The 56762-nt window shown below is 47.1% G+C and carries 60 protein-coding genes and 1 pseudogene (1 of these 61 running past the window's edge); 35 read left to right on the forward strand and 26 right to left on the reverse strand.

Going from position 1 to position 56762, the window contains the following annotated elements:
* Nucleotides 1–1162: 1162 nt before the first annotated feature.
* The 8 genes from DFR28_RS15340 to DFR28_RS15380 all read left to right on the forward strand — a co-directional run bounded on the left by DFR28_RS15340 (nucleotide 1163) and on the right by DFR28_RS15380 (nucleotide 6685).
* Nucleotides 1163–1564 (forward strand): hypothetical protein, encoded by a 402-nt coding sequence (locus DFR28_RS15340; protein ID WP_113955268.1) that lies wholly within the window; start codon nucleotides 1163–1165, stop codon nucleotides 1562–1564.
* Between the two features lie 70 nt (nucleotides 1565–1634).
* Nucleotides 1635–2129: a hypothetical protein gene (locus DFR28_RS15345; RefSeq protein WP_113955269.1), complete on the forward strand. Its 495-nt coding sequence runs from the start codon at nucleotides 1635–1637 to the stop codon at nucleotides 2127–2129.
* Entirely contained in the window at nucleotides 2113–2682 is a 570-nt protein-coding gene (locus DFR28_RS15350; protein WP_113955270.1) for a hypothetical protein, read from the forward strand. The genes DFR28_RS15345 and DFR28_RS15350 overlap by 17 nt, the downstream gene beginning before the upstream one ends.
* A gap of 408 nt (nucleotides 2683–3090) precedes the next feature.
* Nucleotides 3091–3654: a trypco2 family protein gene (locus DFR28_RS15360; protein ID WP_113955272.1), complete on the forward strand. Its 564-nt coding sequence runs from the start codon at nucleotides 3091–3093 to the stop codon at nucleotides 3652–3654.
* 97 nt (nucleotides 3655–3751) lie between these two features.
* Complete coding sequence (locus tag DFR28_RS15365; protein ID WP_211317018.1) at nucleotides 3752–5125, forward strand: S1 family peptidase; 1374 nt, start codon at nucleotides 3752–3754, stop codon at nucleotides 5123–5125.
* A gap of 310 nt (nucleotides 5126–5435) precedes the next feature.
* On the forward strand, nucleotides 5436–6086 hold the full coding sequence (locus DFR28_RS15370) for a tyrosine-type recombinase/integrase (protein ID WP_170132127.1): 651 nt from the start codon (nucleotides 5436–5438) through the stop codon (nucleotides 6084–6086).
* A 43-nt stretch (nucleotides 6087–6129) separates the two neighbouring features.
* Nucleotides 6130–6408, forward strand: coding sequence for a type II toxin-antitoxin system RelE/ParE family toxin (locus tag DFR28_RS15375; RefSeq protein WP_113955275.1), 279 nt, complete (start codon nucleotides 6130–6132; stop codon nucleotides 6406–6408).
* A complete protein-coding gene (locus DFR28_RS15380) occupies nucleotides 6383–6685 on the forward strand; it encodes a HigA family addiction module antitoxin (RefSeq protein ID WP_211317019.1) in 303 nt (100 codons plus the stop codon). The genes DFR28_RS15375 and DFR28_RS15380 overlap by 26 nt, the downstream gene beginning before the upstream one ends.
* Before the next feature lie 304 nt (nucleotides 6686–6989).
* Here the strand turns inward: DFR28_RS15380 and DFR28_RS15385 are convergent, their stop codons facing one another.
* The gene (locus DFR28_RS15385) at nucleotides 6990–8195 is read right to left on the reverse strand and encodes a DUF4062 domain-containing protein (protein ID WP_113955276.1); all 1206 of its coding nucleotides are present in this window, start codon (nucleotides 8193–8195) and stop codon (nucleotides 6990–6992) included.
* A 204-nt stretch (nucleotides 8196–8399) separates the two neighbouring features.
* On the opposite strand from DFR28_RS15385, the gene vapB reads away from it, so the two are divergent.
* Nucleotides 8400–8639, forward strand: coding sequence for a type II toxin-antitoxin system VapB family antitoxin (gene vapB, locus DFR28_RS15390; RefSeq protein ID WP_113955277.1), 240 nt, complete (start codon nucleotides 8400–8402; stop codon nucleotides 8637–8639).
* A complete protein-coding gene (gene vapC / locus DFR28_RS15395; protein WP_113955278.1) occupies nucleotides 8632–9036 on the forward strand; it encodes a type II toxin-antitoxin system tRNA(fMet)-specific endonuclease VapC in 405 nt (134 codons plus the stop codon). Before vapB ends, vapC begins: the two co-directional genes overlap by 8 nt.
* A gap of 64 nt (nucleotides 9037–9100) precedes the next feature.
* On the opposite strand, the gene DFR28_RS15400 is transcribed toward vapC, so the two are convergent.
* Nucleotides 9101–9850 (reverse strand): beta/gamma crystallin family protein, encoded by a 750-nt coding sequence (locus tag DFR28_RS15400; protein ID WP_113955279.1) that lies wholly within the window; start codon nucleotides 9848–9850, stop codon nucleotides 9101–9103.
* 190 nt (nucleotides 9851–10040) lie between these two features.
* Here DFR28_RS15400 and hisC point away from each other — a divergent pair, with 190 nt between their 5' ends.
* Nucleotides 10041–11111, forward strand: a complete 1071-nt coding sequence (hisC, locus tag DFR28_RS15405) for a histidinol-phosphate transaminase (RefSeq protein ID WP_113955280.1) — start codon at nucleotides 10041–10043, stop codon at nucleotides 11109–11111.
* 61 nt (nucleotides 11112–11172) lie between these two features.
* Here the strand turns inward: hisC and folD are convergent, their stop codons facing one another.
* The 10 genes from folD to hisB all read right to left on the reverse strand — a co-directional run bounded on the left by folD (nucleotide 11173) and on the right by hisB (nucleotide 17067).
* Nucleotides 11173–12057: a bifunctional methylenetetrahydrofolate dehydrogenase/methenyltetrahydrofolate cyclohydrolase FolD gene (gene folD, locus DFR28_RS15410; protein WP_113955281.1), complete on the reverse strand. Its 885-nt coding sequence runs from the start codon at nucleotides 12055–12057 to the stop codon at nucleotides 11173–11175.
* Nucleotides 12058–12070: 13 nt separating this feature from the next.
* A complete protein-coding gene (gene tatC / locus DFR28_RS15415; RefSeq protein ID WP_113955282.1) occupies nucleotides 12071–12826 on the reverse strand; it encodes a twin-arginine translocase subunit TatC in 756 nt (251 codons plus the stop codon).
* Between the two features lie 96 nt (nucleotides 12827–12922).
* Nucleotides 12923–13243 carry a Sec-independent protein translocase protein TatB gene (gene tatB, locus DFR28_RS15420; RefSeq protein WP_113955283.1) on the reverse strand — a complete coding sequence of 107 codons (321 nt, stop codon included), beginning with the start codon at nucleotides 13241–13243 and terminating at the stop codon, nucleotides 12923–12925.
* A gap of 9 nt (nucleotides 13244–13252) precedes the next feature.
* Nucleotides 13253–13456 carry a Sec-independent protein translocase subunit TatA gene (gene tatA, locus DFR28_RS15425; RefSeq protein ID WP_113955284.1) on the reverse strand — a complete coding sequence of 68 codons (204 nt, stop codon included), beginning with the start codon at nucleotides 13454–13456 and terminating at the stop codon, nucleotides 13253–13255.
* A 48-nt stretch (nucleotides 13457–13504) separates the two neighbouring features.
* A complete protein-coding gene (locus DFR28_RS15430) occupies nucleotides 13505–13840 on the reverse strand; it encodes a phosphoribosyl-ATP diphosphatase (protein ID WP_113955285.1) in 336 nt (111 codons plus the stop codon).
* Between the two features lie 20 nt (nucleotides 13841–13860).
* Complete coding sequence (gene hisI / locus DFR28_RS15435; protein WP_113955286.1) at nucleotides 13861–14244, reverse strand: phosphoribosyl-AMP cyclohydrolase; 384 nt, start codon at nucleotides 14242–14244, stop codon at nucleotides 13861–13863.
* Nucleotides 14245–14270: 26 nt separating this feature from the next.
* Nucleotides 14271–15053 (reverse strand): imidazole glycerol phosphate synthase subunit HisF, encoded by a 783-nt coding sequence (gene hisF / locus DFR28_RS15440; RefSeq protein ID WP_113955287.1) that lies wholly within the window; start codon nucleotides 15051–15053, stop codon nucleotides 14271–14273.
* A 1-nt stretch (nucleotide 15054) separates the two neighbouring features.
* Nucleotides 15055–15795: a 1-(5-phosphoribosyl)-5-[(5-phosphoribosylamino)methylideneamino]imidazole-4-carboxamide isomerase gene (hisA, locus tag DFR28_RS15445; protein WP_113955288.1), complete on the reverse strand. Its 741-nt coding sequence runs from the start codon at nucleotides 15793–15795 to the stop codon at nucleotides 15055–15057.
* A 3-nt stretch (nucleotides 15796–15798) separates the two neighbouring features.
* Complete coding sequence (gene hisH / locus DFR28_RS15450) at nucleotides 15799–16455, reverse strand: imidazole glycerol phosphate synthase subunit HisH (protein ID WP_113955289.1); 657 nt, start codon at nucleotides 16453–16455, stop codon at nucleotides 15799–15801.
* A gap of 9 nt (nucleotides 16456–16464) precedes the next feature.
* Nucleotides 16465–17067 (reverse strand): imidazoleglycerol-phosphate dehydratase HisB, encoded by a 603-nt coding sequence (hisB, locus tag DFR28_RS15455; protein WP_113955290.1) that lies wholly within the window; start codon nucleotides 17065–17067, stop codon nucleotides 16465–16467.
* A gap of 180 nt (nucleotides 17068–17247) precedes the next feature.
* Here hisB and DFR28_RS15460 point away from each other — a divergent pair, with 180 nt between their 5' ends.
* Both DFR28_RS15460 and DFR28_RS15465 read left to right on the forward strand, forming a co-directional pair.
* Entirely contained in the window at nucleotides 17248–17511 is a 264-nt protein-coding gene (locus DFR28_RS15460; RefSeq protein ID WP_211317020.1) for a hypothetical protein, read from the forward strand.
* 16 nt (nucleotides 17512–17527) lie between these two features.
* A complete protein-coding gene (locus tag DFR28_RS15465; protein WP_113955292.1) occupies nucleotides 17528–17920 on the forward strand; it encodes a hypothetical protein in 393 nt (130 codons plus the stop codon).
* 571 nt (nucleotides 17921–18491) lie between these two features.
* Here the strand turns inward: DFR28_RS15465 and DFR28_RS15470 are convergent.
* From DFR28_RS15470 to DFR28_RS15485, 4 genes are read right to left on the reverse strand one after another with little or no spacing between them, the layout of a single operon-like run.
* The gene (locus DFR28_RS15470) at nucleotides 18492–19352 is read right to left on the reverse strand and encodes a fructosamine kinase family protein (protein ID WP_113955293.1); all 861 of its coding nucleotides are present in this window, start codon (nucleotides 19350–19352) and stop codon (nucleotides 18492–18494) included.
* Nucleotides 19349–20218 carry a tRNA glutamyl-Q(34) synthetase GluQRS gene (gluQRS, locus tag DFR28_RS15475; RefSeq protein WP_113955294.1) on the reverse strand — a complete coding sequence of 290 codons (870 nt, stop codon included), beginning with the start codon at nucleotides 20216–20218 and terminating at the stop codon, nucleotides 19349–19351. The genes DFR28_RS15470 and gluQRS overlap by 4 nt, the downstream gene beginning before the upstream one ends.
* 47 nt (nucleotides 20219–20265) lie before the next feature.
* A complete protein-coding gene (gene bufB / locus DFR28_RS15480) occupies nucleotides 20266–21903 on the reverse strand; it encodes an MNIO family bufferin maturase (protein ID WP_113955295.1) in 1638 nt (545 codons plus the stop codon).
* 20 nt (nucleotides 21904–21923) lie between these two features.
* Entirely contained in the window at nucleotides 21924–22208 is a 285-nt protein-coding gene (locus DFR28_RS15485; protein WP_113955296.1) for a BufA1 family periplasmic bufferin-type metallophore, read from the reverse strand.
* A 295-nt stretch (nucleotides 22209–22503) separates the two neighbouring features.
* Here DFR28_RS15485 and DFR28_RS15490 point away from each other — a divergent pair, with 295 nt between their 5' ends.
* From DFR28_RS15490 to DFR28_RS15500, 3 genes are all read left to right on the forward strand, one after another.
* Nucleotides 22504–23451 (forward strand): MBL fold metallo-hydrolase, encoded by a 948-nt coding sequence (locus DFR28_RS15490; RefSeq protein ID WP_113955297.1) that lies wholly within the window; start codon nucleotides 22504–22506, stop codon nucleotides 23449–23451.
* A 105-nt stretch (nucleotides 23452–23556) separates the two neighbouring features.
* A complete protein-coding gene (argS, locus tag DFR28_RS15495) occupies nucleotides 23557–25299 on the forward strand; it encodes an arginine--tRNA ligase (protein ID WP_113955298.1) in 1743 nt (580 codons plus the stop codon).
* A gap of 33 nt (nucleotides 25300–25332) precedes the next feature.
* Nucleotides 25333–25923, forward strand: coding sequence for an SPOR domain-containing protein (locus DFR28_RS15500; protein ID WP_113955299.1), 591 nt, complete (start codon nucleotides 25333–25335; stop codon nucleotides 25921–25923).
* A gap of 57 nt (nucleotides 25924–25980) precedes the next feature.
* Here the strand turns inward: DFR28_RS15500 and DFR28_RS15505 are convergent, their stop codons facing one another.
* Together DFR28_RS15505 and lpxD are read right to left on the reverse strand one after the other, a co-directional pair.
* Nucleotides 25981–26487, reverse strand: a complete 507-nt coding sequence (locus DFR28_RS15505; protein WP_170132128.1) for a lysophospholipid acyltransferase family protein — start codon at nucleotides 26485–26487, stop codon at nucleotides 25981–25983.
* A gap of 153 nt (nucleotides 26488–26640) precedes the next feature.
* A complete protein-coding gene (lpxD, locus tag DFR28_RS15510) occupies nucleotides 26641–27678 on the reverse strand; it encodes a UDP-3-O-(3-hydroxymyristoyl)glucosamine N-acyltransferase (protein WP_113955301.1) in 1038 nt (345 codons plus the stop codon).
* Nucleotides 27679–27788: 110 nt separating this feature from the next.
* Between lpxD and DFR28_RS15515 the strand changes: the two genes are divergently transcribed.
* From DFR28_RS15515 to DFR28_RS15535, 5 genes are all read left to right on the forward strand, one after another.
* Nucleotides 27789–28820, forward strand: a complete 1032-nt coding sequence (locus DFR28_RS15515; RefSeq protein WP_113955302.1) for a TAXI family TRAP transporter solute-binding subunit — start codon at nucleotides 27789–27791, stop codon at nucleotides 28818–28820.
* A 1-nt stretch (nucleotide 28821) separates the two neighbouring features.
* Nucleotides 28822–29439 carry a carbonic anhydrase gene (locus DFR28_RS15520; protein WP_113955303.1) on the forward strand — a complete coding sequence of 206 codons (618 nt, stop codon included), beginning with the start codon at nucleotides 28822–28824 and terminating at the stop codon, nucleotides 29437–29439.
* Between the two features lie 67 nt (nucleotides 29440–29506).
* Entirely contained in the window at nucleotides 29507–30184 is a 678-nt protein-coding gene (locus DFR28_RS15525) for a TIGR00153 family protein (RefSeq protein ID WP_113955304.1), read from the forward strand.
* Nucleotides 30185–30223: 39 nt separating this feature from the next.
* Complete coding sequence (locus tag DFR28_RS15530; protein ID WP_113955305.1) at nucleotides 30224–31507, forward strand: inorganic phosphate transporter; 1284 nt, start codon at nucleotides 30224–30226, stop codon at nucleotides 31505–31507.
* Between the two features lie 61 nt (nucleotides 31508–31568).
* A complete protein-coding gene (locus DFR28_RS15535) occupies nucleotides 31569–32288 on the forward strand; it encodes a DUF3581 family protein (protein ID WP_113955306.1) in 720 nt (239 codons plus the stop codon).
* A 51-nt stretch (nucleotides 32289–32339) separates the two neighbouring features.
* On the opposite strand, the gene DFR28_RS19590 is transcribed toward DFR28_RS15535, so the two are convergent.
* The 5 genes and pseudogenes from DFR28_RS19590 to DFR28_RS15555 form a co-directional block, all read right to left on the reverse strand.
* Complete coding sequence (locus DFR28_RS19590; RefSeq protein WP_147251029.1) at nucleotides 32340–32654, reverse strand: hypothetical protein; 315 nt, start codon at nucleotides 32652–32654, stop codon at nucleotides 32340–32342.
* A gap of 83 nt (nucleotides 32655–32737) precedes the next feature.
* Entirely contained in the window at nucleotides 32738–34354 is a 1617-nt protein-coding gene (locus DFR28_RS15540; protein ID WP_113955307.1) for a GMC family oxidoreductase, read from the reverse strand.
* A gap of 200 nt (nucleotides 34355–34554) precedes the next feature.
* A pseudogene (locus tag DFR28_RS15545) lies at nucleotides 34555–35091 on the reverse strand (cytochrome b); the annotation flags it as partial.
* 142 nt (nucleotides 35092–35233) lie between these two features.
* Nucleotides 35234–36049 (reverse strand): LytR/AlgR family response regulator transcription factor, encoded by an 816-nt coding sequence (locus DFR28_RS15550; RefSeq protein WP_113955309.1) that lies wholly within the window; start codon nucleotides 36047–36049, stop codon nucleotides 35234–35236.
* A gap of 71 nt (nucleotides 36050–36120) precedes the next feature.
* Nucleotides 36121–36570, reverse strand: coding sequence for an MgtC/SapB family protein (locus DFR28_RS15555; RefSeq protein WP_211317021.1), 450 nt, complete (start codon nucleotides 36568–36570; stop codon nucleotides 36121–36123).
* A gap of 115 nt (nucleotides 36571–36685) precedes the next feature.
* On the opposite strand from DFR28_RS15555, the gene DFR28_RS15560 reads away from it, so the two are divergent.
* From DFR28_RS15560 to DFR28_RS15590, 7 genes are all read left to right on the forward strand, one after another.
* Nucleotides 36686–38515: a cation:proton antiporter gene (locus DFR28_RS15560; RefSeq protein ID WP_113955310.1), complete on the forward strand. Its 1830-nt coding sequence runs from the start codon at nucleotides 36686–36688 to the stop codon at nucleotides 38513–38515.
* Nucleotides 38508–39251 carry a Crp/Fnr family transcriptional regulator gene (locus DFR28_RS15565; RefSeq protein ID WP_113955311.1) on the forward strand — a complete coding sequence of 248 codons (744 nt, stop codon included), beginning with the start codon at nucleotides 38508–38510 and terminating at the stop codon, nucleotides 39249–39251. The genes DFR28_RS15560 and DFR28_RS15565 overlap by 8 nt, the downstream gene beginning before the upstream one ends.
* A 227-nt stretch (nucleotides 39252–39478) precedes the next feature.
* Nucleotides 39479–40963, forward strand: a complete 1485-nt coding sequence (locus DFR28_RS15570; RefSeq protein WP_113955312.1) for a sigma-54-dependent transcriptional regulator — start codon at nucleotides 39479–39481, stop codon at nucleotides 40961–40963.
* 236 nt (nucleotides 40964–41199) lie between these two features.
* Complete coding sequence (locus DFR28_RS15575) at nucleotides 41200–41631, forward strand: hypothetical protein (RefSeq protein ID WP_113955313.1); 432 nt, start codon at nucleotides 41200–41202, stop codon at nucleotides 41629–41631.
* 34 nt (nucleotides 41632–41665) lie between these two features.
* The gene (locus DFR28_RS15580; RefSeq protein WP_113955314.1) at nucleotides 41666–43429 is read left to right on the forward strand and encodes a mechanosensitive ion channel family protein; all 1764 of its coding nucleotides are present in this window, start codon (nucleotides 41666–41668) and stop codon (nucleotides 43427–43429) included.
* 72 nt (nucleotides 43430–43501) lie between these two features.
* Entirely contained in the window at nucleotides 43502–45874 is a 2373-nt protein-coding gene (locus DFR28_RS15585) for a fatty acid cis/trans isomerase (protein ID WP_113955315.1), read from the forward strand.
* Between the two features lie 34 nt (nucleotides 45875–45908).
* The gene (locus DFR28_RS15590) at nucleotides 45909–47288 is read left to right on the forward strand and encodes an NAD-dependent succinate-semialdehyde dehydrogenase (protein WP_113955316.1); all 1380 of its coding nucleotides are present in this window, start codon (nucleotides 45909–45911) and stop codon (nucleotides 47286–47288) included.
* Nucleotides 47289–47347: 59 nt separating this feature from the next.
* On the opposite strand, the gene DFR28_RS15595 is transcribed toward DFR28_RS15590, so the two are convergent.
* Nucleotides 47348–47779: a YqaA family protein gene (locus DFR28_RS15595; protein ID WP_113955317.1), complete on the reverse strand. Its 432-nt coding sequence runs from the start codon at nucleotides 47777–47779 to the stop codon at nucleotides 47348–47350.
* Between the two features lie 170 nt (nucleotides 47780–47949).
* Here DFR28_RS15595 and DFR28_RS15600 point away from each other — a divergent pair, with 170 nt between their 5' ends.
* Both DFR28_RS15600 and DFR28_RS15605 read left to right on the forward strand, forming a co-directional pair.
* Nucleotides 47950–48702, forward strand: a complete 753-nt coding sequence (locus tag DFR28_RS15600) for a sulfite exporter TauE/SafE family protein (protein WP_113955318.1) — start codon at nucleotides 47950–47952, stop codon at nucleotides 48700–48702.
* Between the two features lie 47 nt (nucleotides 48703–48749).
* Nucleotides 48750–49967 carry an amidohydrolase family protein gene (locus tag DFR28_RS15605; protein ID WP_211317022.1) on the forward strand — a complete coding sequence of 406 codons (1218 nt, stop codon included), beginning with the start codon at nucleotides 48750–48752 and terminating at the stop codon, nucleotides 49965–49967.
* A gap of 67 nt (nucleotides 49968–50034) precedes the next feature.
* Here the strand turns inward: DFR28_RS15605 and DFR28_RS15610 are convergent, their stop codons facing one another.
* Nucleotides 50035–50736, reverse strand: a complete 702-nt coding sequence (locus DFR28_RS15610) for a gamma-glutamyl-gamma-aminobutyrate hydrolase family protein (RefSeq protein ID WP_113955319.1) — start codon at nucleotides 50734–50736, stop codon at nucleotides 50035–50037.
* Between the two features lie 5 nt (nucleotides 50737–50741).
* Nucleotides 50742–51779: an amidoligase family protein gene (locus DFR28_RS15615; RefSeq protein ID WP_113955320.1), complete on the reverse strand. Its 1038-nt coding sequence runs from the start codon at nucleotides 51777–51779 to the stop codon at nucleotides 50742–50744.
* 663 nt (nucleotides 51780–52442) lie between these two features.
* On the opposite strand from DFR28_RS15615, the gene DFR28_RS15620 reads away from it, so the two are divergent.
* The 5 genes from DFR28_RS15620 to DFR28_RS15640 form a co-directional block, all read left to right on the forward strand.
* Nucleotides 52443–52640, forward strand: coding sequence for a CsbD family protein (locus DFR28_RS15620; protein ID WP_113955321.1), 198 nt, complete (start codon nucleotides 52443–52445; stop codon nucleotides 52638–52640).
* 172 nt (nucleotides 52641–52812) lie between these two features.
* The gene (locus DFR28_RS15625; protein WP_113955322.1) at nucleotides 52813–53319 is read left to right on the forward strand and encodes a Dps family protein; all 507 of its coding nucleotides are present in this window, start codon (nucleotides 52813–52815) and stop codon (nucleotides 53317–53319) included.
* A 208-nt stretch (nucleotides 53320–53527) separates the two neighbouring features.
* Nucleotides 53528–54112 carry a superoxide dismutase gene (locus DFR28_RS15630; RefSeq protein ID WP_113955323.1) on the forward strand — a complete coding sequence of 195 codons (585 nt, stop codon included), beginning with the start codon at nucleotides 53528–53530 and terminating at the stop codon, nucleotides 54110–54112.
* A gap of 341 nt (nucleotides 54113–54453) precedes the next feature.
* On the forward strand, nucleotides 54454–55755 hold the full coding sequence (locus tag DFR28_RS15635) for a DUF2254 domain-containing protein (RefSeq protein WP_113955324.1): 1302 nt from the start codon (nucleotides 54454–54456) through the stop codon (nucleotides 55753–55755).
* Between the two features lie 29 nt (nucleotides 55756–55784).
* Nucleotides 55785–56762: the 5' portion of an autotransporter assembly complex protein TamA gene (locus tag DFR28_RS15640; RefSeq protein WP_113955325.1), read on the forward strand. It continues 810 nt past the right edge of the window; only the first 978 of its 1788 coding nucleotides appear in the window; it begins with the start codon at nucleotides 55785–55787; the stop codon falls past the right edge of the window.

Consider the following 56762-nt stretch of genomic DNA (forward strand, 5'->3'; position numbering starts at 1 on the left):
GGAGCTGCTCAATCTGAGCAGAGAGTTTGTTCTTAGTCATAGTATCTACCTTAACAAGTTGCGTTAAGCAGATACACAGTTCAGTTTACAGTCTCCCTCTTAATTTGATCATTCATAAATACACAACTTATCAACATCACTATCTTTATTAAAATATAGATAAATGTGTAAAAAAGGTCGCAGGTTCAGGTCCTGCCACCGTATGATTTTTTTTACGGCTCTGGTGGTTTATAGTATTGATCTGATTGGGATCTTTTCTCATATCTGTTTATATCGCGGGAGGTTGTTTATGTTTGGACTCGGTAAAAGAAGAGAACATGTAGATCTTATTGGCGTGAAAATTGATATTACTGTAAATCTCGTTAACGTAGAGAGTGTTGTGTCCGAGCGTAAGGCGCCAACAATAGACTGCTTGGCGAATGATTGGTTGCCCGAAAATAGCGCTTCTTACCGAAATGGAGTGACTTGATTAGCTGCAGTAAACGGGGAGAGTTTTTTTTATAACCGATAAAAATGGTCGTTTCCGTATAGATACTCCTATCGGGCTCCACCTTCCTAAGCACTTAACAGGTAAGCTGGTATTAACGGCGATACAAGGCTTATTATTACTTGAGTACGATGGTTGTGTTATCGCTGATATCCCTATCGAATACTGGAACAAAATAGTTTCAAGGACGAAGCTACTGAGTTCATACGATCCCCCGCGAGAATTTACGTGGCAAAAGGTTTGAGGACAATTATCCAGTGTTCTATTATGGAGAGGAAGTATCAGTGCAGACAATAAAGACTCTTCGACCAGATTCGTACTCTTTGGAGAACTCGGTTGTTAAAGTGAACTGCAAGCCGGTTCTGAGAGTTTCTGAACTTTTAGGCTAGCTTTTAGCAGCCATATTCAAATTAGTTTGTACTTCAGCGTATAGAAAATGCTAAGCAATGGAGAAGATTATGGGAATTAAACCAGGACCCAAAAGAACGGCTAAATCAACCGGAAAACCAGATAGGCGGCAACGCGATAATAAAAAAACTCCGGGAAATACACCGTCACTTAAGCCCCACAAGCACAAGAAAGGCGATTAATAAAAGAAGTTTTGCTCTGCGAATTGGCTACGGACGGCTTTATATCCGTTTGGGGTCTCGCTGTTATAAATGAATTGGTGATGTATTGGATACAATTGTTAAAGTTGCACTGGGTGTTTTTTTGGGGGCTTTACTCATATTTCTGTTTCGCATCGCCTATATCCACTATGTTTTTAAGGAGGTCACAGAGATGATCTCTGAAACAAACCAAGCCATCCTTCAAAGCGGTCGAGATAGCATCAAGCTTCAGAGAGAAAAAATAGAGGCTCAAAGGCAGGCGGTGATTTTACAAAATAAAATAGAAGAAAGAAAAGTCGAGCTTAAACGAGCAAATCGGGAGAATAAGGAAAAAGCTTGGAGAGCGTATTTCAAAACCCCAGAGGATTGTCTTTCCTACAAATCCGACAAGCACATGGTTGAATGCGCTAACATGAGAATTCGAGCAAAAAAGGAGTTTGAGGAAAAATGGTTAGAGAACCAACAATAAATATACACAACAAGTTAAAGGCTTTTTCTGTTCGACTATCGCGTTTCCACAACTTTATCAGGAGAAATACATGAAACCCGGAATTCACCCATTACAGTCCGAGTCATTTGACCTGATCGAGAAGCTGTACTCCCAACTAGCACTTCCAATGACCAAGGCAATGATTGACGTGCAAAGGCGATATTACCCTTCGATTGGAAGCATTCTCAAGACTCTTGATTATTACTCAGAGCACGAGATCGTAATCGCATTTAGAGAAGAGCATAACTTACTAATAACTAAGACTCTGGAAGAGCTTAAAAAAGATGAAAGCAAGGCGAACGAAGATCCAGCTGATGGTGTTTTTGGAGATATGTTCGCTGATATATTTGATCATGTAAATGTTGCGAAAATACTAAAAACGTTCTCGATTCAAGAGATCGAGAACGTTTTTAGTGAATCGCTTAGCAAACTATCTGGGGTGTCTTTAAAGGTTGGTATAATTCAAATTCAAAATTTCGACGATTACTGTTCTGGAGAAGTTGAGGTATCACTAAAGGTAGTTGAAGGTGAAAAGAAAAGTTAAGTTTAAAAACTGCCAGCCACTTCGTTCCCTCGAACGCGCAGAAAACGCGCTCCTGTTTGTAAGGCGTTCACCGTCTTTGGTGAGAAATTTATTTCTATTCTTTTTCATTCCCACAATTCTTGCATGTGCTCCTGCTGGGCCACCACAATTCCCAACTGATTCTGAAATGATCAATCATTTAGAGAGTAATTTCTCTGAGTTCGAAAATTTACTTTTAATGTTTGAAAAGGACGGTATGAGTGTAGTTCATCCGAGCTGGGTACAACCAAAAAACAAAATATCTGAGGCCCGATTGGCTGAATATAGAGATATATTTGTGCGTTTAGAGTTAGACGGAGGTCTACGGAGTTGGGGTGGTGAATCTGTCAGGTTAATTAGTCACTCATCAGGGTTTGTTTTTGGCGGTTCAGAAAAAGGCTTCATGTATAAGCCTGAAAACCCCAGTCCATTGTACGAGTCATTGGACATACCTCCAGAGGACCTTTTATCTAATGTTAGTGCGTATCGTTACGTAAAAAAGAATTGGTATCTTGAATATAGATGGGATGATTAAAAGAACTGCCATTCACTGCGTTCATACGCGCACGCAAAAGGTGCGGCTAAAGACTCAATTGTCTCCTTAGGGCAAATTAGCTGATGCACGTTTCTAGCTAATAGCATTGCAGCCCCATCCAGCGAGCATGTGTCGCACGATATAAACAGTACACCCTGAATGTCCGTCAGGGTCAATCTGTCACTTGAATTCCATTTAGTTCGAGCCACGCCCAGTTGTGAAGGCACGACCCAAAAACGCTCTTGCTAGACATTATTCTACTTAATAGAAACAGATCTAGATCATTTTTGAATATTGCACCTACTAATTGAAAATTGACATTTGTATACTGAAAAAGGGGGGCAAGATGGGAATTCACACTGTTCATCTTGGCCATCAGCCTTAATCATTGGAAATGGAGAACAGGAAATGAATCTCATTAAGTTAAGTACACTAGTTTTCGCGATCATGTTATCAGCCAGCACCAAAGCAAGTGATGCACAGGAAAGCGAAATAGAAATAGCCAGCGTCGTTGAACAAATTCAGAACGGAATAGATATTGCAAAAAAAGGATTGGCAGCAGACAGTCTCCCTAACCTACAGTCCGTCACACTGAACTTGAACACGGCTGTCAAACGCGATGGTGGTCCAAAGTTTAAATTCTTGATATTTTCTTTCGGGAAAAAATGGACTAGCGAAGCCTCTCAGACTACTACGATTACATTGGTTCCTAAAGTGCCAAGAGTCACTCCAACCAGTGCGGAGGAGATCTCTGATAGTATTGCTAAAATGATTATTGCCGCAGCTGACGGTGTATCAAAAGCCAGCGCACACGCCAGCGTGCCATTGGAGTTAGGTAGCTTATCAATTCAACAGAAATTTATAGTAAAGAATGAGACCTCTGGAGGTTTCTCTATCGAGCTCCTATCCATAGAGGCAAGCGGCAGTTACTCTGAAGCAAACGTTCAAACGATGACTATCACATTCAAATAGTCAACCGTCAGAGCAGATCATGCTTCACAAAAGCATTAGGTTGGTTTTTTTGGGGTTAAGTTCTATGTGTAGCGTCGCATTGGCTCAGTTGCCGGGTGTGTCTCCTGACATTGGGGCTCAATGCGATGTTACTAACGTATCCTTAGATAACCCGATCACCGAGAGAGCTGCTAGAACAAAGTACGACAGGTCAGTTGTGAAACTCAATGTCTATCTCGAAGATGGGCGTCTCCGCTCAGGCACTGCTTTTTTGATAGACATTGAGAGAGGATTGTTTTTGACCGCACTCCACGTTGTTGATGGTAACAACTTAAAAATCAGGGGGTACCGACCTGAATCAAAGGATGTTATAGATAGGTTTGAGTTCATACTCGTTGCGGGAGTAAACCATGGGTATTCTGAGAGGGACCAACATGAAAATAGTGTAGCCCCCATCGATGCTGCGATACTGGAAATCACAGACAAGAGCCTCATGGAACTCGCATTTCGCCGGTCAAATGAGTTCGATCTTAATTTCAAGCTCGAAGACAGCGGTAAGCCCGTTATTACTCTTGGTTACCCAGGTAGCAATATCACCTTAACAGGTGAAGACTATGAATCCTGGCCAGGGAATATCGGAGCGCGAACACGAGAAAAATTCGCATCTAGCTACCAAGTGTATTACAAATTAAACCGAGCAACTCAGGCAGGTGAAAGTGGCGGCCCAATGTTGAATCAGGTGGGAAAAGTCATAGGTATTGGTTCGAGCACTTCGAACCTCGCGCGGGGCTACAGTTTTTTTACCACATCTGCTGACTTGTTCCAGATGATTACCGAATTACCCGTAAGTCGTAAAGCGCAAGAAATAGAAAAGTTACTAAGGGATAAATCAGTCTCTAGCGGTCAACTATTAAGTGAACTAAAGGATCGTGGTTCAAACAGTTTTAGGAACATCGACATATTTGAATGGGCGACAAAAGTTGCACCATCAAACGAATACTCAGATATTGACATATCGAAGAGATGCATACTCCTTGCTCTTATGGAGCGACGAGATATGTGGTCTGAGAGGAGGATGTATGTGTATATGGACAAATTCTTGGACAAGCCGCTTTTAGCTGGACATCTAAATCGAAGTAGGGAGAAAGCATTGATAGAGGGAGATATACATTCAGCCCAAATTTACTCAGAGCTTAGTAAGAATTTAAGCGCCATAACTGACAAGTGCAGATGGTTTACTGATTGCAGAAGCCATCTAAACGCGGGAAAACTCATGTCAGTCTTTGCTCAACGAGAACTTGAGATAATGATCGAAGATACTGTGGATGTAGCAATGGAAGCAGCAACAGCTGAAGCTGAAGTAATGGATGAAGCAATGGAAGCAGCAGCTGAAGCAATGGTGGATGAAGCAATGGAAGCAGCTGCTGAAGCAATGGATGCAGAGGATGCTGAAGTGATACTGCTTGAAGAATTAGAGGAAAATCAATTCTAGCTAGAAATTATCTATTAAACGTAAAAAAAATAAGATTGGAAAATGTGAGTGATCACGCTAGTAGAGATATCTATACACTTTCAAAGTCAGATTTAAATTGTGAATGTTCGAATTTCACCTGATACTTCAAAAGTAGAGATTCGATAAAATCTGACAATGGCTGCAAGATGCAACTTTCTGCCACACGACTCCATTTAATAGTCATGCAGTGGCTAAGCCGCGGTAGCCTGAAGGTCCCCTTCTGGGGGCTTTTTTATGACGTTTATGCACGACTTTGTATAGTCTTTCCATGCGTGCCATAATTAGTCCCATGAATGCCCCTGTCGCGCCCGAGATGCGCATTTTTTCACCAAGCGGTGAGCCGCTTTATTTGAACGCCGATGAGCGCGAACGTTTTTTAGCGGCCGTGCGTAAAGACACCGATCGCAACGCGGTGATCTTCGGTACCCTACTTCATTATACCGGTGCGCGTCCGACTGAGCTTCGTGAGCTTACCGTCGACCGGGTAAACGTCGACGAGTCGATCATCAACTTGCGCACCATCAAAAAACGTCGTGTGGATAAAAAAGGCAATCTTAAGCAAGCCCAGTTTAGATCCATTCCGATCCCTGAGGAAGTGATGAACCTGGTCGTGTTGGCGTTCGATATACTCGCCAAGCAGAAAAAAGGCCGGAACGCCCTACTCTGGCCGTCCGACGATAATCCTAAAATACCTGTCAATGAATCCACCGTCTATCGGTGGGTTAAGCGCAACATGGTGTCAGCCGGCATTACCGGCAAGAAAGCGACCTCTAAAGGGCTCCGGCATGGGTTTGGGGTTCATATGGTGTTGAATGGCGTGCCACTGGTTATGATTAAGGATTTAATGGGCCACACGTCCACTCAGACGACCGAGATATATCTGCAGGTCATGGGCGGTGAGAAAAAAGAGATGGTGCTTAATACATGGAAGAATAATTAGCAAACAATCTTTACGCAGTACGTAAAGCGTATTAAGCTATACTATGATCAAAAGCTTTGCGAACAAAGATGCCAAACTTCTTTTCGAGCGTCGGCGTTCAAAGCGGTTTGCCAACATTGAGCGAGCCGCGCTTAGAAAGCTTGTGATGTTGAATGCAGCCACTGAGCTGTGTGATTTAGAAGTGCCTCCTGGGAACCGTCTTGAGCCATTAAGAGGTGATCGTTTGGGGCAGCACTCTATCCGTATCAACCGCCAATGGCGGATTTGTTTTAACTGGAATAACGGAGATGTCGAAAATGTCGAAATCTGTGACTACCATTAAGCCCATTCATCCGGGTGAAATTCTGTATGAAGAATTTTTAGAGCCTCTGGGGCTCAGTGCTAATAAGTTGGCTAAGCACATCGAGGTGCCGGCAAATCGAGTGACGGCCATCATTAATGGGCAGCGCGGCATTACCGGTGATACTGCGCTGCGCCTATCGAGTGCGTTTGGAACGACACCTGATTTTTGGCTTAACTTACAGAGCCACTACGAGCTTGAGTGTGCGAAAGATAGTACAGAGATCCGTTTTGGGGTTATCGATAAGCACGCAGCTTAACTCTCCACTTAAAACTTCGGTTATAAATGGGGGGATTACAGGGGGCTCAGCGCCTACTCTGGCCATTCGAGGATAATCCGAAAATCCTAGTGAATGAATCCACTGTCTATCGAGGGTTCAAGTGCAACATAGTCGCGCCGGCATCAATGACCTCTAAGGGGCTTCAGCATGGCTTTGGGGTCTGAACGGCGTGCCTCTTTGCCGTCTTCTGGTCATGATTAAGGATTTAATGTCCACACGCCCACTCAGACGACAGATTTCATCTTCTATGAAGTTACTTAGTTGTTCTCTTGTGTCGCAATTATTATTCTGCTTTCTCATGGTCAACTATTTCACGTAAGCTTTTTTCAGCCTCATTTAATAGCCGTTTTCCACTTTCTATCTCAGCGATGAATTTTTCAACTGTTGTGATTGAAAGGCGTTTTGCTTTATTAAAGATGACTGTCAGTCGAGGCAAGGCACTAATTGAATCACGAAATTTTACTTGTGCGTCCTTTGCACTTTCCATATTTTGTTTAAGATCAGTGACGGTTGTAAGAGCTGACTTGGCTCGCTCGATTGAATTATCATCAGACTCAAAATCAGATAATAGTTGTATTGATTGTATGAATGCATTCATGCCGGCATCCATTGCGTTATTAAACAGTGATACTTCAGTAGACACTCTTTCAGAAAAAATATTCATTTCCGCGGCGGAACGGTTCATTTTTTTCCGTACTAATTGGCGATCAACATTTCCGCTATCGTCTTTTGGTAGTGCATCTATCTCTTCTGTTTGACTAGTTATTTTGGTCGCAAGCTCACTAGTTGCTTCAGCAATTCGATTGGCTATATCTGTAAGCTCTTTGAATCGCTCTTCTATTATATCTTCTAAATCAAATAGACCTAATTCATCTTCGAATGCGGAATCTTCGTCATTTGTGTGTTGGGTTTGAGGTGCATTTGTACCCTCATCAGTATTTCGTTTGGTGTGGTTTGCTTGTCCCCATGCTTGCATCTGGCGATTCAGGTGAAGCCGAATATGTTTTTCAAAGTCATTTAAGCTATTAAATTTCCAGAAAAAACTCCCTTCTTCACCTAAACTATTTCTAAATTCGTTTACTTTAGCCATTTGGTTGGTGTCTAGCTGGCTAGGCGAAACAGGTTCATCTTTAAAATAAAACATTATTTTGATGCTTTCGCTATCTTCGTCAAACCTTGCTTTAGCACGCTCAAACTCTTCTGCCGTGCCCGATTTAGATCGTTTGGTTGGTGTGCCAAATCTGTGCCACATGACGCCTATAAATATATCGATATCATCTGGGAGTTGATTGTTAATTACATCTTGCGCATCAACACCAATACCTGGATAGGTATAACTTTCCCATCGAACTAGTTCAAACCGCATCCCTCTCTCGCGAGCATGTGTTGAGTTAATTTCATGAACCACTTCTTCGATCTTATCTCGCTCACTTGAAACATCAGATGGCGAAGCAATGAATATGCTGATAACTTGTTCTTGTCGAGGCATGATTTCCTTTAAAAAGTATCCTTAGCTTGTTAAATTAAGTATAGCCAATGAAGTATATACGGTCGCCTATAATTACCCCATTTATACCTTTCTGTATTTCATATGAAAACCTGTTTGTCACACCGTTAGTCGGAATATGGTTTTTGTGGACGTATTAATTTTATGTATATACAATAGGGATATACTTTATATGGGGAGGTTGCTATGAAGACGACAACCAAAGTGTTTCAATCTAATAAGAGCCAGGCAGTTCGCTTGCCCAAGGCGGTTGCCTTCCCGCCTAATGTGAGCGAGGTATCCATTACAACCGTTGGTGTTACCCGTGTTGTTGCACCGGTCAATCAGAGCTGGGACTCATGGTTTGATGCAGTTGCCGTGACCGATGATTTCATGGCCGATCGTAAACAGTCCGCGATGCAAACGAGAGAAGCGTTTGATGATTAAATACTTACTCGACACGGACATGTCGATTTACACCATCAAACGCAAACCACATGAGGTTCGGCGCATGTTTAATGTCCATGCTGGAGCGATGGCCATTTCGACGGTAACCCTAGGTGAGCTTCTGTTTGGCGCCGAGAACTCAAGCAATCCGCCTAAGAACATAGAAATCGTGGATGGGTTTGCGAGCCGATTGCATGTGCTGGATTACGATGAAGAAGCCGCCAAACAATTTGCCCAGCTAAAGGCTGAGCTCAAAGATCAAATGATTGGGGCTTACGACATCATGATTGCCGCGCATGCGCGCAGTCGAGGGTTTATCCTAGTAACCAACAACACAAAGGAATTTGAGCGCGTACAGGGGCTTAGAATAGAGTCCTGGGTGCACGAAAATAGCTGAGATGAAAAAAAAGCCGCGACGTTGTTACGCCGCGGCCTGTTCTGCTTGGAAATCTTAGCTATGTTTATCGGCCAACACTTAGGCGAACATATTTTCGATACCAGCTGTTCTTTAACTCATCTTGCTGTTCATTTGACGCGAAGCGATAGCGTTTGCCGTCAAGCTCTACAATAACGTTTGTTGCGCGCTCGGTTTTGCCGATTTCCATTGTCAAGCTACCGTTATGGCAGATTCGTGAGCTAGCGGCTTTACGGTCAAATCGATATAGATCGCCCTTGCCGTGGAAGCGTAAGCTGCCGTTACCACCGTTGGTATAAGCCTTAAAGGTAAAACATTCGCTTTGAATTCTTCGGCTTGGTTCGTTGCTTGTGGTAACAGTGTCGTTACGTGGTTGATTATTGCGTTGCTGATTGTCGCGTCGACGGTCGTTTCGATCTCCGCGGTTATTGTTGTTATCGGCTAACACTCGCAGTGAGCTGACAGTATTGTCCCATTGGCGATCAAAACACGTTATATCGCGATCTATAGTGGCATAAGCACCACCGTAATTGTCGTCTTCGTAAATCACTACAGTTAGGCCTGGCGGTACTTTGATCGACGACATGCGGTCGTTAGCAAAGCGAATGGTCTTAAGGCTGCGGTATTCGCCGATGGGTACGTTTCTGGCTGTGCCGTTAAAATTACAGTCTTCGTAAACAGTAACGAAGGCATTCTGTGCGCCATAGTTGCTTTGCGCTGTGGCGGTTGTGGAGAGGCCTAGCAGCGCAAACGCGATGCCTAAGCCAATCAGAGAATTATTCCATAAATTTTTCATAAAACCCCCGTGTGGGTATCAGTTATGTCAGTTGTTGCTAGTGTAAACGAACAGTTTAGCAGTTTATATTGCGCCTTTTACATCAAACACGATGATAAACTCACCGTACGAGATCACTATAGCTATGCAAGTATTAACGCAGGCTGAATGATCGTAACCTATTGCTTTATTACCAACCTTACGATTGAATATGAGCCGTTTTTGGTCAGACATTGTGCACCAGTTGACACCCTATACGCCGGGCGAGCAACCGAAAATCGACAACCTAGTTAAACTCAATACTAATGAGAATCCGTATGGGCCGTCGCCTAAAGTAATTGAGGCGATTGCGGCTGCCAACCATGATGGGTTGCGTAAATACCCAGATCCTAATGCTGGCGAGTTGAAGCAAACTATTGCGAACCACTTTGGGCTTTCGGTCGATAGTGTGTTTGTTGGAAATAGCTCTGATGAAGTGCTTGCGCACGTCTTTCGTGGCTTGCTCAAGCAGGATCGACCGTTATTGTTTCCGGATATCACCTATAGCTTTTACCCTGTCTATTGTGCGCTCTTCGATATTGCGTATCAACAGGTTGCACTGCGTGACGATTTTAGCTTAAACATTGATGATTATAGTGCGGACAATGGCGGCATAATCTTCGCTAATCCAAACGCGCCAACCGGTATTGCAGTTCCGCTTGCGGATATAAAGACATTGCTTGAGCGGCATTCATCGTCGGTCATAGTAGTAGATGAGGCGTATGTCGATTTCGGCGGTGAGAGCGCCGTGAGCCTCATTGTTGATTACCCGAATCTGGTGGTTACTCAAACTTTGTCGAAGTCGCGCGGTTTAGCGGGTTTACGGGTTGGATTTGCTTTGGCAAACCCTGAGCTGATAGAAGGCTTAGAGCGCATCAAGAATAGCTTTCATCCATACACATTGGATGCTTTAGCCTTGGCGGGAGCGCAGGCGGCTTTTTTGGATGTTGACTATTTTGAGCAGAGTCGTCAGAAAGTGATCGATACTCGTGAGCGCACCACGGTTGGCTTGCAGAAGCTCGGCTTTACGGTATTGCCATCGTCAGCTAACTTTGTGTTTGCTGCGCATCAAACATCCGATGCTGGCGCTTTGTTCATGAAGTTGCGTGAACGAGGCATTGTGGTGCGGTACTTTGATAAAGAACGACTGAGTGATTTTTTGCGGATTTCTATTGGCACCGACACCGAAATGCAACAGCTGCTTAGCGTGCTTGCTGACATCCTAAGCGAGCCTGCGCAGTAAGCTTGAATCGCTGAGTTAGAGAGGCTCTTAATGAAGAGCCTCGCCAAACAGCTAGTGTGGGCTAATGATTATGGATTAAACGAGCCGCTTTAGCGGTGTTTTTCATCAGCATAGCAACAGTCATTGGGCCGACTCCTCCGGGCACTGGCGTGATGGCTCCAGCGGTGTCTTTAACATCGTCGAAGTCCACATCACCAACCAATCGGTAGCCGCGCGAATGGGCTGGGTCTTCAACGCGATTTATACCGACGTCAATAACGGTAGCGCCTTCTTTGACCATTTCTGATGTTACGAATTCTGGAACGCCGATCGCCGCGATTAAAATATCGGCTTGGCGAGTATAATTGGCTAAATGATCGGTGCCGCTATGGCAGCAAGTTACCGTGCAATTAGCTTTTGCGCCTTTTTGTACCAAAATGTTCATCATCGGTTTGCCAACAATATTGCTTCTGCCGATAACCACTGCATGTTTGCCGGACATGCTAATTCCGCTACGGGTAATTAGTTCGGGAATGCCAGATGGCGTGCAAGGCGTCAAACAGTCGATTCCAATACTCAACTTGCCGACATTTTCAGGATGAAAACCATCGACATCTTTGGCTGGACTGATGCGTTCTGTTACGCGTTCTTCGTCCATGTGGTGCGGCAGCGGTAATTGCACCAGGATGCCATGTACGGTGTCATCGGCATTGAGTCGATCAATTTCGTCCATCAATTCAGCCTCGCTCGCATTGCTTGCCATTTCGATTTTGAGTGACTTTATGCCAGTTTCTTGGCAGGCGCGTACCTTGCTGCCTACGTAGGCTTTTGATGCTGGGTTTTCACCGACCAAGATCACTACCAAGCATGGCTGAATGCCTTGTTTGACTAGCTCCGCGACTTCAAGCTTGGCTTCTTGGCGAATTTCTTCGGCAATCTTTTTGCCGTCTATGATTTTTGCAGTCAATTGATTAACTCCATCAGGTTTCTTCTTGTGTTGTGGTAGCGCGGTTTTTCTCTAGGCGACGTGCAAAGAATAAGCCGATTTCAAACAACAGGCAGACTGGGACCGCTAACATTACTTGTGAAAAGGGGTCCGGCGGCGTCATTAACATGCCGATCACGAACGCGCCTAAAATGAAATATGGGCGCTGTTTAGCAATGCCTTCGGCAGAGATTACGCCCATGCGCGAAAGCAGAACAATAGCGACTGGAACTTCGAACGCGATTCCGAATGCGAAGAACAGACTTAATGCAAAGCTCATGTAAGAGCCGATATCCGGCGTGAGCGCGACACCTTCGGGTGTCATCTTAGCGAAAAAATCGAAAATCAGCGGGAATACTACGTAGTAGGCGAACAGCACGCCAAGGTAAAATAATAATGTGGACGAGACGATTAGAGGTACCACAATGCGTTTCTCGTTTTTATACAGGCCCGGAGCCACAAACGCCCAGATCTGGTATAAAACCCACGGTACTGAAATAGCAAACGCACAAGCAAACGCTAACTTGAATGGTATGAAGAACGTGCCGTGTGGGTCGATGGCGATCATGTTGCCGCCTTCGGGTAAGCTTCTGAGTAGCGGTTCGGCAAACCAGTGATATAGCTCGCTGGCGAATGGTACGAGGCAAACGAATACCACTAACACTGCCCCGCTCGCCCACAGCAAACGGTTACGCAGCTCGACTAAGTGCGATACGAATGTCTCCTTTTGCTGTTCTAGTTGTTCACTCATGATGTTGTGTCCGCGAGAGGCTAGCTTCTCGTGTTGAGGATCAGTATGCCGTGTTGGTCGCTGGAAGCCGAGCGCATTGGTAATGCGGCTTAGTCGTTAGCTATCGCCGGTTTTGTCTTGCTCTGACGACGGTTTTTCTACATCAATTTTGGTATCGGCTGAATCGGCCAGATCGCGACCAAATTGTTTTATATCATTCTTAAAGTCGGCCATTTCTTGTTTGGCCTTTTCGAGATCGCCGAACGGTGTGCCTTCGATCTCAGATTGCATTTCATTGCGCAGGCGATACATGCCTTGGCGTGCTTTGCGAATGAAAAATGCGGCCTTTTTTGCGACTTCAGGTAGTCGCTCTGGCCCCATCACGACGATGAGAACAAAGCCAACTACAAGTAATTCAAAAAAGCCGATATCTAACATGCGAGTTGCTTACTTGCTCTCAGTTTCAGCTTTTTCAGCTTCTTCGACAACGTCGTCGTTTTCCTTTTGATCGTCGTTAATAGCTTTTTTAAAGCCTTTGACTGCGCCGCCTAAATCGCTACCAACACCGCGTAACTTTTTAGTGCCGAAAATAAGCGCTACGATCACCAAGACAATCAAAAGTTGCCAAATTGAAATTCCACCGATACCCATTTTGTATTCCTCTAGGTCGGTCTCGCACAATGCACGAGACAGTTTAAATTAGCTCTCGCTACGCGAGTTCTTTTCTGTTATTCCGCTGGTGCCCATCCGGCGTGCCAGTTCGTCGATCACTTGCTTGGGTTCCAAACCTTGCTGTGCAAGCAGCACCATGGTGTGAAACCATAGGTCGGCAACCTCATAAACAATTTTGTCGGTATCACCATCTTTAGCGGCCATGACAGTTTCGGTTGCTTCTTCCCCGATTTTTTTAAGGATAGCATCTAAACCCTTAGTATACAGCGAAGCGACGTATGACGATGTTGGGTCAGCGTCTAATCTTTCATGCAGAATCGCATGAATTTGAGCCAGCGTATCGTTAGATGTCATAGAAGCCATAAAAAGGAAGCCATAAAAAACTAAGTGTAAATGTCGGAGGGGTCCTTTAGGACCGCATCGACGGCCTGCCATTCGCCCTCATTATATACCCGATAAAAACAACTATGTCGGCCTGTATGACAAGCAATTCCGCCTTGTTGCTCCACAGTGAGCAAAATAACATCGGCGTCACAATCGAGCCGAACCTCTTTGACATGCTGTTGGTGACCAGATTCTTCACCTTTGCGCCATAGACGCTGACGTGAGCGAGAGAAGTATACGGCAAATCCGGAGGCGACGGTCTCACGCAAGGCCTCCTCATTCATCCAGGCTACCATCAAGTTGATGCCGGTTCCGGCTTCCTGAGCAATGGCGGGCACTAAGCCTTGCTCGTTCCACTTAATTTCTTTTAACCAATTACTCATTTCTGTAATCTGCTAATGGTTGTGAATTAAAGTCGTACGTCGATGCCGGCCTCGCGCATTGCGAGCTTGGCTTCTTCGATGGTGTATTCACTGAAATGGAAAATACTAGCTGCTAGTACGGCATCAGCTTTGCCTTTTAGAACGCCGTCGACTAAGTGCTCTAGTGATCCCACACCACCGGAAGCAATCACTGGTATTGGTGTGCTTTCTGACACGGCGCGGGTTAGCGCGAGGTCGTAGCCCGCTTTAGTGCCGTCACCGTCCATGCTGGTGAGCAATATTTCACCGGCCCCGTAGTCAGCCATTTTGATCGACCATTCTACTGCGTCGATGCCCGTTTCGCGCCGGCCACCGTGGGTAAATATCTCCCATCGATCGGCGGTATCGCCGCGACTTTGCCAGCGCGTTTGTTTGGCGTCGATTGCGACCACAATGCATTGTGATCCGAAATGCTGACTGGCTTGTTTTACGAAGTCCGGGTTAAATACCGCGGTGCTATTCACCGAAATTTTGTCAGCACCAGCATTAAGCAGGCGGTTAACGTCGTTCAACTCTCGAACGCCACCACCAACGGTTAGCGGAATAAATACTTCGTTGGCGACTTCTTCGACCACGTGCAGCAAGGTGTCACGGTTGTCGGAGGTCGCGGTGATGTCCAAAAAGGTGATTTCGTCAGCGCCTTGTTGGTTATAGCGCTTGGCAACCTCCACTGGATCACCGGCATCTCGAATGCCGACAAAATTGACGCCTTTGACAACTCGTCCGTTGTCGACGTCTAAACATGGAATAATACGTTTTGCTAATGACATGCTATTGATCTTGAAATTGATCGAGGTAGCGCTGGCCTTCAGCGAAGTCTAAGGTGCCTTCATAAATAGCACGGCCGGTGATTACTCCGGAAATGCCGCTGTCGGCGATGTCTTGCAGCGCGATAAGGTCTTGCATATTAGCGACGCCACCCGAAGCAATAATTGGAATGTTAACGGCCTCAGCTAAGGCTTTGGTTGCTTCCAAGTTGACGCCTTGCATCATTCCGTCACGCGCGATGTCGGTGTAGATGATGGCTTGTACGCCGTCGTTCTCGAATCGTTTAGCGAGGTCAATCACATGGTGCTCGGTTAACGTTGCCCATCCATCAACCGCCACCATGCCATCTTTTGCATCTAGGCCGATGATTAAGTGAGGACCGAACTGTGGTGCAATTCGACTAATGAACTCAGGTTCTTTAGCGGCTAGTGTGCCAATAATCACGTATTGCACACCAACATCCAAATAGGCTTGGATGGTTGCTTCGTCACGAATGCCGCCACCAATTTGGATCGGCACATTGGGGTATTTCTTGGCGATTTCGTTGATTACTTTTGCGTTGCTTGGTGCGCCGGCAAATGCTCCATCGAGATCGACTAAATGGATGCGTTTCGCACCTAGCTCGACCCATTTATCTGCCATCGCCAGCGGGCTATCGCTGAAAACGGTTGAGTCTTTCATTAAGCCTTGGCGTAAACGGACGCATTTACCTTCTTTTATATCAATTGCTGGAATAAGTAGCATGAGTTAGTGCTCGCGGTGTGTCGGGTTCCACAGAGTGAAGTTCTTTAAGAGTCGCAGTCCGTCGTTATGGCTTTTTTCAGGGTGAAACTGTACGGCGAAAATGTTGTCACGCCCTACTGCAGCAATAAAGTGATGTCCGTAATCGGCCTCACCTTGCACCACCTCTTGGTTGGCGTTTTGCGCAAGGTTGGCGCAGTAGCTGTGCACAAAATAGAAATGGCTCTGGTCGTCAATGCCATGCCACAAAGCATGCGGCTGGGTCTGCTGTACTTGATTCCAGCCCATTTGCGGGATTTTCAGTTTTTGTTTGGAGTCGTCATGGAAGTTTGAAAAATGTCGTACCTGGCCTTCGAATAGGTCGAAACCAGCTTGGCCGCCGTGCTCGTCGCTATGGCTAAACATGGCTTGCATGCCAACGCAGACACCGAGCACCGGCTTCTCTGTCAGCGCCTTTTTAACGGCGAGTTCCAGTGACTTTTCGTGTAACGATTTAAACCAAGTGCCGATAGCCCCTTGACCGGGCAGTACAATACGGTCGGCATCGTCGATTATTGATGCCTGATCGGTAATATCTATTTGTGCGTTAGGTGCAACTGCATGCAGTGCTTGGCGCACTGAGCGTAAGTTGCCAATACCTAGGTCTATAACAGCGATGCGCATGGTGACGTGTTACAAGCTGCCTTTGGTGGAAGGAATGACTCCGGCTGAGCGGTCGTCATACTCGAGTGCCATACGCAGTGCGCGACCAAATGCTTTGAAAATAGTTTCAGCGATATGGTGGGCATTTTTGCCTCGGATGCTGTCAATGTGAACTGTCATGCGAGCATGATTGACAAACCCATGGAAGAACTCATCGAACAAGTCGACGTCGAAGCCGCCAATTCTGGCGCGACGATAATCTACGCTATGCATTAAGGTTGGGCGGCCAGAGAAGTCGACGACGACTCTGCTCAAGGCTTCGTCTAACGGCACATAAGCGTGGCCATATCGCCGAATTCCTTTTTTATCGCCAATCGCCTTGTAAAAGGCTTGGCCTAAGGTGATGCCGATATCTTCGACAGTGTGATGGTCGTCTATATGTAAGTCGCCTTCGCATTCGATATCGAGGTCGATCAAGCCATGGCGACCGATTTGATCCATCATATGCTCGAGAAAAGGCACGCCTGTAGCGAAGCGGGTTTTACCCGAGCCATCTAGGTTTAGTTTTACCGCGATCTTAGTTTCGCTGGTATTGCGGACGATGTTGGCGGTACGATCTGCTGATGAGCTCATAATTACGAAGTCTTGCAATTCCGAGATTCGGACGCAAATGAATATAAAGTCTAGGCGCCGAATTCTAACAAAGTTAGCCGCTGCCACCTACACTTAATAAGCATCGTTAGGTCATAATCAAGGTTTCTAGCAAGTTTTTATGCTTTCAACAAGGTGCGGTTTACACTACTCCAATACAAAATGAAAAATGCTGTCACGGTAAAACACATGAATCCGATTAGGTCTATTAGCAATGTACCCTCTAAGTATCGTGGTTATATTCGCGAAAAGGCGATTGATCGTGCACGCACCAGAATTATTGTGGCGGGCAATGATCCGCGTAAAATGAGCGTTGAAGACCTTGAAGTAGTGGTACGTGAAGAAGAAGATAAAATCAGGCATTCGATTCGCGACAAAGGTCTATTGGCGGTATTAGCACTGCTAGGTCTCAACCTGTTCGGGTAGGCTGGGAGGCATTGTCATGATTTTTAAACAGGTTTTTAGAATTGCGTTCGTTACGCTTATTTGGAAGCAGTACAAACACATTATTGTGTCGACATTTTTGCTGTTTGCGTACCTATTTCTGGTTAGCAGTATTCATTCTGATTTCTTGACTCACACTGTACTAAAGGAAGATAAGTCGGGTAGTGGTCTAAGTTTTGTCTACAAGTGGCTGGCTTTTGCGGCTGGCATCGGTGCTTATTTTTTCTATCATAGTTTGCGATCGCGTTTAACCAAACAAACTAAGCCGCCGGCTGCTGTAAAAGAGACGAGCGTGAACGCGCCAACCGTTGACCCAGATGATCCATTCAATGCAATACGTGCGCGTAAAAAATTACGCAGTCGGGCCGACTTCTTGGATGGCAAAGATTAGCGAGACCTTTCGTGTGTTGCTAGGTTCGTTGTTAAGGCGCCGGCTTATCTTTGCGTACATAGCTGGGTTTGCCTAAAGGCTTGCCTCAATAGCTGAGCTAACTCTGGGTTCACCGCTTTCGCTAAAGCGGCTCATTACCTTTGGAGCATTGTGAATCAATGCTGGTTGCTGGCAATGTGGAGCCGTGCTGAAGGTTGGGCTAAAAGCAATAGGCAATAAAAAACCCGCTGGAGGGGTTGGGAGCTCCAGCGGGCGGTGTGCAAAAAAAGGGTTACCCTCCGAAAGGCTCAAGAAACACGGGTTGGGTTGCTTGCCTGAGCATATTCGATATTCCCTAGGAGGGTAAGTACTTTAGACCTTTCCATTGACAATGTGTCCAGAAGCACGGGTTGGGTGGATGCTAATGGTGTCAAATTGGGCCGGTAGGATTCCCCTTGGAATTCACCCAGACGTAATCTTGCGAGAACACTGGATGCATTTACACAATTTCAGGGTACGCTTGTCAGTTAACGCCGTCAAGCGCATATTTGCAAATATCGTCACCATTTTAAACTAGTTTAAAATGCGTGTCTTATTCCAGACACTGTGCTACCAAGCCAGTATATATGCGGCCAAACAGATTAAAGTGGTTTAAAGCATGGTATAGCTTGTAAATCGCTCGGCGTTCCTCGTTGCCGTGTCTTAATGGCACCAACTCGTGGTATGCAGCATAAAATTCTGGGCAAAAACCACCAAATAAATATGTCATTGCGAGGTCGGCCTCTGGGTCTCCATAGTAGGGAGCTGGGTCAAACAAAAAGGCTTGGTTATGCAAAACGTCAAACCCGACATTTCCGGTCCACAGATCGCCATGAAGTAACGCAGGCTGCAACTTAGAATAATCCAAAATTTCGTCCAGATGAAATATTCGATGTTCAATGCGCCGGAGCAATTCGGAATCGAGGTCATTTTGTATCGCTTGCTGCAGTTGTGGTACTAGGCGTTTTTCTCGATAGAAGTCCAACCATGAGCTGCTCCAGCCGTTGATCTGAGGTGATAAGCCTATGTGGTTATCGTGCGACCATCCGAATTCAGGACTAGTTAAGCGGTGTTGACGTGCTAACAAGCAGCCTAATTCGGCTGATGTTTTTGGCGTAATTTCAGTGAGTTCTCGATAGTCTAGTATTAACGCTGAACCTTGCGCTGACTGGTGTTGTGCCAGTACCTGGGGGTACCAATCTGCTCCAACAGCACGCAAGGTGAGCAATGACTCGGCTTCGGTTGCTAGTGTATCCGCTCTGTTCGCACTATTAAGCTTTGCAAATACACTGCCGCCGTCAAATAACTCTACGCGGTAGCAACGATGAGTATCGCCACCACTAAGCGCGGAAACTTGGCGGACGTTTCCACTAAGGCAATCATGGATAACTGGGCGGTCTTGGTCGCCGCTCATGTTAATTGAGCGGTTAAGGCCGCTATCGATACTTTGCTACGTAAGGTGTCGAGGCTGATTGCAGTCGGCGAGTTAATTAGTTTGAGCTCGAACATGAGTTGTCCGATCAACTCGGCCGCCGTAATATTTTGCTCTCGTATCGTATCTAAGGAATCCGAGCCATCACGCTTAGCGAGCTTGTTACCGTCGGAATCCAACATTAGCGGCGCATGAAGATAAGTAATAGGAGCCCGATTGGGGGCTAATAGGCTGGCTAAGTACTGCTGTCGCTCGGCGCTGTCGGCTAAATCGTTGCCGCGCACAACGTGGGTAATGCCTTGCGCTAAATCATCGACAACTACAGCTAATTGATAGGCGAAAAGCCCGTCTGCCCGTTTTACTACAAAATCGCCAACTGAATCTTGCAGTGACGCCTTTACTCGGACGCGGTAAGCCGGTGTTTTGCTCTTTTGTCGTTGTTGGATTTCATCCCGAGTCAAATTGGCGCATGTACCAGGGTAGACGCCAGCAGTGACATGCGGTGCGCTGGCGGCCTGTTGTATATCTTTGCGCGAACAGAAGCAGGGGTAGATGAGGCCTTGCTGTTTGAGCGTGGCTAGGGCGGAGTCATACAGGGTGTCGCGTTGCGATTGATAGATTATGTCTGAATCCCAATCGAGTCCCAGCCATTGTAGATCGCTAACAATTGCCGCTGCGCTCCCCGCTACCGTTCGAGGGGTATCTAAGTCTTCCATTCTCAAATAGAACACGCCGTGTTGTAGTCGAGCATGCAGCCAAGCAAGAATCGCGGTACGCAAATTACCTAAGTGCAGTGTGCCCGTGGGGCTAGGTGCATACCGTCCGACAATTATAGTGTTCTCAGCCATGTGTGAAGCATAGCAAACTGTGCGTTCGACGCTACTGTCGCGGCCGATTAGTCAGCCATGTCTTCGGAGGTAATTACCAAAATTCGACGTTCCAATATTTGCGCCAAGGCCGATGACAGTTGCGTTGGCGGTATCACGCCCTCAACCGCGCTGATTGCTTGCAACAAGCTGTTGGAATCCTGAATCGCGGTCAATAAAACAGTGCTGGCGCTGTCGAGTAGCCAAGATTCAACCGCATGGTTTTGCTTGTAGATCAACAGCGCGTCTTGGCTTTGATCGAGTCTTATCGAGACCTCGCCAACAAAGCCGGGCAGTGATTGTCGATGGATCTGGTAAATGGGGTAGTCTGATACCATCATCCTTGCATCTTTGCGAAAGGCGATGGGTTCTGTCAGGAGTGCGTCTTGACTAATGCTGCTGGGGTCGAGCTCCGTTGATTGCTCTTGGAAGTAAACCGAATGTAAGGCCCACTCAAATGCCATTAGATCAGTTAGGTACGGTAGTTTTTGATCGAGGCCTTCGAATTCATCCAAAACGGTGGCCAGATCACCGCCGTAATTATGAATATTCCCGTCGGTCGGCGGTGTTGATTGAGTCGCGAGCTGCACTATTTGACGAAAATAGTCGTGGCCAACTACGCCTTCTGTGGCCGGGTAGATATCAGCTAAATAGCGGTGCAATGCACCGCTTACGTTGTTCCGGTAAATGCGAATGCGCGATTGATGCGCCGCTTGAATTTCTGCGAGATCGGATTCGCTGCCGAGAATATTGTTCAGAAATTGCTGCTGTTGCTGCGCTAGCGGCAAGTTGTTGGCGCCACTACCACTATGTTGGTGTGTGGCGGACTGGGTTTTTACAATTGGCGATGCATTGGCAAGTCGCTGGTTGGCTTGTTCGCATTCATTCAGTAAAACGTCGAAGGCTGGGAAGTCTGAGTCCCATTCAATCAGTGTGGGCCGACTCCCATGTCGCGCTAGGGTTTTTTCAAAGAGACCCCAGGCAGCGGCAGATACTGGTTGATTGTGAGTGTCGATTAGTAACTCTTCTTGCCCCGCTTCGGTTTGATACACCACCGGTGTGTGACCGGCTAAGTGATACTGATGGATCGCCGCACTAGATAAGTCGTTAATAAACTTCATCGGGTCGCGATCTAGGTTTTGAGCACTAACATACACGTTGTTAATATCCACCAATAAGCCGCAACCGGTGGTGCTAGCCAGGTGGTTTAGGAAGTCGGCTTCGGGTATCTGCAGTTGATCGAACAGTAAGTAATTAGATGGGTTTTCAATAAGTATTTGCCGACCTAAAAACGATTGCATTTGATCGATATGCTCACACATTATGGTGAGTGACTCTGGGGTCAATGGCAGCGGTAGTAAATCCGGAACATGGTGGTGCTGGTAAGCACTCCATGCTAAATGTTCTGACACGAATGTTGGCTGAATATCGTCAACCAAAGACTTTAATGCATTTAGGTGCGCCACACTCAGCTTGTCCGCGCGACCGAGCGACAGACCAACCCCGTGCAACGAGATAGGATACTGTTCACGCAAGTCTAGTAGCTTGGCGCGCAACAATGAGGCGCCGAAGTAATTTTCCGAGTGGGCTTCTAAGAATCCGAAATCAGGTTTAGTGTGAGCGACTTGTTGGAAAAGCTCGGAGCGAATCCCTAAACCCGATTTCATGCCGTGCGTGCGGTTTGGAACTAAGAGTCTGATTTCTCTTTCGGTTTTGGTGCTTTTACCACGCCGCCTACGATTTTCGCACAAGTGCCTTTGGGTAGATAAATCCATTCATTTGCATCCCCGTCTGTTGCAGCCAAGCCCGCGCAACCGTGGCCATTAGCGCCACAGTCATTCATGCCGGTTTTGGCAACGCCTTGGCACTTTTCATAACCCTCTTTGCCGGCGTGCGCGAGAGATGCGTTCGACATTAGGGCGGCGGCCAAGATTGATGCGGCGGTGGTGGCGGTCTTTTTGTTGTTGTTCATAAGGCTTCTCCTTGGTGAATTAATCGGGTGTTTAGCAGTTCACAGCCTAAATTTATTGCTTGCATTTGTCCACTAATCTAAGCCGGTGTGAGTTGCGCAAAGCTTATCAGAGCGGCTGCCGGCCATTGTCACATTTAATGATTTAGAAACATGCTTAATAATTTTCAATTTTTACGTGAAATGCCATGCATTAATAATTGGATTTCAAATGTTACACTTTCACAACAAGCCTCGACGCTGCATTAGCTTACAACTAATCTCGTTATAACTAATCAAAACACCGCACTGAGATCGAATGCCTAATTATCAGCCAAACTCTGACATCATTACATTAGACGCGTTATATCACGAGCCTGAGCTCGCCTCGATTCACCTGTTGTTGTCGAATAATCGAGTGGCCATCGTCGACACTGGCACGGTGTTTTCAGTGCCTCATGTGGTTGCCAAATTGTCGGAGCTTGGACTCGGCGTTGAGGCAGTTGATCTAATTATTTTGACGCATATTCATTTGGATCATGCCGGCGGTGCTGGCGAGCTTATGCGTTTATGTGACAATGCCACACTGGTGGTGCATCCACGCGGTGCCCGACATATGGTAGACCCCAGTAAACTGATCGCAGGCGCGAGTGCGGTGTACGGCGAGTCGGAGTTCAATGCGCTATATGGCACTATTGTGCCTATCGACGCAGACCGCATTTTACAACCCCAGGATGGCGATGCGCTCGATTTTGCCGGTCGCGAATTACGGTTTTTTGATACCCCAGGGCATGCCAGTCATCATCATTGTATTTTAGACACTCAGACAAACAGTGTGTTTACCGGCGATACCTTGGGTATTGCGTATCGGGCTCTTCGCAATGGCGAGCAGTCGTTTCTTATGCCAACTACCACGCCTGTTCAATTCGACCCGCAGGCGCTACACAGTTCCATCGATAAGGTGATGAGCCTCCAGCCAGAAACACTGTATCTGACGCACTATGGCGCGATACAACCGACGTCTGCGCAGATAGCCGGTTTGCATGAGCAGATCGATGATTACGTTATGTTGACGCAGCAAGCTGCGGATGCCGGAGACGACTTTGAGCATGCATTGGCTGACTCACTAAAAGACTATTTAGTACAACGCTGCATGAATCAAGTAGCGGGTCTTGATGAGGCCGTGGTTCGGCATTGGGTCAAGCTGGATGCCGAACTAAACGCGCAAGGTCTGCACTTTTGGTGGCATCACCGACGTGTAGCCTGATTCCTTGCTCAAGAAGTCTATTTTATCTGGAAATAACGCGCTAAAATCCAGCTCCAGAAATTCCAGGCCCGCTACTAACGGCATATGGCCGATTGAGAGAACCCCGTGAAAGACCAATTACAAGCATTGTTTGCCCAAGCCCTTGATCAACTCAAACATGATGAGGTAATTCCGGCTGAGCATGCAGTAAATTTGCAGTTTGAGCGAACCCGGCAACGTGAGCATGGTGACTTTGCGACTAATGTTGCCATGACCTTAGCCAAACCGGCTAAACGAAACCCGCGAGAATTAGCAGAGCTGATAGTTGCCGCATTGCCGAGCGACCCATTGATTACGCAAGTGGATATTGCCGGGCCGGGATTTATTAATGTGTTTCTTGCCTCAGATGTTCGCTATGCCGTGCTAGACAAAGTTTTTGCCGCAGCGGATCGCTACGGACTGGCAGCTGCTGATTCTGGTCAGCGGATTATGGTGGAATTTGTCTCGGCGAACCCGACTGGCCCTCTACATGTGGGCCATGGTCGTGGAGCGGCGTACGGTGATGCGCTTGCACGCGTATTGACTGCCGCCGGTCACTCGGTCGAACGAGAGTATTATGTTAATGATGCGGGTCGGCAAATGGATATCTTGGCGGTTAGCGTTTGGATTCGCTACTTACAAGCCAGCGGCGTAGAAGTCGCGCTGCCAGAAAATGGTTACCAAGGTGACTATGTAGCAGAGATGGGGCAACAGTTAGCGCAACAGCACGCGAGTAAATACTGCTTAGCGGCCGACGATATCGAGTCGGCACGGGCCGATTTGGACTTGGAAGCCGCCTTAGACGCCACGATTGAACTTGCTAAGAGGCAATTGGGCGAAGCCGGTTTTGCGATTTTCTTCAATTTGGCGTTGGACACAATTTTAGCCGATATCCGCGATGATCTGAGTCGCTTCGGAGTGGACTACGACACCTGGTTTTCAGAGCGCTCTTTGTTCACCGACGGCAAGATTCAGGCCGCGATAGAGCAGTTACAGGAGTCCGGCGACATCTATGAAAAAGGTGGTGCGCTATGGTTTCGAACCACGGCCTATGGCGATGAGAAAGATCGTGTGGTGGTACGTGAAAATGGTCAGCCAACTTACTTTGCCTCTGACATTGCTTACCACGCTGACAAGCTAGCACGCGGCTTTGATTTGGCGATTAATGTGTGGGGCTCCGATCACCATGGTTACATACCTCGTGTTAAGGCCGCCTTGCAGGCGATGAATCTCGACCCAGAAAAGCTGAAAGTACTGTTGGTGCAATTTGCCGTGTTGTATCGCGGTGAAGAGAAAGTGCCAATGTCCACGCGTAGTGGAAAATTCGTTACGCTAAGTGATTTGCAAACCGAGATTGGGTCGGATGCGGCTCGCTTCTTTTATGCGCAGCGTAAGTCTGAGCAACACATGGATTTCGATCTAGATTTAGCCAAGTCGCAAAGCAACGAGAACCCAATGTATTATGTGCAGTATGCACATGCTCGAATTTGTCGAATTTTTGAAACTGCTAAGCAACGTGAGATTGTCTGTGACCAGCTAGATAACGCTGATTTTAGTCTATTAAGCAGTGAGCATGAGATTGCACTACTCACTTTAATTGAACGCTTTCCTGAAGTAATCCAAAGTGCCGCTGCAAATTATGAGCCACATCAGGTGAGTTACTACTTGCGTGAACTTGCCACAGCGTTTCATGCGTACTACAACGCTTGTAAGATTTTGGACGCTGATCCAGCGCCACGCTCAGCGATGCTGGCATTGAGTTCGGCGACCCGACAAGTGCTCAAAAATGGTTTGAATATCATCGGCGTCGGTGCCCCGGAATCAATGTGATTCTAGCGCTACTAACGAATTAGGTGAGTGAAAATGGCGCAAGCACGTCGAATTAAAAAGAAACCGCCGGCCAAGTCTAAAAAAAACCGTCGAGCAGGCAGTATTCCTTGGGGTTTGCTGCTCGTGGTGCTGGTGACAGGCATTATTTTGGGTAAGCTAATTGCCGGTGCGCAACATGACGGCGACGGATTAGGCTCTGGTTTGCGAGCGCTTATCGATAATATTGGTTCCGAGCCGATTGATGATGATGAAGCCATTGCTGAGTTGATCGAAGAGAAGAGCACTGAGAAAGAATTTGATTTTTATTTGGTATTACCTGATATCGAACAGGTAATGCCCGATGACTTACCGGAAGCCGCGCCGTCGCGTAAAGACGACAGTCTGGTCTATTACGTGCAGGCGGCATCGTTTCGGCAGCAGGCCGATGCTGAAAAATTGCGCGCACGGTTAGCGTTAAAAGGGTTTAAATCGATTACTCAAGCACGAACATCTGTTGAAACCGGCACATTCTATCGGGTGCGCCTTGGCCCGTATGAGGATCGGCGGAAGGCTAAAACGGCGAAAAATAAACTGCAGCATGTGGGCGTACGCCCGATGGTCTACTCGGTAAAAAAAGAAAGTTAATTGACCCGCGGTTAGCGCCTTACTAATTATTGCTTTGGTCGGATACGACCATTTGGATTAGCTGTTTGCAGCGCGTTTCAGTTTGTTTACATTTTCCATCATGGCCGACTGAACCAGCTCAGCTACTTGTTCAGGGTGTTGTTTGAATTGCGCGCGATCAATATAGGTTGGCGTACCGATGCCAATATGGATAGTCGAGAACGGTTTTGGAAAGCGGTGGTTGTCCCAGCTATTCAAAACCCATTGCCGGCTTGCTTCGATATGAAATGGCACGATCGGTGCCCGACCGACAGCTGCCAACCACAGTACGCCATGTTGAACCTGATATTTTGGTCCTCGCGGACCGTCAGGTGTCAACGCAACGGCATTTCCGCTTTTTAATAGCTTTAATACGGCGCGCGTTGCTGAAGAAGATCCTTTGGAACTTGAACCTCTTACTGTCTTGTTGCCAAATAGTGCCCCTAGGCGTGCTACATATTCTCCGTCGCGACTAGCGCTAACCATGCAGGTCATGCCGCGATTACGCATAGCCCATGGCGCAAAGGTCGAGCAGTTGTGCCACATGCTAAGAATCCACGCGCGATCTGAGTGTGTTAGCTCGTCTAATGTTGTCTTGTTGTGCCAACGAACGCGGCAGGTCATGGTTATCAGGGTCATGACCAGTTTGATCAATCTGGGTATCAGAATGAATTTTAATTCAGTTTTTTTGTTCGGCATCTAACTGTCGTCGTCGAGGCGAGCCTGCAATGTTTTGAGCGTTTTTTCCAACCGAGCGACTTTTTTCCCCAAGGCTAAATTGCGTACGTATTCCTTCAGCGGGCGAGCTGGTGTTCCTGCCCACATTCCCGCGCTGGGTATGTCTTCGGTAACGCCGCAACGATGTAATAAAATCGCGCCGTCCGCAACATTCTTGTGATCTAACACGCCGGTTTGCCCTGAGGCTATGACTTGTTTGCCAATTTTTGATGAGCCCGCTACTGCGGTTTGCGCTGTGAGTACGGTGTTTTCACCGACCTCAACGTTGTGGGCTATATGTACTAAGTTGTCAATCTTAACGCCTCGACGCAATCGCGTTTCACCGAATGTTCCTCGGTCAATGCAGCTGTTGGCGCCGACGTGCACATCATCTTCTAATACCACTACCCCGGTATGCGGAATAGGATGGTATTGACCGCTAGCATCTGGTGCAAAGCCAAACCCTTCGCTGGCTATAACGCTGCCGGATTGCACTACGCATCGCTTACCAATGTGCGTGCCGTAGCCCAAATTAACGCCGCTATGGATGACACTGTCGTCACCAATGACGACCTGGTGTTCAAGCACTGAAGTCGCTCGAACAATAACTCTATCGCCTAATATGCAGTCACTGCCTATCACTGCATTTGGGCCTATCCGGCAGCCCGTGCCGAGCCGCGCTGAAGCATGGATTACTGCGCTAGGATGAATCGCATCCCACTCGAGATCGGCATTGAGGTATGGATCATAGCGGCGTTTAATTGCCGATTGCGCTAGTCTGAGATCAGCTACGCAGACGATGAAGCTGTCGGTGTGGTCTAGAATTTTATTGGCAACTTCAACTGAGGTAATAATGACCGCGGCGCTAGGAGGCAACAGTTCGGCACTCTGCAGAAATATTAAACAGCTGGCGCTAGCTTGGTCAGGGCTGGCAGATCGGTCAAACTGAGTATGTTTGCCGTGGGTTTGTAGCACCACATCAGCAAATTCAGTGACTAATTCTTGGGTAGTAAATATCATGCCTTACATGATACGTCACCGTGATTACCATCGTCCATCCTAGAGTTAGTTGGAGAAGTTGTTTATAGTACGCAGATCGTCCGTCATCGAACTTAACGCCACTCACAAATATGTCGAGATTTCTCAAACTTGTGCATTTGTCTTGCTTCGTCAGCCTGCTGGCTGCCTGTGGTGAGTCGACTGAGAGCATTGCGCCGATTGGCTTAGAGAACGTTGTTGAGCCGGCGCCGACAGTCGACAACAAAAATACGCATTTGTTTATTGGAACCGGTAGTGTACAGGGTGTCTACTTTCCCATAGGGGGCGTGATTTGTCGCTTGCTTAATCGAGACAAAGTTCGACATCGTATTCGCTGTTCACTGGAGAGCACAGGTGGCTCGGTTTATAATCTGAAAGAACTTCGCGCCGGTAACTTTGACCTAGTCTTTGCTCAATCAGACTGGCAATTCCATGCTTACCACGGCACCAGCGTGTTTGAAAAAGATGGGCCGAACTCAGACTTGCGTGCGGTGTTTGCTTTAGAAGCCGACCCGATCATTTTGCTGGTGAAGCAAGACAGCTCAGTCGAAGAATTTGATGAGTTAGCTGGCAAAACCGTGAGTTTCGGTTATACGCGATCACTGCAACATCGGATCATGGATGATTTTCTCGCGGTCAAACAATGGAGCAGTGAGAATTTTAAAGAAGTTCGCCCAATGAGCGATTCTAAGCAGCTGGTTCAGTTATGCGACGGTTTAATCGATGCTGGATTATTGTTGTCGAGTGGTTTAAATGATTATTTAGCTGAATTACCATCTGACTGCGCTTTGCGCATGGTGTCCATTAGCGGGCATAGTGTCGATGAGGTGATACAGCGACATCCATATTACCGAACCGGTAGAATTCCTAAGGGTATGTATTTGAATGCAGCGGACGACACCGAATCATTTGGCTTAGGCGCTACTTTTGTTGCGTCAGAATCGACCTCGCCTAAGGCGATTTATCACGTCGTTAAAGAGGTCGTCGAAAATTTTCGTGATTTTAAATCACTTCATCCTTCGTTGTCTGAGCTTGATCAACATGAGCTTTCGAACGCTGGTATCTCAATCCCACTACATCCTGGTGCCATCCGTTACTACAAGGAAGCTAGGTTACTAAAATAATATTATGCAAGCAGATCAAGCCCTACAAAAGTTGATTGATGGTAATCAGCATTTTATCAGTGCCACCGCCGCTAATTCGGAAATTACTACGCACCTCAAGCCAGTGAATCTTGGCGAGAAACAAAAGCCCTTCGCGGTTATTTTGGGCTGTTCTGACTCCCGTGTGCCGGCCGAGCTAGTGTTTCATTGCGGTCTTGGCGATTTGTTCGTGATTCGAGTCGCCGGAAACATAGTGGCGCCGTCGCAAATTGGTAGCATTGAGTTTGCTTGTCAACAATTCGATGTTCAGTTGGTGGTGGTATTAGGTCATTCTCACTGTGGTGCGATTAACGCTACGGTGGATGCTTTAACGGTCGATCAAGATACTATTTCACCAAACATTGCGTCGATTGTTGACCGCGTGACTCCAGCCGTATTACCGATTGTCAACGCAGGTAATTACGGCGACCGCACTGACCTTATTCATCAAGCTATGCGCGCTAATGTTGAGCAATCTGTTAATGGCTTGCAAATGCGCTCCAGGCAATTGCGCCAGTTGGTACGTAAGGGTAAATTAAAAATCGTTGGTGCGGAATATTCGATTGAGAGTGGCCGAGTCGATTTTTACAATCAAGATTAGCGCGGCGTAAGAATGCGCATCGGCAGTGTCGAACTTTGTGATATGAACTTATGATTAGGAAATCAATATGGTAAGCAGCCCCTTTAGTAATTTATTCGGCCAGTCGCCGATTCGTCCAATTCAGACACATATTGGGTTAGCCCACCAATGCGCGGAGCTGTTGCAACCGTTTATGGAAGCGGCCATGGTGAATGACTGGGACACAGCAAAAGACCTGTACCAGCAAATAGCTAAGTTGGAGCATGATGCTGATGATGCCAAGACTCAGCTTCGTACCAATTTACCGAGCAGTTTGATGATGCCGGTCGACCGCGGCGACTTGCTATTAATGATTAGCAAACAAGATAAGATCGCGAACTGTACCAAAGACATCGCCGGTATCATGGTGGGTCGTAAAATGGCGATTCCGGTTGAAATCAGTGAGTTGATGCGTAAGTTTGTTAGCCTCGCAATCGAAACGTCAGCCCAAGCAGTTAAAGCCGTTAATGAAATGGATGAACTGCTGGAGCTGGGTTTTAAAGGACGCGTTCTGGATGTGGTTGAGACCTTAATTGAAGAGTTGAATCGACTGGAACATGAGAATGACGAGTTGCAAATAAAAGTCCGAGCTCAGCTATTTGAGATCGAAGAGTCTCTCTCACCTATCAATGTTATTTTTCTATATAAAGTCATTGAATGGGTCGGCGCTCTGGCGGATGCGGCGCAAAGTGCTGGTGGCAAATTACAATTATTGATCGCGCGTTAATCAACGTGGCTCAAACAATTTAGATAAAGGGGCATACTAATGGAAATTATCGCGCAACACGGTCATATGTTGTTAATCCTCGGCTGTATCTTCGCCTTTTTCATGGCTTGGGGAATTGGCGCTAATGACGTGGCTAATGCGATGGGAACGTCCGTCGGTTCCCGCGCATTAACGGTAAAACAAGCTATTTTTATCGCGATCATATTCGAGTTTGCTGGGGCTTATTTGGCCGGTGGTGAAGTTACTTCGACGATCCGCAAAGGCATTCTTGATCCGGCATTAATAAATGATCAACCTGATTTGTTGGTGTTTGGCATGATGTCAGCTTTGCTGGCAGCCGGTTGTTGGTTACTTATTGCTAGCATGAAAGGCTGGCCAGTCTCTACTACTCACTCGATTGTTGGTGCGTTGGTTGGTTTTGCTGCGGTGGGTATTTCTGTCGATGCGGTCAATTGGGGAAAAATAGGAACCATTGTCGCCAGTTGGGTTGTCTCTCCGTTATTGGCGGGCACCATTTCTTATGCTTTATTTACCAGCGTGCAACGACTGGTATTGGACACCGAAGACCCGTTTAAAAACGCCAAACGTTATGTGCCCCTGTATATGTTTTTCGTGGGTTTTATGATCGCCATGGTGACTGTTCTCAAAGGGCTTAAAAATACTGCGCTAGACTTAGATTTTGGCCTCGGTAGTAAGTTTCTGAATGGACTGCCGTTGGCGATTATCGCAGGTTTGATTGTGTCGGCAATTGGTGCGCTGATGCTTCGACGTGTTAAGGATACAGCGGTTGAGGGCAAAGCTAATCGCTTCGCCAACGTCGAGAATTTGTTTGCCATATTAATGATATTTACGGCGGCGGCGATGGCCTTTGCGCACGGTTCAAATGACGTCGCAAATGCAGTAGGACCATTGGCAGCGATTGCTAGCGTAATTGAGTCGGGCGGGCAAGTTGCAACTAAATCAGCTCTTCCTGGATGGATTTTGGTGCTTGGTGGCCTGGGTATTGTGGTGGGTCTTGCCACATACGGTTTCAAGGTGATGGCAACCATTGGGCGAAAAATCACTGAGTTAACGCCAAGTCGGGGTTTCGCTGCTGAGCTCGGAGCTGCCACGACGGTCGTATTTGCCTCAACTTGGGGTTTGCCGGTTTCGACTACGCATACCTTGGTTGGCGCCGTGTTAGGCGTTGGTTTGGCACGCGGTATTGGGGCACTAAACCTCAAAGTAGTTGGTAATATTTTTATGTCTTGGATCGTAACATTGCCTGCTGGTGCCGGCTTTTCGATAATTATTTTCTTTACTCTCAAAGGTATATTCGGTTAGCCGAAAAAACCTCACACAATTACGTATTTGCTGCGTGTCGCGGCACACTAGGATTAAATAAATGTCTTTCCTCGACCCGTATCACTCATCCATTAGCGCAAACCAAATTCAGGTGAGCGCCGATCAAGGTAGTCAGTTCGCCAAACAAGTGGCCGGTGACTACAACCCGATTCATGATCCCGACTCGTCGCGGTTCTGTGTGCCTGGTGACTTATTGTTTGCGCTAACGCTACAGAAATACGGGATTCATACCAGCATGGGGTTTCAGTTTCTAGAGCTGGTAGCCGGTGATGCAATCCTTAATTTTCCTGAGGTTGAGCCCTCAGATGAGGTCTCTTTTGCCGTAGAGAATGAGCGTGCTAAGCCGGTAATGGCGGTGCAATATCAAGGTGATGCTGGTCATCAACAAGCGCAAATCGAATCGGTGATACGCGAGTATGTGGCGTTTTCGGGGCGCAATTTTCCACATATATTGTTGCCACTGATCAAGCAGCACGACGTGATGGTAAACCCCAAGCGGCCATTGGTTATCTATGAGCGAATGTCATTTGAATTGGACCACTTGGATTTTGACCATGTGGAGCTTGAATTGTCCGGCACCGAGCTTGAAGTCACCGGTAAGCGTGGTCGTGCAATTTTGGAGTTTGTTTTTAAACATCAAGGGGCGGAAATCGGAACGGGGTCTAAAGTGTTGGTGCTAAGTGGCTTGAGGCCCTATGAAGAAGCGGTGATGAATCAAGTCAGAGATGATTATTTGGCACGAGTAAACGCTGAGCAATAACTCAAACGGGTGGGCATCTGTGCGGTCAAGCCGTGTTACCGCGCTGCGGCATTATTGAATATTCAGCGTGCGACTGTTGAGTTTCAAGGTAGAACGCGCGAATTCGGCAATTGACGATGGCTGGAAGGTGCGTACCTCGTCTTCTAATGCGAGAAGAAATAATTGGCGTATAAATTCCCGACATTGCGAGCCTGAGTCAAAACATAATGCGTTGGCATCGAGCTTTTGGTGTTGGATTAGAAGCTTAACCAGTTCGCATTGGCATGGAATGACCCAGCAATCGCGTCGTGTTCTAAACACCAGCTCTGATCGCTTTTGACTATGTAAATTGTTTGCGCTGTTGGATGCGCCGTGTTGTCTGGTCACGCTGAACCCTCCAATAGATAACCTTAAATGAGAATCATTCTCATTTAAGGTTCGGCGTTTGTCAACTAATCTAACCGCGAATGTTACTGATTATCGGCTTTTATTAGGTCGGCGGCTTTCTCGGCAATCATGATGGTCGGCGCATTAGTATTTCCAGATACCAAGGTTGGCATTATTGATGCATCCACCACACGCAAATTTTTAATTCCATGTACGCGCAAACGAGAATCCACTACCGCCATTGCATCGTGGCCCATTTTACAGGTGCCGACTGGATGGTACACCGTGTCGCAACGAGCCCGGATGTCCGCTTTGAATAGGGTGTCGTCGTCTTCGTCGCTGGCGTATAAAGGTTTGCCGCGAATATCATCAAATGCCGTTTGTCGGAACACGGTTTGGGCGAGCCTAGAAGCTTTGTAGAGAACCTCAAAGTCACGCGGGTCTTGCAAAAAAGCGACATCGATATCGGGGTCATCATGTGGATTTGCGCTGTGCAATGTCACTTGGCCGCGACTTTTAGGTCGTAAGACGCAGACGTGAAAGCTGTAGCCGTGGCCCCAGTAAAGCTTTCGTCCATGATCGTCAACCAATGCGCGAACTAGATGGAACTGGGTATCCGGTGACGGGGCGTCATCTTCAACGCGTAAAAATGCGCCAGATTCGGCGTAGTTTGTGGCTAATAGGCCGCGGCGCTTTGTGAAGTAGCGAACCATCTCCGCGAAAAACTTTAAACCACCGCGGATCGAAAATCCGACAGTTTCTAACGATGAAGATTTAAAACTGAGTAAGTAATCAGGGTGATCTTGTAGATTCTTGCCAACGCCGGGTAAGTCTTTTATCAGCTTGATTCCATGCTCTGACAGTTGCTGTTTATCGCCGATGCCGGACAACATAAGTTGTTGAGGCGAGCCAAAAGCGCCCGCGCTCAGAATTACTTCACGGTTCGCGCTAATGGTGTGCGACTTGCCTTTAATGCGTACGCGTACTCCAGTGGCGGTTGTTTCATCAACTTGTCCGTCAGTGGTTACTGAGTCAAATAATATCTGTTCGACATGTGCGTGGGTAAATACCGTGACATTGCCTCTTGCGATAGCTGGCTCAAGGTAGGCACGAGCAGCGGACCAGCGTTCCCCGTTTTTCTGCGTCACTTCAAAATAGCCTACACCTTCTTGGCTGGCGCCATTGAAGTCCTGATTACGTGGTAAACCGATCGCTTCGGCAGCGTTAAATAGCCGATCGTTTAGTGGGCTGGGGTCAGTAACGGCGGCCACATTGAGTGGCCCACCTTGACCGCGCAAGGCTGTTGCACCAGCTTCACAATGTTCGGACTTCTTAAAGTATGGCAGCACATCATCAAAGCCCCAGCCTTCGCAGCCTTGGTCGCGCCAAGCATCGTAATCTTGAGGTACACCTCTAATATAGATCATCGCGTTGATAGCCGATGAGCCGCCCAAAGCTTTGCCACGAGGTTGGTAGCAGACTCGGTTGTTTAATGCGGACTGCGGCGTTGTGTTAAATGCCCAGTTCTTGATCTTCTTGGGCAACAAGGCAATTACGCCTGCGGGTATCCATACCAATGGATTCTTGTGGGAGCCACCTGCCTCCAGAACGCAGACACTCACATTCGGGTCTTCACCTAATCGATATGCGAGGGCGCATCCGGCCGATCCTGCGCCGATTATGACGTAGTCAAATTTCATTGAGAAATAGTTGCCTTAACTTGAGGATTCTTGACTTTCTCGGTAGCAAGTGTGAATGTGAGTCGTTACATAATCTATGCATTCAAATATAACGCTGCCGAGACAAAAGCACAATGACTTGCGCTGTCATTCCGAGGGCAAGCGAAGTCCCTATTAAAGTGTTAACGATATTGCGAGTGAATAGAGCTAAATTACTTCAGCTATTGAATTCCTAGCATTCGCTTCAGGGTATTATCTTTGTCGAGAAAGTGATGCTTTAATGCCGCCACTATATGTAAACTCAATAGAGTAATAATTAGGTAGCCGATAATCTCATGAGCTTGATAGCCAAAATCCATTAACGTGACATCAAAGGGCATTGCTTGCCCCTTTTCATCATAGTTGCTTGGAATCAGTTGCAAACTAAATAACGCAATACCGTGACCACCAAAACCACTTGCTAACATGCCAGCCATAGGCATTAAGGTAAGTAACCCAAGCAAGCATCGGTGCGCCCACTTTACGATTTTTTCACGCTTAGAACCTTTTGTTGATGACTCCCAAGGATAAAGCATTCGCCAGATCAACCTTAAAAATATTGCCAAAATCGCTAGCACACCTAATGATTTATGCAGGGCATAGTAGTCATACCATTGATTGCTTTTCATCGACAACCCCAGGGCTAGCAAAGTCACTATGAGAATGGCCATTGTCCAATGGATAACTCTTGTAATACGTTGATTGTGTATGTTCAATTTACGTCTCCTATATTGTTCGTGCTTGCATCCTAAAAGGTGCGAAGCTCTACAAACAAGGGCCTAGGGACGAGAGAACATTTTTTGGGGCGAACGACTATTGGTTATCTATAGAGTCCTATTTCGACCCTATATCTCTAATGTGTTATGCGGCAGAAATGATCGAAATAGATTTGACGTTGGCCTTATATTTTTTACTAACAACAATTTTTTGTTGGTTCGATAGAGTCGCTAAAGCGTTGCCATTTGCTAGGTTGGTTAATTTGACCAGTTTGTTCAGATTAATTGCATGACTACGGTGTATTTGTAAAAAACTTCCTTCAGGTAATTTCTTGAGTAATTCTCTAAGAGTGGTGCGTTTCAAATAGTGAGAGTTCTCGCAACCTATTTCAACGTAGTTTCCTGATGCTTTCAGGCTATAAATTTGCTTCGGGATTAAAACTAAGCTCAAGCCTTGGTGTTCGACACTAATACTAGTTTGGTCTTCGATATGCTTATTCTTTTTCGATGGCTTTTCAGTTAGTGATCTGACCTGACGGTTGTTATAAATGTACCAAACGCTCGCAATAGTCACATAGGCCGGTAGATATTTGGGCAACATAATAATGGTGGTTGCTATCCAAGAAGGTGGATATTCACCAAAATTGAGCTGAATCCTTACTAAACAAGTAAAAGTAAGGCAAATAATACCCGCGGATAATAGTGCCACTGGCAGTGAATATCTTAGTTGTAGTCTCTCTAGTAGCCATATTATAGTTGGGCTAATGATTAGCCAGATTCCCCACTCTTTAGAAAACCAAGCTAAAGAATCCACATAACTGTAGTCAGTCTCTGTTGCGTATCCACGCCAAAATAAGCTGTAACAGTTGTAAAGAATGAAATAAACCAACCAACTCAGGTAGTTTATTTTAACTAATTGAATAAAGTCTGGTGAAAAACTATGTCCTTTAAGAGTCGTCATTTTGGTATTTCAATCATATGAAAATAACTTTGCCTCAGATTAGGTAGGTGAACGGTTAGATTCCGTGTGACCTAATCTCCATTGTTTATTTTCACCTCTTTCTTAACTTGGCCAAATAATTTCAAACAAATATAGGTCATAAAGCTTAGTGCTATGGCGATTTCGATACGACCTAGCCCCACCGCGATACCGACTGCGCCAGTCGACCATATGGCTGCGGCGGTTGATGTTCCACTGACGTCTGAATCACGTTTGAGGATTGCGCCACCGCCAATAAAGCCAATGCCGGTAACAATGCCCCCAACGATCCGACCCTGCGCGCCGGCGTCGGTAAACATGGTCATCGCCAATATAGTAAAGCTACAGGCTGCCATTGATACTAGCGGAAAGGTACGCAGCCCAGCGGTGTGTGATTCGCTCTCTCGTTCCCAAGCGGTAAACAGCGGTAAGACAAAGGCTATCAGTAGCTGTAGCAGGTTGGTTGCCAACAAAGCAGGGTCAATAGTAAACAACGACATCATGGCAGAGGCTATAAGAATAGTTCGAAACCCTTACATTGTGTCAGAAACAAGGCTTGAGTGCAGCGACGCTTAGCGTTTACCATGAGAGTCCGCTCTTTTAATGTGTGTTACTTGGATGTCGTCATTACTACTACTTGGTTTAATCGGTTTCGTCGGCTTTCTTTGCCAATGGTTTTCGCACCGCGTTAAATTGCCCGCAATCCTGTTTTTATTGATTGCCGGAATCTTATTGGGTCCGGTGTTCTCAATATTGGATCCGAATGCCCTGTTTGGTGACTTACTGTTTCCGTATATTTCTCTGTCGGTGGCGGTGATCCTCTTTGAAGGCGCGCTGACACTAAAGCGCAGTGAACTAAACGAAATTGGTCGTCCAGTGCGCCGAATGGTAACCGTGGGCGTGGCGGTCAACGGCTCTCTCATGACTCTCGCTACGCATTACTTGATGGGCCTGAGCTGGGAGCTGTCTGCGCTCTTTGGTGCGATCATGGTCGTCACCGGCCCGACTGTGATTATGCCGATGCTGAGAACCGTTCGGCCTAAGCCTAAAATCGCCGACGTACTGCGCTGGGAAGGAATAGTTATTGACCCCATAGGCGCATTGATTGCGGTATTGGTGTTCGAGTGGATTGTGGTCCAACAATCGACCGCAGAAATCAGCGAAATTTTCTATGTGTTTGGTGGCACGGTTCTGGTTGGTCTGGTTGTTGGATTAGTCGCCGGCTATTTATTCGGCCTGCTACTACGTAATCATTTCATTCCTGAACGGCTACAGAACTTCGGCTCGTTGGCAGCCGTGTGCTTGGTGTTTGCGTTATCCGATAGCCTGATGCATGAATCCGGTTTACTGGCGGTGACGGTAATGGGTATGTTGCTGGCCAATATGCGCGACGTGCACATTGACTCGATTTTGGAATTCAAGGAAGACCTCACTGTGGTCTTTGTGTCGGCATTATTCATTGTGTTGGCTGCGAGGCTCGATGTTGCTGGGTTTGTGGCGCTGGGATGGAGTGCCCTACTGTTGCTGATTGTTATGCAATTCATTGCGCGGCCACTCAAAGTAGCCGTTAGCTTTTTGCGCTCGGACTTCACTTGGCGTGAGCGCGCGCTGGTGGCTTGGATTGGGCCGCGCGGAATCGTGGCAGCGGCAGTCTCGGCGGTGTTTGCCCTTCGTTTAGAGGATTTAGGGGTTGTCGGGGCTGAGAAGCTGGTGCCGTTGGCATTTATGATCATTATTGGCACGGTAGTGTTTCAAAGTTTAACCGCTCGCCCGGTGGCACGGCTCTTAAAGGTTGCGCTGCCAAAGACTCATGGTGTGCTGATTGTTGGCGCAAACCCGCTGTCAATTGCCATTGCTAAGGCGTTCGAAAGAGCTGAAGTTGACACCATTATTTGTGATACCAATTGGGACCAGCTGCGCAACGCGCGAATTTCCGGCATCAAGACTTATTACGGTAACCCGAGCTCTGATCATGGTCTGATGCATCTAAATACGTCGACCTATGGCTATATGATGGGGCTCTCGAATCACTTCGAATACAATCTAACGCAAGCAAGTAGTTTTCGTGAAGAGTTTGGCGCGCGCAACGTGTTTGTGCTGCCCCCGAATCAATCATCAGAGCGCTTCAAGCGACATGTATCAAGTGCCAAAAATAGTGGCCGTATATTGTGGGAAGAAGGTACCGCTTATACCAAATTGAAAAAACGGTTGAACGATGGCGAGCAGATCCGGATTACTGATTTAAGTGATGCGTATTCGTACGCAGAGTGGCGCCAAGACAATGAAAGCGCGCTAATGCTGTTTGCACTGAAGCCAAACGGCGACATATTGTTTAACACCACTGAGGGGCGTTTTATCGTCGAGTCGGGTTATAAATTATTCTATTTGAGTAATAAGCCCGATCGCGCAAACAAGCCTGAGCGATTAGAGCAAAGTTCTAATGCGTGACACCGGTAAAAGCTGTTTAGTTGAAAAGCTGAGTGCATTTATTGAGTTAGGTGAGGTCGATGCTGGCTTGCTCGCAGACCTTGAAAAAGATACGCAAACGATAGCGCGGAACACGTTAGTCTGGAGCGTTAAAGATGAAATTAAGAACCTCTATGTGGTAAGAAAAGGTTGGTTAATTACCTATGCGATTTTGCAAGACGGGCGCCGTCAGCTACTAGAATTGCATTACCCCGGTGACGTGATTGGTGCGTCGGACATACCGTTTGAGCACGCGACCAGTAACTTAATGGCAATTGAAAGTTGTGAACTTTGTCCTTTTCCGAAGCGCTCTATGGACGTTATTTTCAGGCAGTCGCCAACATTAACCGCGTTGTTGTATACCCTTGCGATGATCGATAAATCTGTGATTCTTGATCGTTTAAGTGTGCTCGGCCGGATGAGTGCCCGTGAGCGGATCGCGCACCTGCTGCTTGAGATTCATTCGCGGTTACAGATTACTAAGGGCGTCGTTAATAATCGATTTAGGCTCCCGCTCTCTCAGTTTGATATTGGTGACGCGGTCGGTTTGACTAATGTGTCGGTTAGCAACGGGTTAGCTAAGCTTGAGGACGACGGGCTCATTCGGCGCGATCGAGGCCATATCACATTACTTGACTGCGAAAAATTGACCCAGCTAAGCGACTTTATCAACCGTTATTCAGAAGTTGATGTAAGTTGGTTTCCCCGTGCACATTAATCTCATGCAAAATTTGGCATAGTCACGTGAAAGCGTCGGTTTTAAACTGGTTTAAATCCCGATACGTGGTCCAAATGATATTGTGCGGATCAAGTTTGTAGGCGGTTTTCGTTGCAGTAAATTGATCCACGCCTACCTCTCCAATCTCATACTGGTCTCAAGCTAGCTTTATTGCTTAGTGAGTCAGCAATTCAGTGCTAATATGAGCAGCTGACCCCCGAGAAAAGATGAAACACATGGCCAGTAGTCTTCTTTATATTCACCAAGCGGATTCCAATCAAAGCAACTTGCAAACGTATTTGGAAGATCTGCCTTATCGACTTAGTCACGCAAATAGCGTTGACGATGCGGTTCATTTAATCGATGAAAAAGGCTCAAAGCCCGACGTAATATTGGTCGATATTGAACAGCTCAGTGAAACGCATATTATTCAACTCGAGGGTATTAAGGACTCATTGGGTGTGCACGAGTGGGTTTTTCTGTTGTACAAGGTTAGCGATGAGTTGGCTGACCGGATTGATGACCTTAGTTATCGTGAGCTAAGCCAGCCATGCTCCCCTAAACGTGTCTCAACGGCCATTCGTAATGCGATGCGGTCGACAAAAGTACGCCGACGCCTAGCCGACTACGCAGCCGATAGTTTAAAGAAGCATAGTTTTGACTCCATAGTGGGTTCCAGTGATGTCACAGTGGAACATCGTCGCGTGCTTGAAGAATTGAGCCAAGTGCCAATGAGTACGTTAATGATTCAAGGTGAGACTGGTTCAGGTAAAGGTCATGCGGCTGGAATCCTACACAGTAATGGCTTGCGACAAGAGTACCCGTTTATTGAAATGAATTGCGCGGCGATTCCGAAAGACTTAGTCGAATCCCAATTATTTGGGCACGAAGCGGGTTCTTTTACCGGCGCCAAACGCCGTCACCGCGGCCTTCTAGAGCAAGCAAACGATGGCACTTTGTTTCTCGATGAGATTGGTGAAATGCCGTTGGATGTACAATCCAAATTGCTAAAAGCGATAGAAGAGCAATCATTTCGCCGAGTTGGTGGTGAGCAAGAAATCTCTGTTGATGTGCAAATTTTTGCAGCGAGTAATCAAGATTTAGAGACTATGGTGGTCGACGGTACGTTTCGCGAAGATTTGTATCACCGACTCAATGTATTTGAGATTACCATACCGGCCTTGCGTGAATATAAATCCGATTTGACTGAATTGGTGCCGATGTTAGTGGCTGAATACAGCGCTCGATCGGGTAAACATATTACTGAAATACCGAATGAAGCCTGGAGCGAGATGTTAAGTTACAACTGGCCAGGCAACGTTCGAGAGCTTCGAAATGCCATTGAACGTTCAGTATTACTGTCTCGTGATGGTGTGCTCAATTCGAATTGGCTAAATCTCAATAATACCTTACTTGAAGATCAGCTTGACGATGTCGAGAGTGAGGAAGAACAATCTGCCGCGCCCGACAGCCTCGAGGCTGACAGCCATGATAATGTCGCGACTCTCAATGTGGTCAAATCAAACCAGCTAACCTTTGTCGTTGATGGCAGCATTAGCTTAGAGGAAATGGATCGCCAAATTATTCAGAAGGCCTTGGAAGTTAGTCAGAATAATATTACTCAAGCAGCTCAATTGCTCGGTGCCACGCGTGAAACCTTGCGTTACCGAATTCAAAAATACGAGTTGGAGGTTGGTTCTGAATCAGCCTAGTGCATTACCACCTACCGGGTGGTGAAAACAACCAACCACACAGTTGGGGATGATATTTGTGCGTTTTTAACAGTCAGGTAAAGTAATATTATTCCCTTACCTTCTTGTTTTTATTAAATTATTTTAGATATTTCGGCCAAGCGCAGCAAGTTGGCATTGAAATTGCTTTTCCTAGTGACAAGGTCGCGAATCAGTTGTGTTAGCGACGTCCATTCACTGATGTAATTAGGAGAAGCATGAATACTTTTGACAAATCGAATCCACAAACTTCGTTCGGCGCGTTCAAACCGGTCGGTAATTTAGTGGCCGTATTTGACGATCCTGACAGCGCGGCGCGCGCTCGAGCAGATCTAACCAGCGGCGGGTATACTAGCGATGAATTGACACTGATGCGCAGTGCTGAATTCATTCAATTGTTAGATAAAATGCGTGAAGACGAAAACGCGATTGCTGTGCTTGGGTCTGAAATGAAAAAGACCGACCAGTTCCGAGAAGTGGCTGAACAAGGCGCGAGCTTTCTAATTATTTTTGCGCCGAGTGAGCAAGAGACCAATCGTGCAATGCAAGTTGTGATGCGCTACAACTACCAGTTTGCCCTGAAATACGGCCGAATGCTTATCGAACGATTTGATCCAGAGCATCCAGCTACCGGAGCTAATAGTAACTAGGCTATTTTGGCCGTCACACACAAAACAATCACCAATGATCAAACTCACATACTCTTTTGTTTGCGCATTAGTCTTCAGCACTGTTGTGCTGGCGGCTTCGGCGCAATCGGTCGAAAGCACGCAGACGCCTAAAGTTGATGAGGCGGTAAAAGATCTACCGCCGGTAGTGCTGTCTGACCAAGAACGACAAGAGAAGATCGAAGCCGAGCTGAGTGCTGAAGCCGTTGCGCAGTTGGCCGACATTCAAGAATCTCTAAAGCTGAAGATTGCTGAGCGCAAGAATCTTCGTGCCGCAGTGAGAGCGGCTGGTGACACGGTTTCGGATGAATTAGCCAACGCGCTCGCCGCAATTGATAGCGAGATATCTTTGCTCGAAGAAACGTTCGAACAAATAGCCATTGGCGGGGTCGATTTATCGGCGTTTGGTGTTCAAGAAGAAAAGTTTGATTGGCGCGAAGAGCTCGTTACGATCGTTAAACCTTTACTCGAAAACATTAAAGACCTCACTGAGAAGCCGCGAAAAATTGAGAATCTTCGACGTATTATTGAAGAAAAAGAAGCGGCCGCTGTTGCATCGGAAGAAGCATTGGCCTCAATTGAGCGTCTACAGGCCAAGGCAGAGTCAAAGTCTGTTCTTGCTGAACTAGCAAAGATTGAGAAAGATTGGGCCAGTCGCCGCGACGACTTACATCGAGCGGTCCAGCTCGCCGAATACCAGCTTAATAATCTTGAAGGTAAAGATGTTAACTGGTTTGAGTTGGTGCAATCTGCGGCCTCCGACTTTGTTAGTGGTCGGGGCTTGACGTTATTGCTGGTGCTGATTGTGGCGGTAATTATTTGGGCCGTGATGCGCTTTTTGTTGTGGTTGGTCCGAGCGCGCACAGTTGGCAAAGCTGACCGTAGCACCAAAACCCACTATCGCTTGGCCGCCTACGGCTACAAAATATTTACCGTTATCCTGATTGCTGTCGGGTCGATGATGGTGCTGTACTTTCGTCAAGACCTGTTGCTTCTGGCGATTGTGGTGGTGGTATTTATTGGTGCCGCACTAGCACTCAAGAATCTATTGCCGCGTTATGTTGCCGAGAGTCGATTATTATTAAATATTGGCAGCGTGCGCGAGCGCGAGCGGCTCATGTACGAAGGCGTTCCTTACCAAGTACTCAATATCAATATGTACACCAGGCTGGCGAATCCCGAGATTAAGGGTGCATTGCGCCTACCTTTGTACCGATTGCACGACATGGTGTCGCGACCGGTTATCGGCGACACCTCATGGTTTCCGAGCAGTCAAGGTGATTGGGTTCTCGACGATGACGACGACCCACTGCAGGTGGTAGAGCAAACTATTGAAACAGTCAAACTACGCGACATGAATGCGACCACGTTCTTGATGCCGACCGCGGAGTATTACGCGGCAAAATATCGGAACCTGAGTAAACCCGATGGGTTTCGTGTCGCGATTGTTTTTGGCGTCGACTATGAATTGCAATCGACGTCGAGTGATGAGATCAGCGAGTTATTTCGAGCTGGGGTAGAAGGTTCGGTAGCAGGCAAAAAGTTCGAAGCCGACATGATCAACGTTGATGCTGATTTTCATTCCGCTGGAGACTCATCACTAAACTACGTTGTGTTCGCCTGGTTTAAACCTGAATCCGCGCGGTACTACAACCGAATTAAGCGACACCTCTGGAAATCCTGTGTTGACGTATGCAATCAGCAGGGCTGGAGCATTCCGTTTCCGCAGCTCACCGTGCACCAACCGAATTTGCGATCACACCAGACGCACAACGATTAACCTATTTTTGCTGCTAGTACATTCGCGCTTGTTTGCGAGTGGGGCGAAATTTAAAGAACCGCAGGAAATTTGATGAAAAACTGGCTCTTAGTCACGACCATAACATGCAGTCTATTACTTGGCTGTAGTGGCCCAAGTTCTGAGGTACAGCAGCTGGGTAGTCTTGATGCTTCCAATCAAGCTGCGCCGGAGGTTAGCTTTACTGATGACGTACGCCCCGTATTAGAGTCGCGCTGCATTAGTTGTCATGCCTGTTACGATGCGCCGTGCCAGCTAAAACTAACTGCCTATGATGGCGTTACCCGCGGCGCAACCAAGGACAAAGTTTACCAACACAAAAGTTTGCGTGAAGGTCGCTTAACACGATTGTTCTTTGACGCAGAGAGTACTCTTGAGTGGCGTACTAAGGGGTTTCATTCGGTACTAAGTGAGCCACTAGAAACAGATCAAGAGGCAGCTACACAAGCCTCAATCTTGACCGGCATGATTGATCTTAAAACAGCACATGATCTAAGTGATGGATCCCATCAGCCGGATTCTGATTTGCCTATTGATGATGCCAGTAGCTGGCAATGTGCCAGCAATCGCGCTGAATTTTTAGACTACGCTGAAGACTACCCACAACGTGGTATGCCTTATGGTTTACCGGGCTTGACCGAAGCTGAGCGTGGGCTTATCAAGTCTTGGGTAGCGAACGGTGCAGCAGATGACTCAGATTACACTTTGAGCGAGCGTGAGCAACGCGAAGTTGCCCGCTGGGAAACTTGGTTTAATGGTGAGTCGCTCAAGCAGCGTTTGGTGTCACGCTATATTTATGAGCATCTATTTCTCGCGGACCTATATTTTGGTGAGTCAGGCATTGGTCGCTACTTTGAGTTGGTAAGATCCACCACGGCTCCAGGCGAGTCTGTTGACGTAATCGCGACGCGGCGTCCGTTTGATGATCCAGGTCAAGACCGTGTGTTTTACCGTTTACGGCTGAATAAAGAAACACCGGTCGCCAAAACCCATATGCCCTATCCCTTAGATGAGCGCAAAATGCGACTTTGGAATGAATGGTTTTTGGGCGATGACTATTCGGTGGAGGAGCTGCCTGGTTATGCCATTAAAACCGCATCGAACCCCTTTATTACATTCAAAGATTTGCCGGCCGAGGCTCGCTATCGTTTTATGCTCGAGGAGGCTAACTTCACCGTTCGTGGATTTATTAAAGGGCCGGTTTGCAAAGGACAAGCAGCGGTAAATGTTATTAATGAACACTTTTGGGTTGCTTTTGTTGATCCCGAAATTCAGGCTGGTGACGCTATGCAACACTATTTGGCCGACGTACAAAGCCAATTAGACCTGCCGGCCGAAAAGGAAGACACATTAAGATTGCTTACCTCTTGGGAGGAGTTCGCGGGCAAGGAAAAAGAATTTTTGAAGCAGCGCCGAACTTACATACAAGCGCACATGACCGATGACGGTGTGCTGGATAGTCAAAAAATCTGGGACGGTGATGGTGACAATCCGAATGCTGCGCTGACCATCTTTCGGCACTTTGATCACGCAAGCGTACATCAAGGGTTTAATGGTCAAGCGCCCAAAACCGCATGGGTTATTGACTACCCGTTGTTGGAGCGTATTCATTATTTGTTGGTGGCTGGCTATGATGTATACGGTAATGTGAGTCATCAAATGCTGTCCCGAATTTATATGGACTTTCTACGCATGGAAGGTGAATCTCTGTTTCTATTGATGCTACCCGAAGAGGCCAGGCAAGACACGTTGAGCTATTGGTATCGAGGTGCAGATGATCGGATAAGCGAGTTTATGACGCTGACATTTCCGAGTTTAAATGCCGAACCAAAGACCTTTCTCGGAAAGTCGCGTGACGACGCCGAGCGACCAAATGAAAAACCGAAGCTTGCCGCGTATCAATCGATTAAAAGTCGACTAGGTAAGGCGTTGTCGCACCAATACGACATTGACAAGACCGATGTGGAGCAGGATAAGCGATTACTCGACAATGTAAAAAAACTGCATTCGATCAGTAGTAGATCTTTTCAATTTTTGCCGGAGGTGAGTTTTGTTGAGGTCACCGCCAGTGACCGCGTTCAATATTTCACACTGATAAAGAATCGTGGGCTTAAAAATAACACCTCGATCTTGCTTGAAAAACTCAATGCCGTACCTGAAGAAACATCGGTGTCGGTGGTGCCGGGATTCATTGGCTCGCGCCCCAACAGTTTTCTGCGCTTGCCGATCGACGAAATCGACACCTTCACTGAAAGCATGCTGACCATTCAAGATGATGAAGCTTACCAAGTGTTTGTGAATCAGTATGTGGTGCGTCGCGGCGACCCACAGTTTTGGCAGCACTATGATACGTTCCAGCAAGGTTTTAAAAAGGCCAGTCCGATTGATTACGGATTGCTTGACCTGAATAAATTGGAGAACCGTTAAGCCGTTATTACGATGATCTAGAGGAGAAGTTACCATGCAATCCGTTAACCCAAAAAACAATCAAGTCATTGCTCAATATGACGAGCTAACCGAGCCTGAAATCGAGCTGGCTGTAGAGCAGTCGCACCAGGCCTTTCTAGAATGGCGCACAAGCACCTTTGAGGCTCGTGCGGCTATTCTAAAGCGTGCCGCGGATGAGTTAGAGCAGCGCAAGTCAGAGCTTGCGAAATTGATGGCGGATGAAATGGGTAAACCGCTTGCCGAAGGTGTATCGGAGGTTGAGAAATGTGCTTGGGTATGTCGTTACTATGCGGAGCACGGTGCGCAGCAGTTGGCCGATAAGCCGATCAAAACTGAATTTTCCGTGAGCAAAATCAGTTTTCAACCGATTGGCTGTGTGTTTGCTGTAATGCCGTGGAATTATCCATTCTGGCAGGTGTTTCGATTTGCTGCGCCGACGTTAATGGCGGGTAACACAGCGTTACTGAAGCACGCTGGTAATGTTAGCGGTTGTGCGCTTGAGATCGCTTCAATTTTTGCCGCTGCCGGTTTGCCAGAGCATTGTTTTAGCACGCTGCTGATCGGCCAGAAGGCTGCTAAAGCGGTGATTGAAAATCCTCTCGTTCGTGCTGTTACGCTAACTGGCAGTACCGGTGCTGGCAAGTCAGTTGCGGCGACCGCCGGCGGTGTGCTTAAGAAGTGTGTATTAGAACTGGGTGGCAGCGATGCGTATTTAGTGCTGGCCGATGCGAATGTTGATCAAGCGGTTGAAAAATGTGCACAAAGTCGTTTATTAAATGGCGGCCAAAGTTGTATTTCGGCCAAACGCTTTCTAGTGCATGAAAGCCTTGTCGCTGACTTTACCAGCAAGTTGCTGGCGTATTTCGACCAGCAAGTATTGGGCGATCCGCTAGATGATGCGACGACCATCGGGCCCATGGCAAGGAGTGATCTGCGCGATGAACTGCATGATCAGGTATTGCGATCCATCGATGCGGGCGCTGAATGTTTGCTCGGTGGCCAAATCCCTGACCGAGAAGGTGCATATTATCCGCCAACTATTTTAAGTAGCGTGACGCCCGGAATGCCCGCGTTTGATGAGGAGCTGTTTGGTCCGGTTGCCGCAATTATTTCAGTGAAGTCTACCGAGCAAGCGGTGCAATGGGCAAATCAATCGAATTTCGGCTTGGGCGGTGCTATTTTTAGTGCCGATATTGAACAGGCTGAACGCATTGCAACTCAACAAATAGATGCCGGTGCGTGTTTTGTTAATGACTTCGTGAAATCTGACCCTAGGCTACCGTTTGGTGGTGTTAAAGATAGTGGTTATGGTCGTGAACTGCGTGAGTTTGGTATTCATGAGTTTGTGAACATCAAATCTGTATGCGTACAGGCAAGCGCATCTGAACGTTAATGCAGTCTAGGTGAATTCGCTTAGTCATATGTGAGTGATCTGTGGTTGTTTCGGCGGCACTAAAAAACTTGCAGTACGGTTAGTATCACAACGGCGTAGCGCAACGATTTTCCTAAGCCAACCAATAGCACGAATAACCACAGCGGCACGCGCATGACTCCGGCAATAAAGGTCAGTACGTCGCCGCCGATTGGTAACCACGCTAGTAACAGCGTCCACACTCCGTAGCGATTGAACCACGCTTGCCCACGACCGAGTTGATTCGGTTTAAATGGAAACCATCGTCGATCTTGAAAGTGGATAAGGTAGCGTCCCAATAACCAGTTAACCACCGCGCCCAAAGTATTGCCTAGCGAGGCTATAGCCCAAATCCACAGTGGTGACGCCTCGGTTTGCAAAGCTGCAGCGACTGCGAATTCGGAGTAGAACGGTAACAGTGTGGCAGCGCCAAAGGCGCTGATAAAGATTAGCCAATAAGTCAAAAGTGTAATGTGGGTATGTCGGTGTTTGGATAAAGCTATGCGTCAAACTAGCTGCGAAATGGTAGTTCTAGGCGCAGAAGCTAGCATGTTTGTGTCAACAGCGTGCGTATAACAAAAACCGTGAACCTTACGGTGCTAAGAGTATGATACGGGCATCGTAAGCCGGAACTGAGTATTTTATGCTAGAACTCTTCTCTTATAGTCTGTCTTGGGTCGATATTTTAATGCTTATCGGCGTTGCCATGCTGGTGGGAATGGCCAAAACGGGTGTACACGGAACCGGCATGATAGCGGTTCCGCTAATGGCGATTGCATTTGGTGGCAAGGAATCAACGGGGTTGCTACTCACTATTCTTATCTTTGCCGACGTGTTTGGTGTCAAACATTACCATCGACATGCTAATTGGCAGCATTTGGTGCGCCTACTGCCGTTTGCTCTAGTTGGTGTATTGCTTGGCACTGTAGTCGGGGAGTTTATCAACGACACCTGGTTTCGCTGGGTCATGGCGGTGATTATTTTCGCATCACTCGGCATTATGGTTTGGCAAGAACGGCAAGTTGACAAGGCCGTGCCTACGTCGCGATGGTTTGTCGCTACTATCGGTGTGCTAGGCGGTTTTACTACCATGGTCGGTAATTTAGCCGGTCCTGTGATGGCGCTCTACCTGCTCGCTATGCGTTTTCCGAAAAACCAATTTATTGGTACCGCAGCTTGGTTCTTCCTATGTATCAATTTGTTTAAAGTGCCGTTTCATATTTGGGTATGGGAGACTGTTTCATGGAATAGCTTTGGACTGACCGCCTTGCTGATTCCGGCGATTGCGCTGGGCGCGGTGATTGGTGTGTGGTTGATCAAGAAGATTGATGAAGTCTTGTTTCGACGGTTTATTTTGGGGATGACAGCCGTAGCCGCGGTGGCTATGTTGTTTTAGGCCGAACGCGGTAAACTGGGCAGCTCAGTAACCCAATCGAGAAGACAATGAATCGACGGCGCTTTTTACAATCCATTGGGGCGGGTAGTACCGCATTGTATTTGTCGGCGTGTTCTGATGATGTTCCAGCAACTCGCTATAATCAACAGGACAAAGATCAGCTGGCACAGCAACGACTCGATGAGGCACGTTTGGCCGGTAGCGGTGAGTATGGAGCCCAACGCTATCAAGGTTATCGAGGACTTTCGAGGTTGCCGTGGTTTGATTTGAATGATCAAGGACGTTTGATATGCACTGACGCTACAATCCCCAGAGCGATCGATATACATAGCCATTTGGGCATGTCCGTCTTGTTTAGCCCCAATATTGATCTAAATCAGCCATCAAAACGTGTGAAGCATTTACTGGATTGCGATGATCCTGCAGCAGCCTGTGAGCTTGATTTAGATGTATACGCCAATGGTAATTTTACCCAAGACCGCTTGGCCACTATGCAATCAGAAGTTCGAGCTCAAGGGCTCTGGGGTAGCGAATTTGCGCGCACACAAACAATACCCAATCTCCTTCAAGAAATGGACGATATGCGGGTCGAGCAAGCTGTGTTGCTGCCAATTAAAGTAGGGTTGTGGTTTGGTGATGACTTGACCGAGCAATGGCGAAAAGGGGTTGATCAGGCGCAGGCGCAACAACGTTTGCATGTTGGGTTTTCGATCGACCCGACAGCGTCAAATCGGTTACAGCAGTTTGATCAATATGTAGCGAGTGGTGCGAAAATTGTTAAGCTGCATCCCACGGTGCAACGCTTTTACCCAGATGATTCGCGTGCCATGGAAATTTACCAGCGCGCTAAACAGCATAACGTGATTATATTTTTTCATGGCGGTCGTGCTGGTATTGAACCTGAATCGTCACATCCGTATGCGATGCCAAGGCATTACCGTGCGCCGCTAGCTGAATTTCCTGAGGTGCAGTTTATTTTAGGCCACGCCGGCGCGCGTGACCATCATGCTATGTTCGCGCTCGCGCGTGACTATGACAACGCGTGGATCGGAACTCATGGGCAAAGCATTCAAAATTTGGAAAATATGATTGCCCAAACCGGTGGTCAGCGTTTGTTATTCGGCACTGATTGGCCTTTTTACCATATCGGGATGTCGCTCGCTAAAGTGCTTATTACCACTCAAGGCGAGCGTAGACGTTCTATTCGACAGGCAATATTGCGCGATAATGCGGTTCAGCTCTTCGGTCGAGCCTTGACGGTTTAATAGATTTGACGTCGGCGTGGGGCTAGCTAATAAAGAAAAGTTTGCATGGCCGCATTTGTCTGGCAAATTACGTGGTTTGAGTACTAGCCACGCATTGCTCGACCTGTTGCGCAAAGGCATTAAATAGTTTTCGTTGCTCGGGGCTGAAAAGTAGATATTCAGGATGCCATTGGACACCGATTAGAAAAGGTTTGTTGGGGTTTTCTATGGCTTGAATAAAACCATCTTTGTCTTGCGCTACAGCTTTAAGTCCTTCGCCTACGCGCTTCACTGCTTGGCTGTGTAAGCTATTAATTTTAAAAACTTTACTTTGGTAAATCTCGGCAAGCTTGGAGTCGGCGTTAAGGTAGGCCTGTTTTACCGGGAATAGGCTGTTTCGGTTTGGGGTTAATTTCCGCAGTGGTCTAATATCGGTGTGCAGGTCGCCACCGTGTACCACATTGATCAATTGTGCGCCGCGGCAAATTCCCAGCATTGGCCACTGGCGTTCTAGCGCAACTCGAATAGTTTCCATTTCGAGCTGGTCACGAGCAGCGTCATAGTTCACGCCAGCGGTGCCTGATACACCGTAGTGTTTGGGGTCGATGTCATCTCCGCCACCAATAATTACTCCGCATGCGTCGTCGGGTAACTCTGGGTTTTTAGCCGTCACGTAATGGCCGCGTAAGCCGGCCCGTTTAAGCTGTATGCGTGTCGCCCACCAACCAAACTTCAGTCGCTTAGCTGGGCCGGTAACTACTACCAGCGGACGTTTATCGGATTCGGCCATGTTGACTAGACCGACTGCTGCCAACTAGTGGAACTAGGCAAGGGAAGCATTTCTTTCAAGCGTTCTGGCCATTTTTCACCTAAGCCAGACAGTACACTGCTAAGTTTATTGTGGTACTCATTGCAGACCGTTTGAAGTTGTTCATTCAGGGCTAATTCTTCCACCGCCATCCAGATTTCAATAGACCTGTTTAGGTTCCAGTTGGGGTCATCAATTTCGCAGTTAGGTAATCGATAATGGAAAGTCGGGCGCGCATTGACTCGGTCATCATCAACCACGGCTTTTACTCGAGGTTCATCGATATGCGCAAACATTGGAAGCATATCAAGGCTGCGATTGCGGGTTGGGTTGAACTCAAGGTAGTCATCAATCAACTGATCCATGTCTGGATGATAATCTGCATCTAGTATTTTCAGTACATACTCGTTAGGAAAATGATTGATATACGGTGTGACGCGTCGTGAAAAATCGACGTCGCCTTCAATCAATATCCACTCGTACAAGCAGAAGAAGCTTTTAAGATGGAGTAGCAAATGTTCCGCTGAGAGCTCGCAAGGCTCGGGATTCAAATGCACGCCGAAGGCGTAATACATCGCGGCTCGAGTTCCTTTTGCACCACTTTCACGCAATAGATCGACGAGTGGGAATAGCCGATGTAGCTCTGATAACTCCATTGGTGGTGAAACAATTTCCCAAGGGACTAAGTTACCAGCGAGGCGTGATACGGTTTCAATATAAGTTTTTTCGAAGCTTGGTGCTGCTTCAGTTGGATTGCCTTGAATATTCGAACGATCGCCCAATTCCTTTATTTGCTTGGAGTCCATTTCAAGTTTAAAGGGGCCTAGTTCATCGCTTTCTACTATCAGGACGAATGGGGATTGCCAGTTGATTTTGCCGCCGAGAGTGGCTTGCATATGATCAGCAATTTGTTTTGCTTCGAGGCCAGCAAATTCGATTTCTATGCCCATACGTCGAGGGTTCCCTGCATAGTTTTTCGAGCGTTGGTAGCAGGCTTTGGCTAGTAGTGTGGCAGATGTCGACATAGTAATTGGTGCGTTGTGTTGAAAACTCGCAGCGGCGTTATTCCGGCTCGCGTACGCAATTGAAGTTGGTGAGCAGATCAGTGTTGACTATGCAGCACTGGGCGCTCGCGTTCAAATGTTTAATTGTTGGAGATTCGTTGCGTAATCAGTAATGGGCTTATGTTGAGTGCTCTCTATAGTTTGGGGCTCTCAATAGTTAAGTTGACGACTCTTAATTAAGTTGATGACTCTAGCTGTGTGGTTGTGACATTTAGGTAAACATGAGCTCGGTTTGTTTCAATTGCCTCTAAGCCTAGTGTCGACATAGTAATTCATTGTCAGGCGTCCAGTGGCAGAAGCGAAGTTGCTGACCACTAACATTGATGCAACGAGTGTCTTGAGAGTTGCTATTCAGTGGTCGATCTAAAGTCATTTTTAATGTGTTGGTGGATTTGCCCAACCGGTCGGGGCATATCAACGATGCTAATCGGGCGAGTTCATTTTATCGCCTTCTGTAAATGCGGGTTGGATGTGTGATGAATTAAATTTCTTTTCAAATACAATGAGATACGTTTTATTTGCTGTGCCGAATTTCAAACTTGGCACGATTGCTGCTCAGCTAAGTTCAAGCGCCGGGAACTTAATCACGGCATTAATTTAACTCATCCAACATGGAGTCAAAAAATGAATTTAGATCAACTAAAAGGTAACTGGAAGCAACTTACTGGCAATCTGAAAAGTGAGTTTGGTAAGTTAACTGATGACGAAATCAAGCAAGCCGAAGGCGAAGCTGATGTGCTGGCTGGAAAGATCCAAGAGAAGTATGGGATCACCAAAGAAGAAGCAAAAGACAAAATCAATGAGTTTCTTGCTAAGCACTAATTAGTCTGCGGAATCTTGAGTGTGACTGAGCGGTTTTTTGTTCGCAGAGATCCTGCTCAAGTCACCTTCTAAAAGACCACTAGTAGTGAATGACTAGTTATAAATTAGACGCCAACCAACAATTTTTTCATTGCCATCAACGCAGTGAAACAACCCAACATGTGGAGAAAAAATGAACAGCGAAGTGTTAGACATTAATTCGAAAGAGATGACCAATCATACCGGCATTGAGCGAGATCAACGCCTAGAGCTATCAAAAGAACTGGGACTGGTGCTTGCCAACTCCTACGCTTTGTATGCCGAGACGCAGGGCGTACATTGGAACATTGTCGGGCCTACTTTCTACAGTGTGCACAAGCTCACTGAAGCACAATACGAGGACCTAGCGATTTCAATCGATGACATAGCTGAGCGGATTAGAGCGCTTGGCTTCAAAGCCCCGGCTGGCTTAGGTGCGATGCGTGACCTAGCCTACATTAATAGCGACATAGACTACACCAACGCTCGCAAAATGCTCGAAGCTTTAATCGAAGACAATGAAACCTTGAGCCGTAAGATGCGCGACGTAATCAAAATTGCCGAGCAGTGTGATGATGTCAAAACGGCCGATCTATTGACCGATCGAATTGGACAGCTGGAAGAAAACGCTTGGATGTTGCGAGCTGTTGCAGCTGAATAAACCCTTGCCGGTTGCGTCGTAGTTTGACCAATCGATTCACTAAGGCCGCGAGAGTTTCCCCACCGGTAACTCACATCGCGGCCTCAGTGCCGTTATTTTGTGCGGCAGACCCCTATTTAGGTTTTAGCCAAGCCCACCTCCCAAATTGCTGATTAGCCATCAAAGGAGATCTAAACAACCATCGACAATACGTTGCTTATACTCACCGATGACCATTCAACTAAAAGCTCTACCCTATAAATATGATGAGCTTGAGCCGTTTGTTTCAGAAGAAACTTTGCTCCAGCATCATGCAATGCACCATCGTGACTATGTCGATTCACTCAACGCTGAGATCCGTGGAACACCGCATTCCAACAAAGGTTTGTCGGAAATAGTATTGTCGGCGGAGGGTCGAATTTATCAAAATGCAGCGCAAGTTTGGAATCACAACTTTTACTGGCAATGCCTTTCACCGTCGAGAGACCTACTGCCTAGCAGAGAATTACTAGAAGCGATAGAAGATAACTATGGCTCATTCGATTTGTTTAAGGTCGCCTTTGAAAACGCTGTCGTTCATCAGTTCAGCGCTGGATGGACATGGCTGATTCGTTTAGCCAGCGGGCGCTTGAGAATTATCAATACTAAGGACGCTGACACGCCGGTGACTGATCCTAACAGCATGCCATTATTAGTGATCGACGTCTGGGAGCATGCTTACTATATTGATTATCGGCATCGCAGAAAGAATTATGTGCGTCAGTTCTGGGGGCATGTGAATTGGCCGTTTGTGTCACAAAACTATAGGAAATAGCGCGACAACAAATATTGTCTATGAGAGAGCCGCGTTGCTGGTGATTAGGGGCATCAGTTTTTTAAGTCTGCAGTTAGAAAATGCGCTACTAAATACCCTTATTGGTGTTCAGTTTTCACCAGCAAATTCACAGTCACAGTTAGTATTGGCCCTGGCAAATATGGTTGGTTGTGGAAAGAGCTAACATTAACAGTATTCGAACATCGCTAGATAAAAGCTGCCGGCTAATGTATAGAATATGGCAGCAGTGGCATCTTTCGTGACACGTCACTGTTTCTAACCGCAAGCTCCAATAGCGTCGTGCCGTCTTTCAATTAACAGGCTAGCCAGGTAATAACAGTATGAAATTATGGTTGTTCCAAGTGATGTTTAATATCCGTCACAGCTACTGGTTCATTCCCAGCGCAATGGCCATAGCGGCAATTGCACTGGCGGTTATTATGGTGGCTGCCGATATCTATTTTCTGCCTGATATCCCGAGCGGTTATGAGTGGTTGTTTAGTAGTCAGCCAGATGGCGCACGGGCTATTTTGTCGACTGTTGCAGGCTCAACCATTACCGTTGCCGGCGTAGTGTTTTCGATGACCATTATGTCGGTTTCACACGCCACTGCGAATTACGGGTCTAGATTACTATTGCGCTTTCTTGATGATCGCCGTAACCAGTTTTCGTTAGGCACTTTCACCGCGACGTTCATTTATTGTTTGTTGGTGCTGCGCACGGTTAGCAATGCTGACAGCGGCGCAGATGGAACGGACTTTGTTCCGCATCTGGCTATCTTCGTCGCGCTGGGGCTGTCACTAATGAGCGTGGCAGTACTAATTGCCTTTATTCATCATGTTCCCGACACGATTCATATTGGTGGAATCACCGCTGACCGTGGCAGGGCGTTATCTGAGCGGTTAGACACTACATTCCCAGCCGAACCGTCTGACAGCGTCGATATTGCGTTTGATGATGCCAGCAGCCATACAGTTGCCAGTGAGAATTCCGGGTACATGCAAGCGCTAGACATCGATGGATTGGTGAAATTTGCTCGTCAGCGTGATATTACATTGCAGGTATTGAAGATGCCGGGTCAGTTCATTACGCATAACGCGCCGGTTTTCAAGGTGGCGGGGTCGCTCGATGATTTTTCAGATTGCGCTAACGAGATGCGTCAGTATTTCAGCTTGGGCCGACAACGTACGCCGTCTCAAGATATTCTATTTCTGATTGAAGAGTTGGTTCAAATTGCCGCGCGTGCCCTATCGCCGGGTATCAATGACCCATTTACTGCTAATACCTGTATGGATTGGCTGGGAAATGGCGTTGCAACCGTGGCTAATCGGCCGCGCCGCGCCGGTGTAGTTCGCGACAGTGATGATGCCGCAAGGGTGTTTCTCACTGCGTTTGATTTCGATGATTTATGTGACGCTGTGTTTAGTTCACTGCGCAGTTACACCAGTCAGGACTATAATGCGTCGATGCACATGGCCAGTGTGTTTGAGCTTATTTTAAGCACTACCATTCCGGGCGCCAATCGCAATGCTGTGCAACGCCATGCTGAGCACTATCTCGAAGATTCACTTACTGCTTGTCGTAGCACGGTCGACGCTGCGAAATTAAAAAGTGCCTACACTGCACTGTTGGAAACTCATTAACCCATGCCCGATACCGCAATTTATCTGTTTTGAATATCACTCGTTTTTGTATTTTTTGCATTCTGACTTCTGGTCTGTTGCTGAGTAATTTGGCTTGGGCGCAGGAATCAAGTCGACCAGACATCGCTATCACTGGTCTAAGTGGTGAGTTGTTAGAAAACGTGAATCGCCACGTTCGTCTAATCGGCCGACTGCAGGACCCTAGTCCGCTGACGTCTGGTGAGCGTCGACGACTGTTGCGGCGTGTGGTTGGTGAGATTAAAGAGGCACTGCAACCTTATGGCTACTACCAAGTTACGGTGGTGGTAGACACCTCTCAAGCCCCTGATAAATTCACCTATAAGGTTAGCTTGAATGAACCTGTGAGAGTCGCCGATGTGGCTATTTTCCTTGACCAGGATGCCGAGCAAGAGCCGCGTTTCAAGCAATGGCGAAGCGATTACCCGTTAGCTAGCGGCGATATTCTTGAGCAAGCAAAGTATGAGGTCCAGAAAAAAATATTACTAGCCGCGGCATTACGGTTAGGTTATTTCGATGCGCAATTGACTCGCCACGAAATTGTTATTGATGCGAGTCGCAGCAAGGCCGATATTTTGTTGCGCTTCGAAAGCGGTCCGCGTTACAAAATTGGCGATGTTGTTATTACTTGGGAGGCCGACAACGACAGTGATAGTGACAAGATTAAACGCCGTGTTGAAGATGAGGTCCTGCAGCCGCTAATCACGATTAAGCCGAATGACTTATACGATGCGGATGCCATCAGCAAAACTCAGCGCGAGTTAGCCGCGACTAGCTATTTCGCCAGTGTCGATGTGCAAACCGGTGAGCCGTTGGCAGAGACCGGCACGGTGCCGGTTAATATTCTTGTCTCGCCTAGTAAGCGCAAGGTGTATCACGTTGAAGTTGGCGCTGGCACGGACACGGGTATTCGTGGTGGCATCGGTTATGAGAATCGTCGAATCAACAAATATGGTCACACACTTAATGCACGATTAGGCGGATCTCAG

The organism is Arenicella xantha (assembly GCF_003315245.1).
GTDB classification, from domain to species: Bacteria; Pseudomonadota; Gammaproteobacteria; order Arenicellales; family Arenicellaceae; genus Arenicella; species Arenicella xantha.

Bases quoted from the DNA above. Each gene is read 5' to 3' on its own strand.
- DFR28_RS15470 (WP_113955293.1), bottom strand. From the start codon at position 19,352: ATGAGCGGCGACCAAGACCGCCCAGTTATCCATGATTGCCTTAGTGGA.
- DFR28_RS15610 (WP_113955319.1), bottom strand. From the start codon at position 50,736: ATGGCCGAATCCGATAAACGTCCGCTGGTAGTAGTTACCGGCCCAGCT.
- hisF (WP_113955287.1), bottom strand. From the start codon at position 15,053: ATGTCATTAGCAAAACGTATTATTCCATGTTTAGACGTCGACAACGGA.
- DFR28_RS15605 (WP_211317022.1), top strand. From the start codon at position 48,750: ATGAATCGACGGCGCTTTTTACAATCCATTGGGGCGGGTAGTACCGCA.
- DFR28_RS15380 (WP_211317019.1), top strand. From the start codon at position 6,383: ATGTCGAAATCTGTGACTACCATTAAGCCCATTCATCCGGGTGAAATT.
- tatB (WP_113955283.1), bottom strand. From the start codon at position 13,243: ATGTTAGATATCGGCTTTTTTGAATTACTTGTAGTTGGCTTTGTTCTC.
- vapC (WP_113955278.1), top strand. From the start codon at position 8,632: ATGATTAAATACTTACTCGACACGGACATGTCGATTTACACCATCAAA.
- DFR28_RS15515 (WP_113955302.1), top strand. From the start codon at position 27,789: ATGTCGAGATTTCTCAAACTTGTGCATTTGTCTTGCTTCGTCAGCCTG.
- DFR28_RS15555 (WP_211317021.1), bottom strand. From the start codon at position 36,570: ATGATGTCGTTGTTTACTATTGACCCTGCTTTGTTGGCAACCAACCTG.
- DFR28_RS15430 (WP_113955285.1), bottom strand. From the start codon at position 13,840: ATGGCTTCTATGACATCTAACGATACGCTGGCTCAAATTCATGCGATT.
- DFR28_RS15550 (WP_113955309.1), bottom strand. From the start codon at position 36,049: ATGACGACTCTTAAAGGACATAGTTTTTCACCAGACTTTATTCAATTA.
- DFR28_RS15530 (WP_113955305.1), top strand. From the start codon at position 30,224: ATGGAAATTATCGCGCAACACGGTCATATGTTGTTAATCCTCGGCTGT.
- hisI (WP_113955286.1), bottom strand. From the start codon at position 14,244: ATGAGTAATTGGTTAAAAGAAATTAAGTGGAACGAGCAAGGCTTAGTG.
- hisA (WP_113955288.1), bottom strand. From the start codon at position 15,795: ATGCTACTTATTCCAGCAATTGATATAAAAGAAGGTAAATGCGTCCGT.
- DFR28_RS15615 (WP_113955320.1), bottom strand. From the start codon at position 51,779: ATGTCGACATCTGCCACACTACTAGCCAAAGCCTGCTACCAACGCTCG.
- DFR28_RS15625 (WP_113955322.1), top strand. From the start codon at position 52,813: ATGAACAGCGAAGTGTTAGACATTAATTCGAAAGAGATGACCAATCAT.
- DFR28_RS15370 (WP_170132127.1), top strand. From the start codon at position 5,436: ATGAATGCCCCTGTCGCGCCCGAGATGCGCATTTTTTCACCAAGCGGT.
- DFR28_RS15505 (WP_170132128.1), bottom strand. From the start codon at position 26,487: ATGTGGCACAACTGCTCGACCTTTGCGCCATGGGCTATGCGTAATCGC.
- DFR28_RS15525 (WP_113955304.1), top strand. From the start codon at position 29,507: ATGGTAAGCAGCCCCTTTAGTAATTTATTCGGCCAGTCGCCGATTCGT.
- DFR28_RS15580 (WP_113955314.1), top strand. From the start codon at position 41,666: ATGATCAAACTCACATACTCTTTTGTTTGCGCATTAGTCTTCAGCACT.
- lpxD (WP_113955301.1), bottom strand. From the start codon at position 27,678: ATGATATTTACTACCCAAGAATTAGTCACTGAATTTGCTGATGTGGTG.
- DFR28_RS15590 (WP_113955316.1), top strand. From the start codon at position 45,909: ATGCAATCCGTTAACCCAAAAAACAATCAAGTCATTGCTCAATATGAC.
- bufB (WP_113955295.1), bottom strand. From the start codon at position 21,903: ATGAAATCGGGTTTAGGGATTCGCTCCGAGCTTTTCCAACAAGTCGCT.
- DFR28_RS15560 (WP_113955310.1), top strand. From the start codon at position 36,686: ATGTCGTCATTACTACTACTTGGTTTAATCGGTTTCGTCGGCTTTCTT.
- DFR28_RS15575 (WP_113955313.1), top strand. From the start codon at position 41,200: ATGAATACTTTTGACAAATCGAATCCACAAACTTCGTTCGGCGCGTTC.
- DFR28_RS15540 (WP_113955307.1), bottom strand. From the start codon at position 34,354: ATGAAATTTGACTACGTCATAATCGGCGCAGGATCGGCCGGATGCGCC.
- DFR28_RS15465 (WP_113955292.1), top strand. From the start codon at position 17,528: ATGATTTTTAAACAGGTTTTTAGAATTGCGTTCGTTACGCTTATTTGG.
- DFR28_RS15630 (WP_113955323.1), top strand. From the start codon at position 53,528: ATGACCATTCAACTAAAAGCTCTACCCTATAAATATGATGAGCTTGAG.
- DFR28_RS15565 (WP_113955311.1), top strand. From the start codon at position 38,508: ATGCGTGACACCGGTAAAAGCTGTTTAGTTGAAAAGCTGAGTGCATTT.
- DFR28_RS15490 (WP_113955297.1), top strand. From the start codon at position 22,504: ATGCCTAATTATCAGCCAAACTCTGACATCATTACATTAGACGCGTTA.
- DFR28_RS15585 (WP_113955315.1), top strand. From the start codon at position 43,502: ATGAAAAACTGGCTCTTAGTCACGACCATAACATGCAGTCTATTACTT.
- vapB (WP_113955277.1), top strand. From the start codon at position 8,400: ATGAAGACGACAACCAAAGTGTTTCAATCTAATAAGAGCCAGGCAGTT.
- DFR28_RS15460 (WP_211317020.1), top strand. From the start codon at position 17,248: ATGAAAAATGCTGTCACGGTAAAACACATGAATCCGATTAGGTCTATT.
- DFR28_RS15500 (WP_113955299.1), top strand. From the start codon at position 25,333: ATGGCGCAAGCACGTCGAATTAAAAAGAAACCGCCGGCCAAGTCTAAA.
- hisC (WP_113955280.1), top strand. From the start codon at position 10,041: ATGAGCCGTTTTTGGTCAGACATTGTGCACCAGTTGACACCCTATACG.
- DFR28_RS15600 (WP_113955318.1), top strand. From the start codon at position 47,950: ATGCTAGAACTCTTCTCTTATAGTCTGTCTTGGGTCGATATTTTAATG.
- DFR28_RS15570 (WP_113955312.1), top strand. From the start codon at position 39,479: ATGAAACACATGGCCAGTAGTCTTCTTTATATTCACCAAGCGGATTCC.
- gluQRS (WP_113955294.1), bottom strand. From the start codon at position 20,218: ATGGCTGAGAACACTATAATTGTCGGACGGTATGCACCTAGCCCCACG.
- DFR28_RS15485 (WP_113955296.1), bottom strand. From the start codon at position 22,208: ATGAACAACAACAAAAAGACCGCCACCACCGCCGCATCAATCTTGGCC.
- DFR28_RS15345 (WP_113955269.1), top strand. From the start codon at position 1,635: ATGAAACCCGGAATTCACCCATTACAGTCCGAGTCATTTGACCTGATC.
- tatC (WP_113955282.1), bottom strand. From the start codon at position 12,826: ATGAGTGAACAACTAGAACAGCAAAAGGAGACATTCGTATCGCACTTA.
- DFR28_RS15360 (WP_113955272.1), top strand. From the start codon at position 3,091: ATGAATCTCATTAAGTTAAGTACACTAGTTTTCGCGATCATGTTATCA.
- DFR28_RS15535 (WP_113955306.1), top strand. From the start codon at position 31,569: ATGTCTTTCCTCGACCCGTATCACTCATCCATTAGCGCAAACCAAATT.
- DFR28_RS15620 (WP_113955321.1), top strand. From the start codon at position 52,443: ATGAATTTAGATCAACTAAAAGGTAACTGGAAGCAACTTACTGGCAAT.
- DFR28_RS15385 (WP_113955276.1), bottom strand. From the start codon at position 8,195: ATGCCTCGACAAGAACAAGTTATCAGCATATTCATTGCTTCGCCATCT.
- DFR28_RS15635 (WP_113955324.1), top strand. From the start codon at position 54,454: ATGAAATTATGGTTGTTCCAAGTGATGTTTAATATCCGTCACAGCTAC.
- hisH (WP_113955289.1), bottom strand. From the start codon at position 16,455: ATGCGCATCGCTGTTATAGACCTAGGTATTGGCAACTTACGCTCAGTG.
- DFR28_RS15400 (WP_113955279.1), bottom strand. From the start codon at position 9,850: ATGAAAAATTTATGGAATAATTCTCTGATTGGCTTAGGCATCGCGTTT.
- DFR28_RS15375 (WP_113955275.1), top strand. From the start codon at position 6,130: ATGATCAAAAGCTTTGCGAACAAAGATGCCAAACTTCTTTTCGAGCGT.
- tatA (WP_113955284.1), bottom strand. From the start codon at position 13,456: ATGGGTATCGGTGGAATTTCAATTTGGCAACTTTTGATTGTCTTGGTG.
- hisB (WP_113955290.1), bottom strand. From the start codon at position 17,067: ATGAGCTCATCAGCAGATCGTACCGCCAACATCGTCCGCAATACCAGC.